The sequence below is a fragment of the Actinomadura sediminis genome (assembly GCF_042675525.1).
In the GTDB taxonomy this organism is placed as follows: Bacteria; Actinomycetota; Actinomycetes; order Streptosporangiales; family Streptosporangiaceae; genus Spirillospora; species Spirillospora sediminis.
In genome coordinates, this window is sequence record NZ_JBHTJA010000026.1 from 1 (window position 1) to 55,400 (window position 55,400).

At 73.5% G+C, this 55,400-nt stretch carries 51 protein-coding genes (1 of these 51 running past the window's edge); 24 read left to right on the top strand and 27 right to left on the bottom strand.

The features are described 5' to 3' along the window. Positions 1-255 precede the first annotated feature (255 nt). Positions 256-624, top strand: coding sequence for a hypothetical protein (locus ACFQ11_RS15490; RefSeq protein ID WP_378299015.1), 369 nt, complete (start codon positions 256-258; stop codon positions 622-624). A 336-nt stretch (positions 625-960) separates the two neighbouring features. On the opposite strand, the gene ACFQ11_RS15495 is transcribed toward ACFQ11_RS15490, so the two are convergent. From ACFQ11_RS15495 to ACFQ11_RS15505, 3 genes are all read right to left on the bottom strand, one after another. Continuing rightward, positions 961-1,779 carry a methyltransferase domain-containing protein gene (locus tag ACFQ11_RS15495; RefSeq protein WP_378299016.1) on the bottom strand — a complete coding sequence of 273 codons (819 nt, stop codon included), beginning with the start codon at positions 1,777-1,779 and terminating at the stop codon, positions 961-963. Between the two features lie 25 nt (positions 1,780-1,804). Then, positions 1,805-1,996 (bottom strand): hypothetical protein, encoded by a 192-nt coding sequence (locus ACFQ11_RS15500; RefSeq protein ID WP_378299017.1) that lies wholly within the window; start codon positions 1,994-1,996, stop codon positions 1,805-1,807. Positions 1,997-2,638: 642 nt separating this feature from the next. Beyond that, positions 2,639-3,214, bottom strand: coding sequence for a CGNR zinc finger domain-containing protein (locus tag ACFQ11_RS15505; protein WP_378299018.1), 576 nt, complete (start codon positions 3,212-3,214; stop codon positions 2,639-2,641). A 99-nt stretch (positions 3,215-3,313) separates the two neighbouring features. On the opposite strand from ACFQ11_RS15505, the gene ACFQ11_RS15510 reads away from it, so the two are divergent. Continuing rightward, entirely contained in the window at positions 3,314-4,483 is a 1,170-nt protein-coding gene (locus tag ACFQ11_RS15510; protein ID WP_378299019.1) for an epoxide hydrolase family protein, read from the top strand. A gap of 41 nt (positions 4,484-4,524) precedes the next feature. Here the strand turns inward: ACFQ11_RS15510 and ACFQ11_RS15515 are convergent, their stop codons facing one another. Then, entirely contained in the window at positions 4,525-5,385 is an 861-nt protein-coding gene (locus ACFQ11_RS15515; protein WP_378299020.1) for an SAM-dependent methyltransferase, read from the bottom strand. 29 nt (positions 5,386-5,414) lie between these two features. Between ACFQ11_RS15515 and ACFQ11_RS15520 the strand changes: the two genes are divergently transcribed. Further along, complete coding sequence (locus tag ACFQ11_RS15520; RefSeq protein ID WP_378299021.1) at positions 5,415-6,704, top strand: cytochrome P450; 1,290 nt, start codon at positions 5,415-5,417, stop codon at positions 6,702-6,704. Between the two features lie 132 nt (positions 6,705-6,836). Here the strand turns inward: ACFQ11_RS15520 and ACFQ11_RS15525 are convergent, their stop codons facing one another. The 3 genes from ACFQ11_RS15525 to ACFQ11_RS15535 are packed head-to-tail and all read right to left on the bottom strand — an operon-like array spanning position 6,837 to position 10,194. After that, entirely contained in the window at positions 6,837-7,691 is an 855-nt protein-coding gene (locus tag ACFQ11_RS15525; protein WP_378299022.1) for an alpha/beta fold hydrolase, read from the bottom strand. Further along, entirely contained in the window at positions 7,691-8,617 is a 927-nt protein-coding gene (locus ACFQ11_RS15530) for a VOC family protein (protein WP_378299023.1), read from the bottom strand. The genes ACFQ11_RS15525 and ACFQ11_RS15530 overlap by 1 nt, the downstream gene beginning before the upstream one ends. 32 nt (positions 8,618-8,649) lie before the next feature. Continuing rightward, positions 8,650-10,194: a bifunctional 3-(3-hydroxy-phenyl)propionate/3-hydroxycinnamic acid hydroxylase gene (locus ACFQ11_RS15535; protein ID WP_378299024.1), complete on the bottom strand. Its 1,545-nt coding sequence runs from the start codon at positions 10,192-10,194 to the stop codon at positions 8,650-8,652. 152 nt (positions 10,195-10,346) lie between these two features. Between ACFQ11_RS15535 and ACFQ11_RS15540 the strand changes: the two genes are divergently transcribed. Beyond that, a complete protein-coding gene (locus tag ACFQ11_RS15540; RefSeq protein WP_378299025.1) occupies positions 10,347-11,006 on the top strand; it encodes a TetR/AcrR family transcriptional regulator in 660 nt (219 codons plus the stop codon). A gap of 19 nt (positions 11,007-11,025) precedes the next feature. Here ACFQ11_RS15540 and ACFQ11_RS15545 read toward each other — a convergent pair whose 3' ends face one another. Further along, positions 11,026-11,793 carry an IclR family transcriptional regulator gene (locus ACFQ11_RS15545; RefSeq protein WP_378299026.1) on the bottom strand — a complete coding sequence of 256 codons (768 nt, stop codon included), beginning with the start codon at positions 11,791-11,793 and terminating at the stop codon, positions 11,026-11,028. A gap of 66 nt (positions 11,794-11,859) precedes the next feature. Between ACFQ11_RS15545 and ACFQ11_RS15550 the strand changes: the two genes are divergently transcribed. The 4 genes from ACFQ11_RS15550 to ACFQ11_RS15565 are packed head-to-tail and all read left to right on the top strand — an operon-like array spanning position 11,860 to position 15,722. Continuing rightward, complete coding sequence (locus ACFQ11_RS15550) at positions 11,860-12,993, top strand: cupin domain-containing protein (protein ID WP_378299027.1); 1,134 nt, start codon at positions 11,860-11,862, stop codon at positions 12,991-12,993. After that, on the top strand, positions 12,990-13,820 hold the full coding sequence (locus ACFQ11_RS15555) for a fumarylacetoacetate hydrolase family protein (protein WP_378299028.1): 831 nt from the start codon (positions 12,990-12,992) through the stop codon (positions 13,818-13,820). The genes ACFQ11_RS15550 and ACFQ11_RS15555 overlap by 4 nt, the downstream gene beginning before the upstream one ends. Continuing rightward, on the top strand, positions 13,820-14,449 hold the full coding sequence (locus ACFQ11_RS15560) for a maleylpyruvate isomerase N-terminal domain-containing protein (protein WP_378299029.1): 630 nt from the start codon (positions 13,820-13,822) through the stop codon (positions 14,447-14,449). The genes ACFQ11_RS15555 and ACFQ11_RS15560 overlap by 1 nt, the downstream gene beginning before the upstream one ends. Positions 14,450-14,471: 22 nt before the next feature. Then, positions 14,472-15,722 (top strand): FAD-dependent oxidoreductase, encoded by a 1,251-nt coding sequence (locus tag ACFQ11_RS15565; RefSeq protein WP_378299030.1) that lies wholly within the window; start codon positions 14,472-14,474, stop codon positions 15,720-15,722. Here the strand turns inward: ACFQ11_RS15565 and ACFQ11_RS15570 are convergent. Together ACFQ11_RS15570 and ACFQ11_RS15575 are read right to left on the bottom strand one after the other, a co-directional pair. After that, the gene (locus ACFQ11_RS15570; RefSeq protein ID WP_378299031.1) at positions 15,632-16,123 is read right to left on the bottom strand and encodes a DUF6463 family protein; all 492 of its coding nucleotides are present in this window, start codon (positions 16,121-16,123) and stop codon (positions 15,632-15,634) included. The two genes, ACFQ11_RS15565 and ACFQ11_RS15570, sit on opposite strands and share 91 nt — an antisense overlap. After that, positions 16,120-16,677: a TetR/AcrR family transcriptional regulator gene (locus ACFQ11_RS15575; RefSeq protein ID WP_378299032.1), complete on the bottom strand. Its 558-nt coding sequence runs from the start codon at positions 16,675-16,677 to the stop codon at positions 16,120-16,122. Before ACFQ11_RS15575 ends, ACFQ11_RS15570 begins: the two co-directional genes overlap by 4 nt. 130 nt (positions 16,678-16,807) lie before the next feature. Between ACFQ11_RS15575 and ACFQ11_RS15580 the strand changes: the two genes are divergently transcribed. Next, a complete protein-coding gene (locus ACFQ11_RS15580) occupies positions 16,808-17,560 on the top strand; it encodes a CAP domain-containing protein (RefSeq protein WP_378299076.1) in 753 nt (250 codons plus the stop codon). Here the strand turns inward: ACFQ11_RS15580 and ACFQ11_RS15585 are convergent, their stop codons facing one another. Next, positions 17,561-18,940, bottom strand: coding sequence for a sigma-70 family RNA polymerase sigma factor (locus ACFQ11_RS15585; protein WP_378299033.1), 1,380 nt, complete (start codon positions 18,938-18,940; stop codon positions 17,561-17,563). Positions 18,941-19,084: 144 nt separating this feature from the next. Continuing rightward, entirely contained in the window at positions 19,085-22,300 is a 3,216-nt protein-coding gene (locus ACFQ11_RS15590; RefSeq protein ID WP_378299034.1) for a BTAD domain-containing putative transcriptional regulator, read from the bottom strand. Positions 22,301-22,407: 107 nt separating this feature from the next. On the opposite strand from ACFQ11_RS15590, the gene ACFQ11_RS15595 reads away from it, so the two are divergent. Together ACFQ11_RS15595 and ACFQ11_RS15600 are read left to right on the top strand one after the other, a co-directional pair. Next, the gene (locus tag ACFQ11_RS15595) at positions 22,408-22,965 is read left to right on the top strand and encodes an NADPH-dependent FMN reductase (RefSeq protein WP_378299035.1); all 558 of its coding nucleotides are present in this window, start codon (positions 22,408-22,410) and stop codon (positions 22,963-22,965) included. Between the two features lie 8 nt (positions 22,966-22,973). Beyond that, positions 22,974-24,485, top strand: coding sequence for an MFS transporter (locus ACFQ11_RS15600; RefSeq protein ID WP_378299036.1), 1,512 nt, complete (start codon positions 22,974-22,976; stop codon positions 24,483-24,485). A gap of 61 nt (positions 24,486-24,546) precedes the next feature. Here the strand turns inward: ACFQ11_RS15600 and ACFQ11_RS15605 are convergent, their stop codons facing one another. Beyond that, on the bottom strand, positions 24,547-25,809 hold the full coding sequence (locus ACFQ11_RS15605) for an MFS transporter (protein ID WP_378299037.1): 1,263 nt from the start codon (positions 25,807-25,809) through the stop codon (positions 24,547-24,549). Between the two features lie 80 nt (positions 25,810-25,889). On the opposite strand from ACFQ11_RS15605, the gene ACFQ11_RS15610 reads away from it, so the two are divergent. Further along, on the top strand, positions 25,890-26,780 hold the full coding sequence (locus tag ACFQ11_RS15610; RefSeq protein ID WP_378299038.1) for a LysR family transcriptional regulator: 891 nt from the start codon (positions 25,890-25,892) through the stop codon (positions 26,778-26,780). A 24-nt stretch (positions 26,781-26,804) separates the two neighbouring features. Here the strand turns inward: ACFQ11_RS15610 and ACFQ11_RS15615 are convergent, their stop codons facing one another. Then, the gene (locus tag ACFQ11_RS15615; RefSeq protein ID WP_378299039.1) at positions 26,805-27,470 is read right to left on the bottom strand and encodes a TetR/AcrR family transcriptional regulator; all 666 of its coding nucleotides are present in this window, start codon (positions 27,468-27,470) and stop codon (positions 26,805-26,807) included. 85 nt (positions 27,471-27,555) lie between these two features. Here ACFQ11_RS15615 and ACFQ11_RS15620 point away from each other — a divergent pair, with 85 nt between their 5' ends. After that, entirely contained in the window at positions 27,556-28,296 is a 741-nt protein-coding gene (locus tag ACFQ11_RS15620; RefSeq protein ID WP_378299040.1) for a hypothetical protein, read from the top strand. Positions 28,297-28,373: 77 nt separating this feature from the next. Next, positions 28,374-28,538 carry a hypothetical protein gene (locus ACFQ11_RS15625; protein ID WP_378299041.1) on the top strand — a complete coding sequence of 55 codons (165 nt, stop codon included), beginning with the start codon at positions 28,374-28,376 and terminating at the stop codon, positions 28,536-28,538. Here ACFQ11_RS15625 and ACFQ11_RS15630 read toward each other — a convergent pair whose 3' ends face one another. Beyond that, positions 28,539-29,765, bottom strand: a complete 1,227-nt coding sequence (locus ACFQ11_RS15630; protein ID WP_378299042.1) for a YncE family protein — start codon at positions 29,763-29,765, stop codon at positions 28,539-28,541. It abuts the gene before it with no gap. Positions 29,766-29,886: 121 nt separating this feature from the next. Here ACFQ11_RS15630 and ACFQ11_RS15635 point away from each other — a divergent pair, with 121 nt between their 5' ends. Further along, positions 29,887-31,002 carry a PucR family transcriptional regulator gene (locus tag ACFQ11_RS15635; protein WP_378299043.1) on the top strand — a complete coding sequence of 372 codons (1,116 nt, stop codon included), beginning with the start codon at positions 29,887-29,889 and terminating at the stop codon, positions 31,000-31,002. Between the two features lie 3 nt (positions 31,003-31,005). Beyond that, positions 31,006-31,335 (top strand): TfoX/Sxy family protein, encoded by a 330-nt coding sequence (locus tag ACFQ11_RS15640; RefSeq protein WP_378299044.1) that lies wholly within the window; start codon positions 31,006-31,008, stop codon positions 31,333-31,335. A 35-nt stretch (positions 31,336-31,370) separates the two neighbouring features. On the opposite strand, the gene ACFQ11_RS15645 is transcribed toward ACFQ11_RS15640, so the two are convergent. The 5 genes from ACFQ11_RS15645 to ACFQ11_RS15665 are packed head-to-tail and all read right to left on the bottom strand — an operon-like array spanning position 31,371 to position 37,027. Beyond that, entirely contained in the window at positions 31,371-32,465 is a 1,095-nt protein-coding gene (locus tag ACFQ11_RS15645; RefSeq protein WP_378299045.1) for an acyl-CoA dehydrogenase family protein, read from the bottom strand. Beyond that, positions 32,456-33,394, bottom strand: a complete 939-nt coding sequence (locus tag ACFQ11_RS15650; protein ID WP_378299046.1) for a VOC family protein — start codon at positions 33,392-33,394, stop codon at positions 32,456-32,458. The genes ACFQ11_RS15645 and ACFQ11_RS15650 overlap by 10 nt, the downstream gene beginning before the upstream one ends. 9 nt (positions 33,395-33,403) lie before the next feature. After that, positions 33,404-34,168, bottom strand: coding sequence for an enoyl-CoA hydratase/isomerase family protein (locus ACFQ11_RS15655; RefSeq protein ID WP_378299047.1), 765 nt, complete (start codon positions 34,166-34,168; stop codon positions 33,404-33,406). A 40-nt stretch (positions 34,169-34,208) separates the two neighbouring features. Then, positions 34,209-35,438 (bottom strand): acyl-CoA dehydrogenase family protein, encoded by a 1,230-nt coding sequence (locus ACFQ11_RS15660; protein ID WP_378299048.1) that lies wholly within the window; start codon positions 35,436-35,438, stop codon positions 34,209-34,211. Continuing rightward, positions 35,435-37,027, bottom strand: a complete 1,593-nt coding sequence (locus ACFQ11_RS15665) for an AMP-binding protein (protein ID WP_378299049.1) — start codon at positions 37,025-37,027, stop codon at positions 35,435-35,437. Before ACFQ11_RS15665 ends, ACFQ11_RS15660 begins: the two co-directional genes overlap by 4 nt. 363 nt (positions 37,028-37,390) lie before the next feature. Here ACFQ11_RS15665 and ACFQ11_RS15670 point away from each other — a divergent pair, with 363 nt between their 5' ends. From ACFQ11_RS15670 to ACFQ11_RS15680, 3 genes are all read left to right on the top strand, one after another. Beyond that, positions 37,391-38,320, top strand: a complete 930-nt coding sequence (locus tag ACFQ11_RS15670) for a hypothetical protein (protein ID WP_378299050.1) — start codon at positions 37,391-37,393, stop codon at positions 38,318-38,320. 122 nt (positions 38,321-38,442) lie between these two features. Next, a complete protein-coding gene (locus ACFQ11_RS15675; protein ID WP_378299051.1) occupies positions 38,443-39,006 on the top strand; it encodes a hypothetical protein in 564 nt (187 codons plus the stop codon). Between the two features lie 91 nt (positions 39,007-39,097). After that, positions 39,098-39,544 carry a hypothetical protein gene (locus ACFQ11_RS15680; RefSeq protein ID WP_378299052.1) on the top strand — a complete coding sequence of 149 codons (447 nt, stop codon included), beginning with the start codon at positions 39,098-39,100 and terminating at the stop codon, positions 39,542-39,544. 12 nt (positions 39,545-39,556) lie between these two features. Here ACFQ11_RS15680 and ACFQ11_RS15685 read toward each other — a convergent pair whose 3' ends face one another. Then, positions 39,557-41,149, bottom strand: coding sequence for an FAD-binding oxidoreductase (locus ACFQ11_RS15685; protein WP_378299053.1), 1,593 nt, complete (start codon positions 41,147-41,149; stop codon positions 39,557-39,559). A 188-nt stretch (positions 41,150-41,337) separates the two neighbouring features. Between ACFQ11_RS15685 and ACFQ11_RS15690 the strand changes: the two genes are divergently transcribed. Next, positions 41,338-42,498, top strand: coding sequence for a glycoside hydrolase family 1 protein (locus ACFQ11_RS15690; protein ID WP_378299054.1), 1,161 nt, complete (start codon positions 41,338-41,340; stop codon positions 42,496-42,498). 43 nt (positions 42,499-42,541) lie between these two features. On the opposite strand, the gene ACFQ11_RS15695 is transcribed toward ACFQ11_RS15690, so the two are convergent. Together ACFQ11_RS15695 and ACFQ11_RS15700 are read right to left on the bottom strand one after the other, a co-directional pair. After that, a complete protein-coding gene (locus ACFQ11_RS15695) occupies positions 42,542-44,761 on the bottom strand; it encodes a glycoside hydrolase family 3 C-terminal domain-containing protein (protein WP_378299055.1) in 2,220 nt (739 codons plus the stop codon). Further along, complete coding sequence (locus ACFQ11_RS15700; RefSeq protein ID WP_378299056.1) at positions 44,742-45,506, bottom strand: TetR/AcrR family transcriptional regulator; 765 nt, start codon at positions 45,504-45,506, stop codon at positions 44,742-44,744. The genes ACFQ11_RS15695 and ACFQ11_RS15700 overlap by 20 nt, the downstream gene beginning before the upstream one ends. 173 nt (positions 45,507-45,679) lie before the next feature. Here ACFQ11_RS15700 and ACFQ11_RS15705 point away from each other — a divergent pair, with 173 nt between their 5' ends. The 4 genes from ACFQ11_RS15705 (at position 45,680) to ACFQ11_RS15720 (ending at position 50,874) form a co-directional block, all read left to right on the top strand. Beyond that, positions 45,680-47,212: an ABC transporter substrate-binding protein gene (locus tag ACFQ11_RS15705; RefSeq protein ID WP_378299057.1), complete on the top strand. Its 1,533-nt coding sequence runs from the start codon at positions 45,680-45,682 to the stop codon at positions 47,210-47,212. A gap of 76 nt (positions 47,213-47,288) precedes the next feature. After that, entirely contained in the window at positions 47,289-48,230 is a 942-nt protein-coding gene (locus tag ACFQ11_RS15710; RefSeq protein ID WP_378299058.1) for an ABC transporter permease, read from the top strand. Next, entirely contained in the window at positions 48,227-50,044 is a 1,818-nt protein-coding gene (locus ACFQ11_RS15715) for a dipeptide/oligopeptide/nickel ABC transporter permease/ATP-binding protein (RefSeq protein WP_378299059.1), read from the top strand. Before ACFQ11_RS15710 ends, ACFQ11_RS15715 begins: the two co-directional genes overlap by 4 nt. Then, positions 50,041-50,874, top strand: coding sequence for an ATP-binding cassette domain-containing protein (locus tag ACFQ11_RS15720; RefSeq protein ID WP_378299060.1), 834 nt, complete (start codon positions 50,041-50,043; stop codon positions 50,872-50,874). Before ACFQ11_RS15715 ends, ACFQ11_RS15720 begins: the two co-directional genes overlap by 4 nt. 11 nt (positions 50,875-50,885) lie before the next feature. Here the strand turns inward: ACFQ11_RS15720 and ACFQ11_RS15725 are convergent, their stop codons facing one another. From ACFQ11_RS15725 to ACFQ11_RS15740, 4 genes are all read right to left on the bottom strand, one after another. Further along, on the bottom strand, positions 50,886-51,524 hold the full coding sequence (locus ACFQ11_RS15725) for a response regulator (RefSeq protein ID WP_378299061.1): 639 nt from the start codon (positions 51,522-51,524) through the stop codon (positions 50,886-50,888). 1 nt (position 51,525) lies between these two features. After that, positions 51,526-52,728: a sensor histidine kinase gene (locus ACFQ11_RS15730; protein ID WP_378299062.1), complete on the bottom strand. Its 1,203-nt coding sequence runs from the start codon at positions 52,726-52,728 to the stop codon at positions 51,526-51,528. Positions 52,729-52,804: 76 nt separating this feature from the next. Next, positions 52,805-55,333, bottom strand: coding sequence for an FtsX-like permease family protein (locus tag ACFQ11_RS15735; RefSeq protein WP_378299063.1), 2,529 nt, complete (start codon positions 55,331-55,333; stop codon positions 52,805-52,807). After that, positions 55,330-55,400, bottom strand: partial view of an ABC transporter ATP-binding protein gene (locus ACFQ11_RS15740; protein WP_378299064.1) — the 3' end only. It continues 763 nt past the right edge of the window; the window shows 71 of its 834 coding nt (coding positions 764-834); its start codon lies off the right edge, out of view; the stop codon is at positions 55,330-55,332. Before ACFQ11_RS15740 ends, ACFQ11_RS15735 begins: the two co-directional genes overlap by 4 nt.

Below are 55,400 nucleotides of genomic sequence, written 5' to 3' on the forward strand. Positions count from 1 at the left end.
GCCCTCAACGCCTTCGACATCGCCTTCGAAGGCCGCCTCACCACCACCCGCAACTGACCCGAGCAAGATCAAGTTACACCGTTAACTGGACACTCCCAGCCTCGCAGGCCGCCATGACCACATCCCAGGGGTCGCCGATTCCCACGCTCCAAAGTGCGGCCGCATCGTGAAGCCGTAGAGCTTGTTCTCGTTCGCTCATGTGAGTCATGGACGCCCTTGCTTCGTGCAGTGTGAGCCGGAGGTTTGAGGACTACCGTGGACACGGTGGAAACCGCTGAGGAGGCCGACCGGCAAGCACGGGTGTTCTGGTCGATTTTAAGAGACAGCGTTGCGAGAGTCGCGATGAACGCTCAGGATCAGATCCGCGACCCTGACGTGCACGAATGTTTCATGTGGGAGGCCGGGTACCCGGTCCTGTGGCGCAGCGAAGAAGCCGGGTGGGTTTCCCCGGAACTGCGCTCACGTCTAGACGCTCTCGACCACCTGTTGGATCAACTGAGCGACGCTCCCGGCGCATGGACTGACGAAGCCATCATGTTGTTGCCGCTGTGGGAAGAGGCCCGCAGAGCCGCGCTGGAGTGCCTCGTGCTCATGCCTACAGCGCCTTGGGAGGTGGGAACATGACGGTAGCCGTAGCGCCGTGCCCGTTGCGTGCGGTCTGTTCGTTTGTCGTAGCGGATCTCCGGCCGGAACGCTGACGTCGATCGGACGGTTGCCGTCCGGGGCGGTCCAGAGCGTCGCGCACGACCTCGCCCGCACCGGGTAACGATGCGTCGTGCTCGGCCTCGTCCGGCTGCCCCTGCGCGACGTATCTGCCGACGGGCAGCCTGGAGCTGCCGGTGCACAGGATCAACGGTCGTGACGACCGATGGCGCTCCCGGTCGTCACGCCCGGCCACCGGGCCTTGTCGAGAGATGAGCACGCCTGTCGTCTACGGGACGACCGAACGGTAAGAGCCGGTCATGCACGTGGACGGTGGTGGCCGGGGGTTCTCCGTACGTAGTACGTCGCCTCGTCGTGATAGCCCAGCCACCGCAGCGAGAGGGGACACCGGGACGCCGGACGCCAGTGTTCGGCCAGTTCCGCGAAGAACGAAGGCTCGGCGCACAGGCCACCCGGACGGTCACCGATGTAGAAGAGTCCGGGGCCCTCGTAGGCGCGCAGGGCCTCCGTGGCCATCGGATCCCGCTGGGGAGGCCAGATGATGGCCAGGACGCGGTCGGTGTGCCGCCGGGCGGCGTCCACTGCCGTGGCGGTCTGGATATCGGTGTAGCGGAATCGATCGGTATAGCCGTTGCGGTCGGTGACGGAGTCGGTCGCCAACACATCGATGCCATGCGCCCGCAATAGCCAGGCCCAGTAGCCGCTACCTGCCCCGACCTCCAGCAGACCACGGCCGGAGAGCCGGTCCGCGAACCAGTCGAGGACCGTGCGCGAGGCGATCGCCCAACTGTAGACCCGGGAGAGTTCCTGCCGCCGGATCATCGCGGAGGCGGCATCGTGGTCCGTCGGCAGATGGTCGAAGACGTCGATGACCGGCCCGGCCTCCGGTCCCCGGCGCAGGGCCGGATACCACAGCAGGGGCACCATTTGCGGGTTCCGCTCCGCGAACTGGGCATCACGCGCGGGCAGCAGTTCGCCGAGCGGCTGGAAGGGCGCGTGCCAACCAGGCAGGAGCACACCATCGCGATGCCGTTCCCAGTAGCGGACCAGCCGCTGGCCGGTCTCGGCGATACGGCTGATGACGGTTTCCGCAGTTGAGGAAGCGGGGCCGGTCATCATTGCCTCCTTGCCCCGTTCCGCCTCAGAACATGTGGTCCGGTGTCGCGATCTTCATGTGATCCGGCGTCGCGGTCTTCATGTGGTCGGGCGTCGCGATGCCGGTCGCGCTGTCCTGCCGGGTGACGCCGTCGGCGGGAATGGCGACCGCGGCAGCGGCAAGCGTCGCGGCCGCGGCAGCGATAACGGCCATGTTGCGTGACGATCGAGATTCCATGGTGTTCCCCCTTTTTGGGGCGAAGAGAAGCCGCGTGCAATATGCACACAGTTGACCGAGTTGAGTGCGGCCCGCACTCAACGAGGGTCTGGACTGGGTTTTGGGAGAGTTGCCGTTGGGTCGATTGCCCCCCTTTTCCTGCGTCAATGGCCGCATGAGTTGCGACGGCCCCTAGGAGCACATCGATCGCGTTACCGTCTCGCGACAGCGAGCCGACCACCCGTTCACTCAAGCGGCGCCAGTGGTGATCACGCTACAGATGTAGCGCGGGGATGGCAATACGGTGAGACCCTGCGGCCGACGACGTCCAGGCCCTGGGCACCGTGCGGACAGGGAACGGCGCATCGGGCCCCGCGTTGCCTGTTGGTTTCACCTCAGGTGTCGGCCTTCCCTCGGCCCGGCGCTGGCCTGCTCGGCCTTTGTCCGTATTCCGCAGGACGTCGTGCACTTCGCGGATCCGCGAAGCTTCGTGGTGCGTGCAGCCATGCGCACGGTTCCCCGTCGCGGTTCCAACCGGTGCGAGTCATGGGGCTGGACACAACTCGGCCTTGCCTGCCTCTGACGGTCCCATGTGTGACGGGAATGTTGAGCGGCGCCGCGGCATAACGAGGCGCCTACCGAGAGCCATGACGTCCGGTGCGATCACTCTGCTGGTTTGGGGGCGTTGCGCTGCTTGGCGTTGAAGCGTGCTTTCTTTTGACGGTTCCCGCACGTGTTCATGTCGCACCATTTGCGGGTGCGGCTCTGGCTGGTGTCGAAGAAGGCGGCTCGGCAGGTCGGTGAGGCGCACAGGGCCAGCCTCCCGTCTCGTTCGCCTGCGATGATGCCGATCGCATCGGCGGCGATCACGCTGAGGGCGTCTTCCACGCGGGTGGCCGGACCGAGCCGCCATTGCCGCCTGCCGTCGGGCGTCAGGATCGCGGCGGCGCGGCCCTCGGCGCTGCGGTCGTTGATGACTCGGACGGGGGCCGCGGGGAGAGCGTCCCCGACCGCGGCCGCCGTCGCGGCGGCGTGGATCGCCTCCCTCAGTTCCCGGGCGAGGTCGAGCTGGGCAGGGGTGCAGGACTCCACGGCCAGGCCGTTCACCGCCAGCCAGTCGACGAGTCGCCGCGGCGTGGGAATGCGCTCCACGGCGTCGCCGCACCGCTCCGTCAGAGTCGCCGTGAAGCTGGTCGCCAGCACGCTGCCGAGGCGGAAGTCGGGGAAGCCGGCACGCATGGAACCACCTTAGCCGGTTGCATGCCGGCCGCGGGCCTGTTAGAACCGTCTTAGCCGGTTCGCGATGCGGGCCGGTTCCGCGATGGCCCAGGAGGTCTCATGTCCCGTCCGTCCGGCGACGTGCATGCGTTCGAAACCCATGCACCCGACGCCGATCTCGATGATCTGCGTGCGCGACTGGACGCGGCGCGGCTGCCGGAGGCCGAGACGGTCCGTGCGGCGCCCGGCCGTCGACGTTGGGAGCAGGGCGTTCCGCTCGCCGACCTCGTCGATGTCGTGAACTACTGGCGCACCGAGTACAACTGGCGGCCGTTCGAAGAGCGCCTCAATCGCATCGGCCAATTCCGCACGACCATTGACGGACTGGGGATCCATTTCCTGCACCGCCGGTCCGCGCGCGCGGACGCCACTCCTTTGGTCTTGACGCACGGGTGGCCGGACAGCATTGTCCGGTTCATCGATGTCGTGGACGAGCTGGCGGATCCGGACGATGCGGACGCGCCGGCGTTCCACGTCGTGGTTCCGTCGCTACCGGGGTTCGGTCACAGCGACAAGCCGGCCACGACCGGATGGGGCACCGAGAAGATCGCTGCCGCGTGGGTGGAGCTGATGGGGAGGCTCGGCTACAGCGAGTTCGCGGCCCACGGCGGCGACTGGGGCGGGAACATCACCACGGTCCTCGGCGGCAGGTTCCCGGCGCACGTTCTCGGTATCCACACGACGTTCGCGGAAGCGCCGCCCGGGTTGACGACGGACGGCCTGACGGCGGTCGAGCGCACGTGGGCCGAGGAGACCCGCGATTTCTGGAGCCACCGCGCGGCGTACGCGAAGCAGCAGGCGACCCGGCCGCAGACCATCGGCTACTCGCTCGTCGACTCACCGGTCGGGCTTCTCGCCTGGATCCTCGACAAGTTCGCCGAGTGGTCGGACACCGAGGACAGCCCGTTCGAGACGATCTCCATGGACAGCGTTCTCGACGACGTCACCCTCTATTGGCTGACGCGGACCGGCGCATCGGCGGCCCGCATTTACTACGAGAGCCACAACTCGCTCGACCCCGAACTTCGGGTCGACGTCCCGGCGGCGCTCACCATGTACCCCCGCGACACCGAGAAGTGCCCGCGTCCCTGGGCGCAGGAGCGGTACCGGCAGATCGTCCGGTGGGCCTTGCCTGAAAGCGGGGGGCATTTCCCGTCGCTGGAGGTGCCCGAGTATTTCGTCAAGGATCTGCGAGAGGGCCTCGCGGCGGTGCTGGCCGCCGGCCGGTGAACGCGGACGCCGGGACCGTTGCGGCGACGGCCGGCCCAGGGTCAGGGCCGTCGATCGCCCTGGTCGGGGGCGTCGGTCTTGCGGGCCACGCCCGCGTAACACCATTGGCGGTCGGCGTCGAACGGGACCGCGTCGTCGGGGCGCCACATCGACAGGGTGGTGAGGCCGGGGTCGACGAGGTCGAAGCCGTCGAAGAGGCGGGCGACCTCGGCGCGGGACCGCAGGGTGATCTGGTAGGTGGCCTTCTCGTAGACGGCCCCGGCGTCGCGGACCCGGTTGTCGGCGTCGAAGTCGGCGGTCACGTGGGTGATCGCCAGGTGGCTGCCGGGGGCCATCGCCGCGCGGAGACGGGCGACGATGCCGGGCGGGTCGTCCTCGTCGCCGACGAAGTGCAGGACGGCCAGCATGAGCACGGCGACGGGTTCGTCGAAGTCGATGAGGGCGCGCAGTTCGGGGGCGTTCAGGATGTCGTCGGGGCGGCGCGCGTCGCCTTGGACGACGGACACGCCGGGGGTTCCGGCGAGCAGCGCCCGGCCGTGGGTGAGGACGACCGGTTCCTTGTCGACGTAGACGACTCGGGCGTCCGGGGCGACCTGGTGGGCGATCTCGTGCACGTTGCCCTGGGTGGGCAGGCCGGAGCCGATGTCGATGAACTGGCGGATGCCGGCCTGGGCGAGGTAGCGGACGGCGCGGCGCAGGAAGGCACGGTTCTCCCGCGCCATGAACGGCGTGTCGGGAGCGTGGCGGACGACCTCGTCCACGGCCTCCCGGTCGACGGCGTAATTGTCCTTGCCGCCGAGGAGGTAATCGTACATTCGCGGGACGTTCGGCCTCGTGGTGTCCAGTTTCTGCTCCCCGATCGCTCTCCTTGCCCGACCATATCGCGAAGATCGCCGGGACATGTCAACATTGCGAGCACAAAGGAGGAGCAATGGGAGACGGTCTGGCGCAGATCCCGGGGCCGCCGGCGGGCGACGACGGCCTCGCCGCCGCTGGCGGTCTGCACAATTACCAGCTGAAACTGCACAGGGAGTACGGGCCGGTGGCGCGGTTCGCGCTGCCCGGCGCGGGCGAGGCGGTGTCGGTCGCCGACCCGGTGCTGCTGGAGGCGACCGCGAAGATCAATAAGCGCCCGGAGAAGCTGTTCGAGTTCCTGGCCGTGCTGCAGGAGTCGGGGAATCTGCAGACGATCCCGGCGGACGAGCACGGCCCGTGGCGGCGGGTGATGTTGTCGGTGCTGGCCGGACGGCCTTCACATGAGGCGCATTTCACCCAATTCGTTACATTGACCTCAGAACTGGCGGATCGGTGGGCGAAAGCGGACGGCCCGGTCGCCCTGCAGGGGGATCTGAGCGAGCTGTCGCTGCGCATGATCTGCGAGTACGCGCTCGGCAGCGGCCTGGACGCGGACGAGACCGCCGGACGGGTCGTGGCCGCGTTCGAGGACGTCCTCACCGCGCAGCTCCAACGGGGGGAGGGCGGCGAGGAGTCGCTCGCCTTCCTGCGCGCGACCGTCGACCGGGTGCTCGAGGCGCATCGCGAGAGCGGGACGGGCGGCCGCAGCGACCTGATCGCCGCGCTGGCCGAGGCGGGCGAGTCGCCGGCGCGGATCCGCGACACGGTGCTGATGACCATGCTGGCGGCCCACCACACGACCGGCGTGGCGATCTCGTGGACGCTGTACCTGCTGGCGCGGCATCCGGACGCGGCGGCGCGGGTCGCGGACGAACTCGACCGCGTCCTCGGTGACCGGGCCGTCCCCGAGTACGGCGACCTCAAGCACCTGACGTACCTGGACGCCGTGGTCAAGGAGACCATGCGGCTGTACCCGCCGGGGCCGTACGGGGCGCGGGAGGCCACCGAGGACGTCGCGATCGGCGAGTACACGGTCCCGGCGGGGACGACGATCTTCTACCCGTTCTGGGCCGTGCACATGAACCCCGAGTACTGGCCCGACCCGCAGCGGTTCGACCCCGGCCGGTTCGCCCCGGAGGCGTCGGCGGGACGGCCCCGGCTGGCCTACATCCCGTTCGGGATCGGCCCGCGCAGCTGCGAGGGCGCCGCGCTCGCGATGGTCGAGGCCGAGCTCGTCCTCGCCGTCCTGCTGAAGCGGTTCGAGTTCCGGGCGGCACCCGGCCAGACGGTCACGCCGGTCGAACGGTTCGTCCTGTGGGCGGCCGAGGACATCCTCATGGAGGTCACGCCCCGCCGAACGTCCTGAAGGGTCCCGCTCCGGCACCCGCCCGAAATCCTCGGCCGGGACCGTCTCCGGCGCGGGCTCCTCACGTCGGTGGCCGAAGTGCAGCGCCGTCTCGAGGTCCGGCACACCGGCCGGCGGGACGCGCCGGGCTGATCAGGGAGTCGGGGTGTCGCGGAGGAAGGTCGTCACGAGGCCGTTGAACTCGTCGGCGTGCTCGATCATGGCCCAATGGCCGCAGCGGTTGAGGAGGACCAGGCGGCTGTCGGGGATGGCGGCGAGGAGGTGGAGGGAGTTCTCGAAGGGGACGACCCGGTCGTCGCGGCCGTGAACGAGGAGGGTCGGGACCCGGATGTCCGGGAGCAGGGCGAGGTCGGCCCAGATGGGGAGCGGGGCGCCCTTCGGGAGTCCTTCGACGTAGTTGCGCAGGTGTTCGGGACGGGCCAGTGCGGCTTCCGAGCGGGCGCGGCAGAGGTCCGGGGTGGCGAATCGGGCCTTGTCGAAGCACATGATCTCGACGAGGGCGCGCATGTTCTCGGGGCCGGGGTCCCGGTACGCCTCGATGAGGACCTTCAGCCCCTCGGAGGGGCCGTCGCCGGGGGCGAAGAGGCCGGGCTTGCGGCCCAGCGGCGGGCCCATGGTGACCAGGTGCGTGATGCGGTCCGGGTGTTCGGTCGCGAGCCGGAGGGCGGTTTGGCCGCCCATCGAGTTGCCGACGAACGCGGCCTTCTCGATGCCGAGGGCGTCCAGGAACTGGACGGCCGCGTCGACGTGGTCGAGGCGGTCGACCGTCGCGGCGTCCGATCCGCCCCAGCCGGGCATGTCGACCGCGTACACGTGGAAGTGCTCGGCGAGGGGTTCGATGTTGCCGGAGAAGTTGCTCCAGCCCGTGGCGCCCGGGCCGCTTCCGTGCAGGAGGACGACCGGGTGCCCTGCGCCCGCCTCGTAGTAGCGGAGGGTCCAGTCCTTGGTCGTGACTGTACGCGCCGTGTCCGCGCTGGTCAGGGGCATCAGTGGGCACCCTTTCCGGTGGTGTGGGAGAGCAGGTCGGCGACGGCCCCGGGCGGCCGGTGGCCCCAGCTGTGCAGGCGGTCCAGCGTTGTGACCTGCCAGGTTTCGTCGTCCACGAGCAGGCCGCCCCAGCCGTACTCGACGCTGAAGCCGGACGGCGTCCGGACGTAGAAGCTGAACATGTGGTCGTTGGGGTGCATCCCGAGGGTCATCTCGAACGGCTGCTTCGCGTCCATGCAGCGGTCGTAGGCCATGCCGACGTCGCGGATGTCGGTGACCTCGACCATGAAGTGGTGGGTCCTCTTCGGGTGCGGCATGTCCCCGAAGGCCACGGAGTGGTGGCGCGGGTTGCAGCGGAGGAAGACCAGGTCGGCGAAGACGCCCGGAGCGAGTTCCTCGACGATGCGGTCGGAGATCCGGAAGCCGAGGAGGTTCTCGTAGAACTCCAGGTAGGCGTCGCGTGCGACTCCCTTGGCGAGGAGCACCTGGTGGCCCGCGCCTCCGGCGCCGGTGACGAACCCGCCGAGCAGGACGCCGGAGCGGAAGGGGGCGGCGGCGTCGGCGAAGCCGGTGACCAGTTCGACGCGGTTGCCCATCGGGTCCGCGGTCACGACGATGCGGTCGACCTTGCGGGACGCGGCGAGCGCGGCGTCGCCCTCGGCGGCCTCGACGCCGGCGGCCGTGAGGCGGCCGACGAGCTCGTCGAGGGCCGCGTCGTCCGCGACCTCGTAGCCGCTGGCCGCGAGGTCGTCGGCGGGGCCGCGCCGGACGAGCCAGCGGTACGCCTTCTCGTCGGTGCGGAGGGCGATGGCGTCGGCGCTCTTCTCGGCGAGCTGCATGCCCAGCAGGTCGACGGCGAAGTGCTCCCAGTCGCGGAGGCTGCTCGCCTCGTACACGACGTACGCCAGTTCTTTGACTTCCGTCATCGGAACGTTCTCCTTGTTTGTCGAATCCGCGGTCAGGCAGGGACGGTGATGCCGGAGACGTCGGCGGCCGCGACGAAGCGGTCGGGACGTACCGCGACCGCGCGGGCGCCGTACCGTGCGAGCCACGGAAGCAGGGTCTCGTCGAGGTCGACGAGTTCGTCGGGTCCCCGCGTGTAGGCCGTTTTGGGGCGGATCGCGATGTAGCGGGCGCCGAGCGCGTCCCACTGCGCCTTCTCGTCGCCCGACAGGAGGGCCGCCGGGTCGACGTCCGCGCCGAGCAGGACGAAGCCGTCGCCGAGCAGGTCGTCGAGGCGCGCCATCCGGCCGGTGGTGTCGCCCGCGATGGGCTGCGGGACCATGCGGCCGACGACGCTCGCATCGCCGACGGGGCCGCGGAGCCAGCCCGCCGTAAGGACGGGCGGCGCGGTCAACGGCGGCTCGAACGGGGTGACCGTGTCCTCCGGGACCCGCGTCAACTCCGCGATCTCCGCGGGCGTCGCCTCCTGCTTGATGACGCGGCCGAGGCGGACGGCGAGGTCGGTGAAGAACGCCGCGTTCGGACGGCGCTCGACCTCATAGGTGTCCAGCCAGCTCGCGGGGAGTTCGCCTTTCAGGACGCGGGCGAGCTTCCAGCCGAGGTCGTGGGCGTCCCGGATGCCGGTCTGCATTCCGGCCCCGGCCCAGGGCGGCATGAGGTGGGCGGCGTCTCCGGCGAGGAACACGCGTCCCGCCCGCCAGGTCTCGGCCATCCGGGTGTGGTGGCGGTAGAAGGCCCACTGGTGGACGGAGACGTCGTCGGTGGTGACGCCGAGTGCTTTCAGCAGCGGCCAGACGTCCTCTTCGGTCGTGAAGTCGGCCTCGGTCTCACCCGGCCCGAGCGGGATCTCCCAGCGGTGGTTTCCGGCGGAGAGCGCGATGTCGACGACCGGGCGCCGTTCGTCGGACCAGAAGGTGAGGAAGTCGCGGTCGGGCCACCAGCGCTTGACGCGGCAGTCGATGACGATCCACTGCACGTCGATCGTGTCGCCGAGGAGCCGGCTGCCGATCATGTCGCGGGCGGTGCTGCTGCCGCCGTCCGCACCGATGACGTAGCGGACGCGCGCGGTGCGGGTCTCGCCGGTCGCGACGTCCGCGGCGGTCACCGTGACGCCGTCGGCGTCCTGTTCCAGCGCGGTGACGGCGAGCCCGTAGCGGACGTCGAGCAGGTCGCCGTGCTCCTGGGCGCACGCGCGGAGCTCGGCCTCCATGACCGGTTGGTAGATGTTGTAGAAGCGGGCCTTGGCGCCCAGCGACGACGGCGGGTGCTCGACCCGCATCATCTCGGTGCCGTCGTAGGTCACCCAGCGCAGCGCCCGCTGCGGCTCGATCACCTTGTCGATCCGCTCGTCGATGCCGAGGCTCTGGAAGATCCGCATCGTCCAGTCGTTGACCGTGACCGCGCGGGCGCGGGGGTAGATGTGCGCGTCCCGCTCGAACGCGACGGCCGAGATTCCGTGTTTCGCGAGGGTGAGTCCGGCGGTCACACCTGTGGGGCCGTAGCCGACGATCGCGACGTCGGCGTCGAAACGCTGGGGCATGCGGGCTCCGAGGGACGGTCAGGGGCGGTTTTGTACCGGTCGTTCGGTACGAACGTGACTACCTTCACATCTCGGCCGAGTCGACGCCAAAGAATTCTGCTGTGCAGAACGGCGGGCGCCGAAGGGGGTCCGAGGGCGTTTATGCTTCAGCCGTGGACGGCGAGAAGAACGGCAACCGCCGAGGCCGCAGGTCCCGGGACGAGATTCTGGACGTCGCCTCCCGGATCATGGCGGAGCGCGGGTACGCCGCCACCTCGCTGTCGGTGCTGAGCAAGGAGACCGGCCTCCCCAAGAGCGCGGTCTACCACCACTTCCGCTCGAAGGCCGGCCTGCTCTCGGCGGTCATGGCGCGCGGCGCCTACGAGTTCTTCGCGGCGATGCGGGAGGCGCAGGCGGACGGGCCGGTCGGGGACGCACCGCGGGAGCGGCTCACGTGGTGCCTTCAGCGCACCGGCGAGGTGTTCCTGGCGCGCCCGGAGTTCCTGCGCCTGCACCTGCTCCTCGTCATGAGCGCCGAGGCGGCCGAGGCGAAGGTGGAGGCCATCATCGAGGAGGTGCGGCGCGACGGTCGCGCGCACATGAACCGGATGATCGCGGCGTCCTTCGCCCCGGAGGGCCCTGAGATCGCCCAGGCCGTCGCGGACGAGCTGGACTACTTCGCGATCGCCGGGTTCGACGGCGCGTTCGTGGCGTTGCAGGCCGAGCCCGGGCGCGGCCTCGCCGACCAGATGACGCTGCTGGCCGAGGCCATCGCCGCGCTCGGGGAGGCGCGGTTGGCGGGCCTGCGCGCCGCCGTGGCCGCGCGGAGCTGAGGGGCCGGCCCGCCTCGGGTCATTCGTGGGGCGGGGCGTCCAGGTCGCGTTCCAGGGCGTCGGCGGCCTTGCGGAGGGTGCCGACCAGGGCGGGGAGGCGTTCCTTCTCGTACCGCGCGCCGGGCATCGACACCGAGAGGCCGGCCAGGACGGAGCCGTCCGGTGCGCGCACGGGGACGCCGACGGCGACGACGCCCCGCTCGGAGCGGCCCTCGTTCAGGTCGAATCCGTTGCGGCGCACGCGTGCGAGGTCGGCCTGGAGGGCGTCCATGTCCGGGCGCTGGTCCTCCTTGCCGGCGTACAGCGCTTGCAGTTCGTCCGGCGGGAGGTCGGCGAGGAGGAGCAGCCCGGCGGTGGTGCGGTGCGCGGGGAAGACCATGCCCTCGCGGGAGCCCACGCGGAGGGTCTGCCGGGACTCGACGCCGGCGATGAAGCGCACCGTGGCGCCGGTGCGGACGGTGAGGTTGGCGGACTCGTCGAGCAGATCGACCAGTCTGTGCAGGTGCGGCAGCGCGGCCGCGCGGAGCCGCGCCGCCGTCGACTGCGAGTGGGCGGCGAGCTCGAGGACGGGGCCGACCCGGTAGGTGCGGTCGGCGTCGCGGACCGCGAAGTCGCGGTAGACGAGCATGGCGAGCAGCCGGTGCGCGGTCGAGGCGGCGACGCCGAGCCGGTGCGCGACCTCGGTGACCGTGAGGGGGCCCTCCAGTTGCAGCATCGTCGCGATGCGCAGGGCGTTGTCGACGCTCGCGATGGCGTACGGGGGCGGCACTTTGAGCGGCTTGTCCATTCCACTCCGATTCTGTATGCCAGAATTTCCTTTTCCTGAGCAGGGTACCGGCGAGACGATCGCCCCATGACCAGCACCCCTGTGCGGCTCCGGGCCGTCGACGCGCCCGGGCAACCGGACGTCACCCCGGAACTCGAGGATCTCTACCGCGGCTTCGAAGCCGAACTGCTCGTACCGTTGTGGACGGAGATCGGCGACCTGATGCCGGTCCGTCCGCGTTCCCGCGCCGTCCCGCACGTGTGGCGGTGGGACCGGCTGGCCCGCCTCGCCGGGGAGGCCGGACGGCTCGTCCCGGTCGGCCGCGGGGGCGAGCGGCGGGCGATCGCGCTGGCCAATCCGGGTCTGGACGGCCGGCCGTTCGCGACGCCGACCCTCTGGGCGGCGATCCAGTACCTCCTGCCCGGCGAGGACGCGCCCGAGCACCGTCACACGCAGCACGCCTTCCGCTTCGTGGTGGAGGGCTCCGGCGTGTGGACGGTCGTCGGCGGGGATCCGGTGCCGATGAACCGCGGCGACTTCCTCCCGCAGGCCGGCTGGAACTGGCACGCCCACCACAACGCCACCGACCGGCCGATGGCCTGGATCGACGGCCTCGACATCCCGTTCCAGTACCTGACCGAGTCGCAGTTCTTCGAGTTCGGGCGCGAGGAGCTCTCCGAGGAGGAGCGGACCACCCCCGAGCGGTCGCGCTCCGAACGGCTCTGGGGCCACCCGGGACTGCGCCCGGTCGGCGCCGGCCGCACCGCCCCCGGGACGCCGCTGCTCTCCTACAAGTGGGAGTACACCGACCGCGCGCTGGCCGATCAGCTCGCGCTCGAAAGGGAGGGGCACGGCGGCGTGGTCGAGCCGGGCCACGCCGCCGTCCGGTACAGCAACCCGGTCGACGGGGGCGACGTGCTCCCCACCGTGCGCGCCGAGTTCCACCGGGTCGTCCGGGGCGCCGAGACGGCCCCGGTCCGGGAGACCGGCTCCGGCGTGTACCAGGTGTTCGACGGCTCCGGCACGGTGACGGTCGGCGACCGCGCCTGGTCGGTGACGCGCGGGGACCTCTTCGTCGTCCCGTCGTGGGCGCCGTTCTCGGTGCGGTCCGAGGCCGGGCCGTCCGATTCCGACTCCGGTGCCCTGGACCTGTTCCGCTTCACCGACGCGCCCGTGTTCGAGGCGCTCCACCTCCACCGCGACACCGAGGACGGCCGATGAGACTCGCCACCATCCGCACCGCCGACGGCACCCGCGCCGTCCGTCTCGACGACGGCGGGCTCGTCGACCTCGGCGCCGCCGACCTGGGCGTCCTGCTGGACGACCCGGACTGGCGGGCCCGCGCGGCGAACGCCTCCGGCACCGTCCACGACGCCGCGGACGCCGACTTCGCCCCCGTCGTGCCGCGCCCGTCGAAGGTGGTCTGCGTCGGCCACAACTACCGGAACCACATCGAGGAGATGGGCCGCGAGCTTCCGGCTTATCCGACGCTCTTCCCCAAGTTCGCCGACACCCTGATCGGCGCCCGCGACGATGTGGTCAAGCCCGCCGAGACCGAGGCGCTCGACTGGGAGGTGGAGCTCGCGATCGTCATCGGACGGGACGTGCGCCGCGCCGACGACGCGCGGGCCGAGTCGGCGATCGCGGGCTTCACGGTCATGAACGACATCTCCGTGCGGGACTGGCAGTTCCGCACCATCGAGTGGACCCAGGGCAAGATCTGGGACTCCTCGACCCCCGTCGGCCCCTACCTGGTCACGCCGGACGAGGTCGGCGGCGTCCGTCCCGCGCTGCAGGTGCGGACGGTCGTGGACGGCCGGGTGATGCAGGCCGACGACACCGGGACACTGCTGTTCGACCCCGTCTTCCTGGTGAGGTACGTGTCCACGATCGTTCGGCTGCGGCCCGGCGACCTGATCGCGACCGGCACCCCCGCCGGCGTCGGGCACGCGCGCGACCCGAAGGTGTACCTGACCGGCGGCGAGACGGTGGTGACCGAGGTCGAGGGTGTCGGCGCCTGCATCAACCGCATCGTCGGGGACGCCTGATGGCCCGCTCGGCGGCCGACGCCCTCCGCTGGACGCACGCGGGCACCGGCCTGTTCGCGGACGCCGTCCGCGACCTGGACGATCGCGGGTTCGGCGAGCCCAGCCTGCTGCCCGGCTGGACGCGCGGGCACCTGGTCGCCCACGTCGCGGCGAACGCCGATGCGCTCGGCAACCTGGTGCGCTGGGCGTCCACCGGGGAGGAGACCCCGATGTACGCCTCGCCCGAGGAGCGCGCGGCCGGGATCGAGCGCGGCGGCCGCATGGGCGGCGCGGAGCTGGCCGAGTGGCTGGCGCGTTCCTGCGCGGCGCTGCGCACGGGCATGGAGGCGCTGACCGAGCGTCAGTGGGAACGGGAGGTGGTCACGGCGCAGGGCCGTACCGTCCCCGCGGCCGAGGTGCCCTGGCTGCGTGCGCGCGAGGTGCTCGTCCATGCCGTCGACCTGGGCACCGGCGTCCGTTTCGCCGACCTGCCGGACGGTTTCCTCCGGGCGCTCGCCGCCGACATCGTCGCCAAGCGCGGGCTGGACGCCTCGGCGCTGCCGGACGGGCCGCCGTCCGAGGTGGCCGCCTGGCTGGCCGGACGGCCGCACGCCCTCGCCGACGCCCCCGTCCTCGGCCCCTGGCTGTGACGCGATCCAGAGAGCGGAGATCATGAACGACCCTGATGTGCTGATCGTCGGCGGGGGCATCGGCGGGCTGGGCGCCGCGTACGCGCTGGCCCGCCGCGGCCTCGCCGTCCGGCTGCTGGAACGGTCGCCCGCCTTCGGCGAGGTCGGCGCCGGCATCCAGCTCGCCCCCAACTGCACCCGCATCCTCGCCGACTACGGCCTGCTGGACGAGGCCCGCGGCCGGGGCGTCGCACCGGACGCGATGATCATGCGCGACGCCGTCGACGGCGCGGAGCTGACCCGCCTCGACCTGCGCGACCTCGAGCGCCGCTACGGTTTCCCCTACCTGGTCATCCACCGCAGCGACCTGCACGCGATGCTGCTGCGCGCCTGCGAGCGCGCCGGCGTCGAGCTGCTGACCGCGCGGGAGGCGGTCGGCTACGCCAACACCGGGGACGGCGCCCGCGTGACGCTCGCGGACGGACGCGTCGAGCGGGCGCGGGTCGTCATCGCGGCCGACGGGCTGCACTCGGTGGCGCGGCGCCTGCTGGTGGACGATCGTCCGGTCTCGTCGGCGTACGTCGCCTACCGCGGCACCACGCCGGCCTCGACCGGCCGGGCGGCGGGGGTCGACCTGTCCGAGGTGACCGTGTACGTGGGCCCCCGCTGCCACTTCGTCCACTACGGGCTGCGCGGCGGCGAGCTGCTCAACCAGGTGGCCGTCTTCGAGTCCCCCAAGGCGCTCGCGGGCGAGGACGACTGGGGCACGCCCGACGAACTGGACGCGGCCTTCGCGGACACCTGCGCGTTCGTCCGCGACGGGCTGTCCGACATGTGGCGCGACCGGTGGTGGCGGATGTACGACCGCGATCCGATCATGTCGTGGGTGGACGGCGACATCGCGCTGCTCGGCGACGCCGCCCATCCCCCGCTGCAGTACATCGCCCAGGGCGCGATCATGGCGATCGAGGACGGCTGGGTGCTCGGCGAGCACGTCGCCCGGCACCGGTCCGGCGACGGGTCGGTGGACTGGCGGGCCGTCTTCGCGGCCTACGACGCCGTGCGTCCCGAGCACTGCCGCCGCGTCCTCACCACTTCGCGCGCGTGGGGGGAGCTGTGGCATCTGGACGGACGGCCGCGGCTGCGGCGCAACGTCCTGCTGCGGGAGCGCGACACCTACGACTACTCGTTCGTGGACTGGCTCTACGGGCCGACCGCGCTGGACCCGTCCGACGAGCCGCCGATGTTCACCCCGGTGCCCCTGTCCTCGGCGAGCGGCGCCCTCGGTTCCTGAGCGTCGCGCCGCCGGTCGGCGGGTGCGGGGCGGCGGGCGGCGTACAGGGCGAGGAGGCCGATGATCAGGAGGGCCCAGCTGCCGGTGACCGGGAAGTAGATGGCGCACATGGGGACGCCCAGGGCCAGGAGGTACCAGCCGACCTGGGCCGGGAGGCGGCCGGTCGCGCGCAGTACGTGCCGGGTCAGCGTGCCGATCGCGAGCAGGGCGATGCCGGCGCTCATGAACCAGATGCTGGCTTCGCGTTCGAAGTAGCCGGGGGCGTCGGTGTCGACGGCGGTGCGGACGAAGCCGTCCCCGGCGATGTCCGCCCAGGCGTTCGGCTGGGCGAAGGCCCACCCGAAGTGCAGCAGCGCGGTCGCGATGATCAGCCGGGGCGTCCACCGGGCCAGTGCGCTCATGACGTCCGTCCGTTCTCTTGCGGCGCCAGGCGCAGCGCCAGCGTGTAGATCTCTCGCAGTTCCTCGGCGGGCACCGGCGGGACGAGCTGCTGGGCCCCCACCAGCAGCAGGTAGAACAGGCGGGCGAGCGGCCCCGGATCCCGGTCCGCCGTGTCGAGGCCGCGCACCAGCGTTCGCAGGTAGTCGATGCGCCGCCGGTCGACGCGTTCCTGGAGCGCGCGGGCCTCGTCGTCCTGCAGGGCCCAGGCGCGCATGGCGTTCTCCAGGTCGTCGCTGTCGCCCTTGGCCGCCAGGACCAGTTCCATGAGGCGGTGCAGCTTGGTCCCGGCCGTTTCGCCGGCGCACTCCGCGTCCTGGATGAAGCGGCTGGTGTGCTCGCTCTCGTAGTACGCGAGCAGGTCGGTCTTGAATCCGGCCATGCCCTTGAAGTGGTGGTAGAAGGACCCCTTGGTGAGGTCGAGGCGGTCGGTCAGGCGTTCGAGGGTCAGCGCGGGGGCGCCGTCCTCGGCCAGGATCCCGATCCCCGCTTCGAGCCAGTCGTGCCTGCTCGCCATGTCACCGCCTTGATCGTTTCTCCGGACCATACCATACGGAATGGTATGGCGGATTTCCGCAGATTTCCGTTATCGCCGTCCCGCACGCGGGTCTGCGTCGTGATCCGTACACGGAAGGGACGTGGAAGCGATGAGGGAACGGGACGGGCGCGGGCCGCGGCGGGCGTCGGAGCGGGCCGTCGTGTGGACGGCCGTGGGCGCGGCGGGGCTCCTCGTGGCGGGGGCGGTCGCCGGGACGGTCGTGGGCCTGGTGCGGGACGAGCCGGACGGGACGCTCGCGGGGCACGCGCGCACACCGGCGCCGGCGGCGACCCGGTCACCGGGCCCCGCGTCGCCGGCCACCGCGTCACCGGAACCGTCGCGGACGGAACCGGAACCGCCGGCCGGTGCGGCCCGCGCGTCCGCGCCCGTCCAGCGGGACTCGCGGAAGCCCGCGCGGACGCGCACGCCCGAACCGGCGCCGACCGGACGGACGAGCGCGCCGCGGCGGACGGCCCCGGCGGGCGGGTCGGTCGCGGCGCGGGTGGTGGCGCTCGTGAACGAGGCGCGGGCCGGGAAGGGGTGCGGGCCGGTGCGCGGCAACGCGCTGCTGGACCGGGCGGCGCGGGGGCATTCGGCGGACATGGCGGCGCGCGGCTTCTTCGACCACACGGACCCGGACGGGGACGGCCCGGGCGACCGGATCAGGTCGGCGGGGTACCGGTGGTCGACGTACGGGGAGAACATCGCGAAGGGGCAGCCGAGCCCGGAGCGCGTGATGGAGTCGTGGATGAACAGCCCCGGCCACCGCGCGAACATCCTGAACTGCGCGTTCGACGAGATCGGCGTCGGGGTCGTCGAGGCGGGCGGCCCGTACTGGACGCAGGTGTTCGGGGCCCGCTGATCAGCGGGGGGTCGCGAACACCTGCGTCCACCAGGGGCCGCCGGGGCCCCGCGCCACCGCGACGCCGATCTGCCGGAGGTCGCAGTCGACGATGTTGGCGCGGTGCCCCGGGCTGCCCATCCAGGACGCGACGACGCGGCCGGGCGTCGGCTGGCCCTGCGCGACGTTCTCCGCCCACCGGGTCCAGCGGTATCCGGCGGCGGCGATCCGGTCGCCCGGCCCGCCGCCGTCGGCGCCGCGGTGGCCGAGGGCGCGGCGGGCGGCCATGTCGGACGAGTGCGCGCGTGCGGCCTCGCGCAGCGCGGGCGAGACGGTCAGCGGGCGGCAGCCCGCGCGGGCGCGTTCGGCGTTGACGAGCCGGACGACCTGCTCCTCGACGGTCGGCGGCGCGGCGGGCGGGGGCGGGGCGAGGTGGTCCTTCGCGGGCGTCGTCGCGGGGGCGGGCGTCCGGGACGGCGTCCGCTGGACGGGTGCGGAGTCGAGGGTGCGGGGCGGCGGGGGCGGCGGTTCGTGCAGGCTCCACACGGTCACGGCGGCGGCGATCGCGAGCGCCACGGCCGCCGCCGCCCACCCGGCGCGCGTCGTCCCGCCGGTGCCGGCGCCGGCCGCGGACGCCGCCGAGGCGAGGTCGAAGGCGTCCGGCGGCGGGACCATGACGAGCCCGGCGAGGAGCGCCTCGGGCGGGAGGAGGTCGCGGCCCCGGTCGGCGCACGCGGGACATTCGCGGACGTGCCGCGCGATGCGCTTGCGCCACAGCGGCGACGGGCGGCCGTCCCACCGGTCGAGGACGAGCGCGTCGCAGCGGGGCGGCGCGAGCGCGCGGACGACGGCGCGGCACGTCGCGAGCTGCGCCTTCATGCGCTGCACCCGGACGGCGGCGTGCGCGGGGCTCACGCCGAGCCCGTCGGCGAGTTCGCGGCGGGTGAGGTGGCCCGACGCCTCGAGCCACCAGAGGGCGAGGACGTCCCGCTCGCCGGGGTCGAGCCAGCGGGTGGCGTCGGCGACCTCGCGGCGCTGCCCGGCGAGTTCGAGGCGCAGGACGGCCGTCTCCGCGAAGTCGGGGACGGGCTCGGCGAGCCGCGCCAGGGCGTGCGGGTCGACGGGGGCGCGCCGGCGCAGCGCCGCCCACCGGCTGCGGACCTGGTTCATGGCGATGGAGACGAGCCAGGAGCGGAAGCTTGCGGGTTCGCGCAGGCCGTCGAGGCCGCCGAGCGCGCGCAGCAGCGACTCCTGCACGACGTCGTCCACGTCGGCGTGGCCGTCGAGGGCCCAGCCGACCACGTTGTAGAGGAGCGGGAGGTGTTCGGCGACCAGGGCGTTCCTGGCCGCGGGGTCGCCGTCCTGCGCCGCCCGCACGAGCGGTGCCACGTCCTCGGGCACGGGCTTCACCGTCCTTCCGGGTGCTCCTCAGGAGACGCCCCGGAACGCGGCGGATAACACGAAATGCCGATGATCGGCAGATTGCGGGCCATCGCCGTAGCATCGCAAAGATGCCGGCCGCCCGCCCCGCGTCCCGGCGGGTGGTCAGACGTCCCGCAGCAGCTCGTCCAGGTCGCCGTCCGCGCCGCCGGCGTGCTCCGCGGCGAACGCCTCCTCGCCGAGGACGTCCCGCAGCCTGGCGCCGACGCGGTCGACGTCGCCGCGCTCGGCGGGGGGCAGGGCCGCGCCCACCCCCGCGCGCAGCGCCGCCGCGGCGGCGGGCGGCCGGACGGCGCCGGGCGCGTCGCCCGCCAGCGACAGGGCGCCCGCCAGTCCCTCGACCGCCAGCGCGACGGCCCGGGGGTCGCCCATCCGCCGTGCGGCGGCCAACCCTTCGAGGTGCAGGACGCGCGCCCGGCCGGCATCGCCGCGCAGCTCGGCGACGAAGCCGAGTTCGGCCAGGATCAGCGCCCGCCCCTGGTCGGCGTCCAGCGTGCGGTTCCACTCCAGCCAGGGAAGCAGGTGCCGCTCGGCGTCGTCGAGACGATGCCGGCGGCGGGCCAGCAGCCCCAGCCCGACCGCCGCGTACTCCTGCCCGCCGACGTCGGACTGCTCGCGCGCCAGGCGCAGCGCCCGCTCGTGCAGCTCCGCCGCCTGCGCGTCGTCGCCCCGCAGCAGCGCGATCCGGCCGAGCCCGGCGAGGTGCTCGGAGACGTCGCTCCACAGTCCGAGGTCCTCGGCGGCGTGGAGCGCGTCGCGATGCAGCCGGGTGGCCTCGTCGTAGTCGCCGTTGATCCCGGCCAGCGCCGCGAGGTGGCCGGAGGCGGCCAGCCGCCCCCACCGGTCGCCCAGTTCCTCGAAGACGCGCAGGCTCTCCGCACCGTCGCGGCGCACCCGTGCCAGGTCGCCGCTGAAGAGCGCATGGACGGCCCGGGTGCTCAGCACGGCCGCCAGCGTCCACGGGTCGTCGGCGGCGCGGGCTCCGGCCATCGCCTCGGCCGCCAGCTCGCGGCTCACCGACAGGTTCCCGAAGTGGACGTGGGCGTGCGCGAGGAACCACGCCGCGCGCGCCCGCGCGGCTTCGGTGCTCCCCGCCGCGGCCATGTCCCGCCACGCCTCGATACCGGTGCCCTCCCGCTTCCCGCCGGTGAACAGGGCCAGCCCGGCGCGCCACGCGGCGGCCTGCGCGCGGGCGGCCGCGTGCTCGTCCCTCTCCGCGGCGGCGGGGACCTCCAGGGCGGTCTCCAGCATCCGGTGCGCCTCCCCGTAGCGGCCGCGCAGGAACCACGGCCAGGACAGCGCGTTGGCCAGCCGCAGGGCCTGCCCGGCGTCGCCGCACTCGGCGGCGGTGGCCAGCGCCCGGCGCAGGTTCGCCGCCTCGGCGTCCAGCCGCAGCAGCAGGCGACGCTGGTCGGGGCCGTGCAGGGACGGCCATGCCCGCTCGGCGAGCGCGGTGTAGTACGCCGCGTGCCGCCGACGCGCCGGCTCCAGGTCGCCGGCCTCGCGCAGCCGCTCGACGCAGTAGGCGGCGACCGACTCCAGCAGCCGGTACCGGGTACCGCCGGGCCCCTCGGCGGCCACGACCAGAGAGCGGTCGACGAGCCGGGCGAGCACGTCGAGGACGTCGGGTCCGGCGGCGGGATCGTCCTCGCCGCAGACGACGGTCGCCGCGTCGAGCGTGCAGCTGTCCGGATGCACCGCCAGCCTGCGCAGCACCGTGCGCTCCGGACCGTCCAGCAGATCCCAGCTCCAGTCGATCACCGCGCGAAGCGTGCGCTGCCGGGCCGGCGCGTCGCGGCGGCCGCCGCCGCCGAGGACCCGGAAGCGGTCGTCCATCCGCCGCGCCAGCTCCCCCACCCCCAGCGCCCGTACCCGCGCGGCCGCGAGCTCCAGCGCCAGCGGGAGCCCGTCGAGCCTGCGGCAGACGGTCGCGACGGCCTCGGCGTTGCGGGCGTCCAGGGCGAACCCGGGCGCCGCGTCGGCCGCCCGGCCGACGAACAGCCGCACCGCCGCGGAGCGCCGCAGCGCGGCGGGGTCGGCCGTGCCGGGGGCGGGGACCGGCAGCGGCCGCACGGCGTGCACGGCCTCGCCGGACACCGCGAGCGGCTCCCGGCAGGTCGCCAGGACGCGCAGCCCGGCGGCGTCCCGCAGCAGCCGCCCTACCAGCGTCGCGGCGGCGTCGACGAGACGCTCGCAGTTGTCCAGGACGAGCAGCAGGTTCCGGCCGCGCAGGGCCGCGGCGAGCCGCTCGACCGGGTCGCCGGTCCCGGCCGCGCCCTCCCGGATCTCCAGGGTCGCCGCGACGGAATCGGCCAGGTCCGGCACGCCGCCGCAAGAGCCGACCTCGACGAGCCAGACGCCGTCGGGGTGGGCGCCGGCCGCCCCGGCCGCCACCGCCAGGGCGAGCGACGTCTTGCCGACCCCGCCCGGCCCCGTCAGCGTCACCAGCCGTGACCGGTCAAGACGCTCCCGGACCTCCTCCACGTCCCGCTCGCGCCCCACCAGCTCGCTCGGCACCGCGGGCAGGTTGGTGCGGGGGTGCGCGGCCGACGTGGCGGGCGGCGCGCTCCCGGCCAGCTCGGGCGCCTGCTCCAGGATCGCCTGGTGGACGGCGGCCAGTTCGGGGCCCGGGTCGAGTGCGAGTTCGTCGGCGAGCCGGGTGCGGTAGTCGGCGTATCGGGCCAGGGCGTCGCTTTGGCGGCCCGCGCGGAAGAGCGCCCGCAGGTGGGCGGCCCGCAGCCGCTCCCGCCAGGGGTGCGCGGCCACCAGGTCCGCCAGTTCCCCGGCCAGGATGCCGTGCTCGCCGAGGTCCAGACGCGCCTCCGCCTGCTCCTCCAGCGCCGTGAGCCGCTGCTCCTCCAGCGCGGCGGCGGCGGTGCGGGCGAAGGCGTCGTCCGCGAAGTCGGCGAACGCGGGACCGCGCCACAGCGCCAGCGCGTCCGACAGCAGGGCGGCCCTGGTCCGGGTGTCGGCGCTCGCCCGCGCCCGGGCCAGCAGCGCGGCGAACCGCCCGGCGTCCACGGCCTCGGGCTCGACCGCCAGCAGGTATCCCCCGGCCTCGAACCGCACCAGCCCTTTCGCTCCCGGCTCGGCCCGCTCCAGCACCCGCCTGAGCTGGGAGACCTTGGTCTGCAGCGTGTTCACGGGGTTGCCCGGCGGGCGGCCCGCCCACAGGTCGTCGGCCAGCCGGTCGGCCGGCACCGCGTGCCCCGGCCGGACCAGCACGGCGGCCAGCAGCGCCCGGACCTTCAGCTCGGGAACGCGGACCCGCGTCCCCTCGTCCGTCCACACGGCCAGCGGACCGAGCACCCCGAAACGCATGATCCAACGCTAACCCGGCGGACCCCCAGCCGACCCCCAGCGTTCCGTGCGCGGTCTTGGCGAGTGTGGAGCCGCACCGGCAAGGAGCCCGGCAAGGAGGTGGCCCGATGAACACGTCACCGGTGCGGGTGGCGGCGCTGATGAGCAGCACCCAGCTCGGTCCGTGCGGACGAGCGATGGCCGCATGGCTCGCCGACCGGGCCGGCGGCCGCGGCGACATCGCCCTGGACCTCATCGACCTGGCCGAGGCCCGCCTTCCCGACGCCAGGCCCGCCGAGACCGGCGAGCGTCCCGCCGCCGTGGCCGACCTGGCGCCGTGGCTGGCCTCCGCCGACGCGTTCGTGCTGATCCTCGCCGAATGCAACCGCGGCCTGCCCGCCTCGCTGAAGAACACCCTCGACTGGTACCGGCGGGAGTGGGCCGCCAAACCGGTGGCGTTCGTCTCCCACGACGCCACCACCGGGGGGCTGCTCGCGGTCGAGCAACTCCGCCTCGTCCTGGCCGGGCTGGAGGCGCTGACACTGCGCGACGGCGTCAGCCTCCACACGCCCGGCCCCGACTTCGCCTCCGCGAGCGCGACAGCCGACGCGATGCTCGACCGCCTCGTGTGCTGGGGACGCGCCCTGCGCCTCGCCCGAACCGCCGCCACCACCAGCGAAAGGTGAACGACCCCATGTCCGCGAACCCCAAGGCGGGCCCCAAGGAATGGCTGGGCCTGGCCGTCCTGGCGCTACCGACCCTGCTCCTTTCCCTGGACATCACCGTCCTGCACCTGGGCGTACCGCATATCAGCGCCGCCCTGGACCCCAGCGGCACCGAACTCCTCTGGATCATCGACGTCTACGGATTCATGATCGCCGGGTTCCTGGTCACCATGGGCAACCTCGGCGACCGGATCGGCCGCCGCAGGCTCCTGACGGCCGGCGCCGCCGCCTTCGGCGCCGCCTCGGCCCTCGCCGCCTACGCACCCGGCCCCGAACTGCTGATCGCCGCCCGGACCGTCATGGGCATCGCCGGCGCCACCCTGATGCCCTCGACCCTCTCCCTGATCAGCAGCATGTTCCGCGACCCCCGCGAACGCGGCATGGCCATCGGCGTGTGGGCCACCATGTTCTCCGCCGGCGTCGCCCTGGGCCCCGTCCTGGGCGGAGTGCTGCTGGACAACTTCTGGTGGGGCTCGGTCTTCCTGCTCGGCGTCCCCATCATGGTGCTCCTGCTGGCCGCCGCGCCCGTGCTGCTGCCCGAATTCCGCGACCCCGGCGGCGGCCCCCTCGACCTGCCCAGCGTCGCCCTGTCACTGACCGCCATGCTCCCCATCACCTACGGCATCAAGGAACTGCCCGCACACGGATTCTCCGCCGCACCCGCCGCGGCGATCCTGGTCGGCATCGCGGCGGGCGTGCTGTTCGTCCGCAGGCAGCGGATCCTGGAGCACCCGCTGCTGGACCTGCGCCTGTTCGCCGCCCCCGCCTTCCGCGGCGCCCTGGTCGTCCTGCTGGTCAGCACCGGCGCCGTCGGCGGCATCTACCTCTTCATCACCCAGTACCTGCAGCTCGTGGCCGGCCAGTCGCCGCTGCGGGCCGGGCTCTGGCTGCTGCCCGCGGCCGGCGCCCTGGTCGTCTCCTCGCTCACCGCACCGCTCATCGCCCGCCGCGTCGGCGCCGGACGCACCGTCGCCGCCTCACTGGCCGTCTCCACCCTCGGCTACCTCCTGCTCGCCCAGGTCGACGACGGCATCGGCCTGCTGGTCACCGGATTCGTCCTGGTCTACCTCGGCGTCGGCCCCACCATGGCCCTCGGCACCGACCTGGTCGTCGGCGCGGCACCCCCGGAGAAGGCCGGGGCCGCCTCGGCCGTCAGCGAGACCAGCACCGAACTCGGCGTCGCCCTCGGCGTGGCCGTCCTGGGCAGCATCGGCACCGCGATCTACCGTCGCGCCACCGACGGCGAACACGAGACCCTCGCCGAAGCCGTCACCGCGGCCGGCGAGCTCCCCGGCCGAGCCGCCGCCACCGTACTCGGCGACGCCACCGCCGCCTTCACCGGCGGCCTCAACGTCACCGCATGGATCGGAGCGGCACTCATGGCCGGGCTGGTCGTCCTGGCCGCCACCACCCTGCGGAGCCCTGCACAGCCCGAGACCGAGGAGGCGCCCTCGAAGGAGGGGGAGGCCATGCCCGCCTGAGCATCGCGGACGCTCGGGGAACCGGGCGGGCCCAGGCCGGTCGCACCGGCCCGGGCCCGCCCTATGACCGCCCGCGCCCCGTTCCGGGTGCGGGCTCTCCCCGTACCGCGGCCTCACGGCGGGCGTCGGAGAGGGCGACGGGCGCGAGGGCTGCGATCAGGACCGCGGCGGCGGCGAAGGCGCCGTTCATGTCCAGGACCAGGGCGGTCCAGCCGACTGCCACCGCGCCGATCCCGGTGCCCGCGTCGTAAGCGAGGTTCCAGGCAGTGCTGGCGGCGCCGGCTCCGGGCGCTCCGGCGCGGCGGAACATCACGACCAGCGTGTCGTTCTGCAGCACGCCGAACCCCAGGCCGTACACGATCGCAGCGGCCAGCGCGACGGCGAAACCGCCCGGCCCCAACCCCGCGGCGACGGCGAACCCGCCCATGCCGAGGGCACACGCCGCCGTGCCGGGCACGAGCAGCCGGCCCGCGCCCGAACGGTCGCTCCACATGCCCGCGGCCCAGCGTCCCGCCATCGCCGTGGCCGAGACCGCGAACAGCGCGGCCGGAGCGGTGGCGGCGTCGTCGAAGGTGAGCGGGAGGAACGTGGTGATGCCGCCGAGCGCGCAGGCGGCGGCGATGAGCGCGGTGAACGGGCCCGCCAGCGGACGGAGCCGGGACGTGCCGGTAGCGGCGCCCGAGGTCCCCCCGGGACTCCCCCGCTCGCGCCCCACCCGCTCGCCCCGCCGTCCCGTCATCGCCGCCACCAAGGGGAAGGCGAGCAGGCTCGCGGCCCCGGCAACGGTGAACACGGAAGCGAAACCGAACTCGCCGGCCGCCCAGACACCGAGCGGCAGGAAGACCACCTGGGGAAGGCCGACGGCGATGCCGTACCACCCGACGGCCCTGCCGCGATGCGACACGGCGACGAGTTCGGCCACGAGCGCGCTCCCCGCCACCGCCACCATGCCGAAGCCGACGCCCCGGACCGCCGACACCGCCAGGACCCAGCCGAGAGAGGAGGAGAGAAGGTAGGCGAACGTCGGGGCGCCGAGCAGCAGCGCCCCGGCCCCCAGGATCGCCCGGAGGCGGAACCTGCGCAGGAGCCAGGGCATGCACAGCTGGACGGCGGCGGTCGTCCCCATCGTCACCCCGGTCGCGGCTCCCGCCCCTCCGTTCCCGGCTCCGCCCTCGGCCGACCACAGCGGCACGACCGAGAGCAGCGGGGCGTAATTGGCGAACGTGCCGAGCGTCGCGGCGAGCAGCAGCAGGAAGTCGCGCCCGCCCAAGCCCGTGGACGCGTGTCCGGCCTTCTGCGGACGCTGAGACGTGGGGGCAGCCATGGCTCTGTTTGTAGCCCGCGCGAATCGATCGCGTCCAACGAAGGGTTTTGATCCATTCGATCAATGTTTACGATCGCTCCATGGAGCTGAAGCAGCTGACCACCTTCCTGGCCGTGGCGCGCCGCCTGAGCTTCACCCAGGCCGCTCAGGAGCTGGGATATGTGCAGTCCGCCGTCACCGCCCAGATCAAGTCGCTCGAAACCGACCTCGGCGTGCCGCTGTTCGAACGGCTGGGCCGGCGGATCGCCCTGACCGACGCCGGGACCGAGTTGCGCAGGCACGCACAGTTCCTCGTCGGGTACGCCGAAGAGGTGCGGCAGGCGGTGCACGAGGCGAACGGGGACCCCCGCCGGTACCGCGGCACACTGCGCATCGCGGCCCCCGAGAGCCTGTGCGCCCATCACCTGCCCGCGGTGCTCCGGGCACTGCAGGACCGCTTCCCCCTGCTCCGCGTGGTCTTCGGACCGGCGGGCAGGACCGCTCTGCTGAACGCCCTCGATGAGGGGACGCTGGACGCCGGGTTCCTCCTGGAGGAGAGCGTGCACCATCCGATGGCCCTGGCCGAGCGGATGGCCGAGGAAACGCTCGTCCTCGTCTCGCACCCCGGGCACCGGCTCGCCGAGCGCGAGCAGGTGCCCACGGCCGAGCTGGCCGGCGAGACGCTGCTCCTGATCGAGCGGGGCTGCGCCCAACGGGACGTGACGGAGCGCGAGCTGAGACGCGCGGGGATCCATCCGCTCCGCATGGAGTTCGTCAGCGTGGAGGCTCTCAAGAGATGCGCCGCCGGGGGGCTCGGCCTGGCCGTGCTGCCCGCCTCCGCCGTCGCCGACGAGGTCGAACGCGGGGAGGTCGCCGTCCTGCCGTGGACGTGCGAGCCTGCCCTCGGCGTCTACCTCGTGCGGCACAAGGATCGTCGCACGACGGCCGTCCTGGACGAACTGACGGCTCTCACCCGCGCCCACTGGACCTGACCGGCGGCAGGCTCCCCGCCCCTTCTAGGCGGGCTCCCCCGTGGTGAGGAGGCCCGCCGACCACAGCAGCCGGACGTGCTCGATCAGCGGCGGGCCGAGGGCGAGCAGCGCGTCCGCGTCCTGTTCGGCGACCGGAGGGGTCACCATCGCGCTCGTCGCCGCGACGATCGTCCGGCAGGCGAACCGGGCGGGCTCGTCCGCGGCGCCCACCAGATCGGCGAGCGCACCGGCGATGATCTCCTGCGTGCGGGCGCGGCGGTCGATCGCCTCGGGGCCGGCCGCGTAGACCTCGACGAGGAACAGCCGCGCGTAGGGCAGTTCGGCGGCGAGCGCCCGCAGGTACGCGCCGATCACGCGCTCGCACATGTCGAGGCGGTCGGCGGACGTGCCGGGGGTCGCGGCGCCCCGGGCGACGCCGACGTCGGCGGACAGCCGCTCCAGCAGGAGCTCGCCCGCGCCCGCGAACGCGGCCATGAAACAGTCGATCTTGGAGTCGAACAGCTCGTAGAAGCTCTGCCGCGACACGGTGGCCCGCTGCAGCACGTCCGCGACGGACGTGTCGACGTACCCCTTCTCTGCCATCACCTCGGCCATCGCCCGGCACAGCCGGGCCCGCTGGATCCGCCGCACCTCCTCGCGCGCCAGCGCGTGGCGGCCGCGGGGCAGGCGGCGGGACTGCGGTTCGGGCACCCGCCCACGATAGAACGTCGCGGCCCCGGAGAGAACGGCCCCGGCCCGGACGGGTGGGCGGCCCGAGCCGGGGCAAGTCCGGGGCATGGCGGGCTGGTTCACTCGGGAGATCGTCGACACCGGACGGCTGCGCATGTTCGTGTTCCTGCTGGCGTTCATCGCGGCGTTCCTGTTCATCCGGTTCAGCGTGCGGATGATCCGGGCGGGGGTGCGGTGGTGGCCGGGGAACGTCACGCCGGGCGGCCACCACATCCACCACGTGGTGTTCGGGCTGGTGTTCATGTGCGTGGGCGGCGCAGGCGGGCTCCTGGTGGCGGACGGCACGTCGGCGGCGGCCGCGGCGCTCGCGGGCGTCTTCGGGGTCGGTACCGCGCTCGTGCTGGACGAGTTCGCGCTCGTGCTGCACCTGAAGGACGTCTACTGGACGCGGCAGGGGCAGCTGTCGGTCGAGGTGGTGTTCATCGCGATCGCGCTGTGCGGGCTGGCGCTGCTGGGGTTGCGCCCGCTGGGAATCGGGGACGAGCCCGACGAGGGCGAGGCCGCGTGGGCGGTCGCGCTGACGCTGCTGTTCAACCTGTCCGTCGCGCTGGTCACCCTGGTCAAGGGCAAGGTGTGGACGGGACTGATCGGCCTGTTCGTCGGCCTGGTGGCGATCGTCGGCGCGATCCGGCTGGCGCGCCCGGACTCGCCGTGGGCGCGCCACCGCTACGGGGAGCGCAAGCTCGCGCGGGCCGCCGCCCGCGACGCCCGGCTGCGGGGACCCGTCCAGCGCTGGGCCACCGCGCTCGCCGACCTGATCGCGGGCCGCCCGTCGCCCCCCTCCTGACCGGCGCGCCCCGGCCGACTCGCCGACGCGGCCCGAGCATCTGGCCACCCACGGCAACCCACCAGGTGCGGCGGCGGGTGGTCGACGCCGCCCGGCCCGCGCCGGACGCGGTGATCGCGCTGGTGCGGGGCTGGGCGGCGTCGGACCCGGCGCGGCGGGGCGTCCGGGACGCGGTCGTGCTCGGGTCGGTGCGGTCGTGGTGGCGGCGGCTGATGTGGCGGGTCGTGCTCCAGTGGAGGTGATCAGTTCGTCGGGGGGGTCCAGTCGGCGGGGATGTGGGCGAGGCGGACGCGCTGGGGGTGGTCGCCGACGGGGACGGAGGCGATCTTCTCGCCGGTGGCGAAGCTGATCGCGGTGACCTGGTCGGTGCCGCTCTCGGAGATGACGCAGGACTTCCCGTCGCCGCTGACGGTGGCCCAGTAGGGCTTGGACGCCGTGACGAGCGGGCCTTCGCGGAGGGTGGCGCGGTCGACGATCGTGGCGTAGTCGTCCATCGTGCCGGCGATGCAGAGCTTCGAGCCGTCGGGGCTCATCGACATGCCGTGGTGGCGGGAGTCGTTGACGAACGTGGTGCGGTCGTCGCTGGTCGCGGGGTTCTTCGGGAGTTCCTTGACGCGGGTGATCGTGTCGGTGGCGACGTCGTACTCGAGGAAGCCGTTGAAGAACGACACCTGGAAGTACAGCTTCGACTCGTCGGGGGTGAACGCGACGGGGCGGACGGCGTCGGAGAGGTCCTTGCGGCCGAAGGCGTCGAGGCGGTCGCGCATGTCGATGGTGCGGACGACCTCGAAGGTGGTGGTGTCGACGACGGTGATGCGGCGGTCGCCCTTCGTCCAGTCGAGCCACGGGGCGTCGAGGTCGTTGTTGACCTCGCCGATCGACATGTTCCAGAGGTACCGGCCGTTCTGCGTGTAGACGTTCTCGTGCGGTTTGTCGCCCGTGGGGAACGAGCCGACCTCCTCGCCGGTCCGGATGTCGAGGACGTGCACGGTGTTGGACGTCGAGGCGGAGACGGCGACGCGTTCGCCGTCGGGCGAGACGGCCATGTGGTCGGCGCGGTAGCCGGAGACGGGGAAGCGCCAGTTGACGTCGCCGGTCCCGAGGTCGATGGAGACGACGTCGGCGAAGCTGGGGCGGGACACGACCATGGACCGGCCGTCCGGGGTGGAGTACATGTCGTCGACGTACTGGTCGTGGCCCTCGCCGACGGTCTCGCGGATACCGAGGAAGAACGCGAGCCGGACCGGGTTCAGGTAGATCTCCCGGAGGCGTTCCTTCTTGTCGGGGACGACGTTGATGCGGCCGATGGCCGCGAAGTCGCCGCGGGCTTCGATGACGTGGGCGGTGCCGTCCCAGTTGTTGCCGACGAACATCACCTCGCGGAGCGGGTCCGCGTGGGCGGGGGCGGTGGTGAGGGTGGCGGTGAGGGCCGCGGCGGCGAGGCCGCAGCTGATCGTCCGGGGCTTCATGGCCGCTCCTCGCGGTGTTACTTTTCGGTAGCCGATAGGTAAGCAAGCGCCCGACCGGTCCCGCTAGGGGGCGGCGGACAACACGGTGCATGTTGGTTGGAACCGGCCCACAACCCCGGCGGTGAGCGTGCGCGAGGACTTCGCTTCGGTGCTGCGCGGGATGGCGACGGACGCGGGCGTGATCGACGAGGTCGTCCGGGCGGCGCGGAGCCAGTCGCCGCCGGTGGCGCGGCTGCCGGAGGCGGAGACGCGGCGCCACGTCGCGCTGGTGCTGCCGGTGGTGCTGGCGCGGGAGGGCGACCTCGCGGCGGCGGCGCGGCTGGGCGCGGACCGGGCGGCGCAGGGGGTGCCGATCACGGCGCTGCTGCACGGGGTGCAGGCGGGACGGAGCCGCGCGGCGCAGATCGCGGTGGTGCGGGGACGGGCGGCGGGCGTGCCGGAGCAGGTGATGCTGGCGGCGCTGCTGGAGCTGGAGCCGCGCGTCGGGGCGCTGGAGCGGGCGGTGGTGAACGGGTACCGGACGGCCGAGCTGGAGCTGGCGCGGACGGCGCGGGACGTCCGGTTCCAGGTGCTGCGGCGGCTGCTGCACGGCGAGGCCCCGGCGGACGAGGACGTCCTGCAGGCGGGGCTGCGGCCGGACGGGCTGTTCCGGTGCGTGACGTCGAACGTCGCCGATCCGGTGCAGGCGCGCGCGGTGGAGCGGCGGCTGGCGGTGTGCGGCGGTGTGTTCGGGCTGGTGGACGGGCGGTTGGCGGGGCTCGCGCCGCGGCGGCCGGACGAGCTGGGCGGGGACGTGCTGGTGGTGTGCGCGCCGCCGGCACGCCTCGACGAGATGGGCGAGATGTACGCCTTGTGCGGGTCCGCGCTGGGGGCGGCGGAGGCGCGGGGGCTGCGCGGGCTGCGGGAGCTGACGGACCTGGCCGGGGAGACGGCGCTGGCGGCGCAGCCCGCGCTGGCGGGCCTGCTGAGCCGGACGCTGCTGGGCCCGCTGAGCCCGGACGACCCGTTCCACCGGGAGCTCGCGGCGACCGCGCTGGCGTACCTGGACCACGAGCGCCGGCTGGACCGGACGGCCGCGGCGCTGCACGTCCATCCGAACACCGTCCGGTACCGGCTGGGGCGGCTGGAGGAGATCGTCGGCGCGTCGCCGGGCACGGAGGGGACGGTGCTCGACACGCTGCGCTGGTGGTGGGCGCTGCATACTTGGCTGGAACCGGCCGCGCTGCGAGGAGGGTGACGGGTGGCCCACGACGAGGACGTCGCGAACCGGGTGCGGGAGGCGCTGGCGGACGAGCGCGACGTGCGCGAGGTGCGCATGTTCGGCGGCTTGGCGTTCATGGTGCGCGGGAAGATGGCGGCGACGGCGAACGCCGGCGGCCGGCTCATGGTCCGCTGCGATCCGGACCGGGCGGACGAGCTGCTGGAACGGCCGGGCGCGTCGTGGCCGGAGATGCGGGGCAAGCGGATGGCCAAGGGCTGGATCGTGGTCGACGCCGCCGTGGACGACGACTTCGGCCTCTGGATGCGGGAGGCCCTGGCGTACAACCGGAGGACGACCGGGGGCGGGTGAGGGCCCCGGCCGGGGGTCCGGCCGGGGCCCGCGGGTCATGCGCCGGGGACGTCCAGTTCGGTCGCGAGCCGGTCCAGGTGCAGGGTCGCGTCGCCGTAGGCGAGGGCGGACGACATGGCGTGCCGGGAGAACAGGTGCAGATCGTGCTCCCGGGTGAAGCCGATCGCGCCGTGCACCTGGTGGCCGAGCGCGCACACCCGTTCGTACGCCTCGCTCACCCACGCCTTGGCCGTCGCGACCTCCCGGGACGCCTCCCGGCCCACGGCGAGCCTCCATATCGCCTCGTAGGCGATGAACCGGGAGCCGAGGACGTCGATGGCCATGTCGGAACAGTGGTGCTGAACCGCCTGGAACGTCCCGATGGGGCGGCCGAACTGGTGCCGCTCCCCCGCGTACGCGACCGTCATGTCGAGCACCCGCTGCGCGGCGCCGACCATCTCCGCGCACGTCGCCGCCGCGCCGAACAGCGAGATCGCGTCCGCGGCGGCCCGGCCGCCGCCGAGGACGTCCGCCGCCGGGACGCGGACGCCCGCGAGCTCGACGTGGCACGGACGGTCGAGGCCGAGCGTCCCCGCCGGGTGCGGGGTCACGGCGGACGCGTCGATCATGAACGCGCGGGGTTCGCCGTCCAGGCGCGCCACGACGAGGATGTTCTCGGCGGTCGCGGCGAACGGGACGAACGTCGCGAGGCCGTCGAGGACGTACCCGGATCCGTCGGGCCGCGCGGACGGTCCCTCGCCGGGGCGGTCCCACGGGAGGGGCGCGGCGGTCGCGACGCGCCCGGCGGCGATCGCGCCGAGCCACCGTTCGCGCTGCGCCGGGGTGCCGAACCGGGCGATCGGCATGCCGCACGCGGCGACGGACGCGGCGAGCGGGCTCGGGACGAGCGCGTACCCGAGCTCCTCGAACAGCAGGCAGGCGTCGAGGAAGTCGCCGCCCGCGCCGCCGGCGTCCTCGGGGAACGGCAGGCCGGTCCACCCGAGTCCGGTCAGCTCCTTCCACAGATCCGCCGAGTGCCCGGCCGGGTCGCCGTCCATCGCCCGCGCCCCGGCGGTCGCGCCGCGGGCGGCCAGGAGCCCGCGGGCGGTCGCGGCGATGAGCTCCTGGTCCCCGGTGCGGGTCAGGTCCATGGCGGGATCTTGTCGGAGCGGACCCACACGCCCGGCCGTTCCTCCCAGAAGAGCTGGACGAGGACGCCGCCGGTGTGCTTCGGGTGGATGAACGCGTCCCGCCAGGCGGCGCCGTCGGTCGCGCCCTCGTTCTCGCCGAACGTGGGCGTGTCGCGGCGGCGGCAGGCGTCCATGGCGCGGTCCCAGTCGGCGACCTCGAACGTGACGTGGTGGGCGGCGGCGCCGTTGCGGTCCCAGAACCGTTCGATGAACGAGTCCTCGCCGCGCGGCATGATCACCTCCCAGCAGATCGTGGAGCCGGGGATGTTGAGGACGAGGTCGGCCATGTCGGGGTGCTCGTCGTCGGCGGTCCGCCACACCTGGACGAACCCGGCGAGGTCGCGGTACCAGCGGGCGAGCTCGTCGCGGTCGGGGAACGCCTGGCAGACGTGGTCGAGCGCGACGACGCCGAGGGACGGGCCGTCCGGTTCGTCCCACGGTCCGGTGCCGGCGTCCGGGGTGTCGCCGCACATGGCGAGGCCGCCGGGGCCGCGGAGCCGCCACAGCACGCCGGGTCCGCGTTCGGGCGGGCTGAGGGACGCCTCGAACCAGCGGCCGCGTTCGCCGGCGGTCGGCTTGATGCCGCGCACCTCGAGTTCGGCGCGGGCCGCCTCCAGGTCGGGGACCTCGGCGCCGACGTGGTGCAGGCCGGGGCGTCCGCCGTGGTCGTCGAGGAACGCCTGCAGGGCGGAGCCGTCCCCGGCGGGTGCCACGACCTCCCACGCTTGACCGTGGCTGCCGGGGATCTCTAGGCGGGCGCCGCGTGCGCCCTCGGCGGGGTTGTCCCAGGTGCGCACGCGCCGGAAACCGAAGAGGCCCTCTAGGAGCGCCACTTGGGCGTCGAGGTCGGTGGTCACCTGCGCGACGTGGTCGATCCGGTAGATCTGCACGGGTGCCTCCTAGCTCGGGTGGGGTTCGATCCAGTCGTAGCCGTTGGTGACGAGTTCCTTGACGAGACGCAGGTTGTAGCGGTTCATCGCCGCGATGCGCCGCGCCAGCTCGCCGACCCGCTCGCCGAACTCGGCGGCCGGGTACACGTCGTTGACGAGCCCGAGCCGCAGGGCGCGCTCGGCGTCGATGCGGGCGCCGGTGAACAGCAGTTCCTTCGCGCGGGCCTTGCCGATCCGTTCCGGGAGCCGCTTCACGCCGCCCCAGCCGGGCGCCGAACCGCCGTACTCGGGCTGGTCGGGGTCGCCGTCCTCGGTCATCTTCGGCCGGTACGGGGGCCGCGCCGACAGGGTGATCTCGACCAGGCCGACCTTCGCGTCGTCGGACGCGACGATGAAGTCCGCGGCGAGCGCCAGTTCGAGGCCGCCGCCGACCGCGTAGCCGTGCACGGCCGCGACGACCGGGACGGACGTGCGCTCCATCATCGCGAACGTCTTCTCGCCGAGCCGTCCCTGCTCGACCCGTTCGCGCGGGGTCAGCTTCTCGGACCAGGCGAGGTCCATCCCGGCGCAGAACGCGCGGTCGCCCGCGCCGCGCAGGACGACGACGCACACGTCCTCGTCGTCGTCGACGCGGGTGAAGACGTCCCGCAGCTCGTGCATCGTCGTGGGGGTGAGCGCGTTGAGCTTGTCGGGACGGTTCAGGGTCAGCCAGGCCACCCGTTCGTCGAGCCTCAGGTCGATGGTCTCGTAGTCGCCGTATCCGGTGTCCGGCATGCGCTTCTCGCTCCTCCTGGTAGAGACGGCCGGTGGGGGGTCAGCGGGGCAGGTTCAGGCCCCGGGTGGCGATGACGTTCCGCTGGATCTCGGTGGTGCCGCCGAGGAAAGTGGACGCCACCGAGTCCCGGACCATGTGGGTCCAGTAGGCGTTCATGGGTGCGTCGTCGCGTTCCCAGAGGTCGGCGTAACGTCCGAACGCGCGCGCGCCGGTGCGCGCGAGACGCTGGTGGAGTTCCGCGCCGAAGAGCTGGTTGACGGACGCTTCGTAACCCGGTTCCTCGCCCGTGGCCTGACGCGACACGGTGTAGCGCGCGAGGTTGTACAGCACCCGGATCTCGGTGTGGCGGCGGGCGATCTCCCGGCGGAGGTCCGCGTCCGCGCGGGCGAACCGGGCGCCGTCCCGCGACCGCAGGTACGCCACCAGCCCGGCGAGCGCCTGCTCGTACTTGATCGTCGCGCCGATCCCGGCCCGTTCGAAGCCGAGCGCGGTCATCGCGACGTACCAGCCGCGGTTCTCCTCGCCGACACGGTTCGCGACCGGCACCCGGACGCCGTCGAAGAAGATCTCGCAGAACGGCGCGGCGCCCCGCAGGTCGGTGATGGGACGGATCGTCACGCCCGGCGCGTCCGCCTCGACCAGCAGGAACGTGATGCCGCGGTGGCGGGGCTCGGCGTCGGGGTCGGTGCGGACGAGGACGAACAGCCAGTCGGCGTACTGTCCGAGCGACGTCCACACCTTCTGCCCGTCCACCACGTACACGTCGCCGTCCCGCACCGCGCGGGTGCGCAGGGACGCGAGGTCGGATCCGGAGCCGGGCTCGGAGAACCCCTGCGCCCACGTCGCCTCACCGCGCGCGATGGGCGGCAGGTGCGTCGCCTTCTGCTCGTCCGTCCCGTGCACCAGGAGCGTGGGGCCGAGGAGGAACGCGCCGATGCCGTTCACGGTCGGGACGCGCGCGCGCATCATCTCCTCGTGCAGGATGAACTCCTCCATGGGAGACAGGCCCGCACCCCCGAATTCGGACGGCCAGTGCGGCGCGATCCATCCGCGTTCCGCGAGCGCGCGCGCCCACGCGCGCGCGCCGTCCCGCCTTACCGGGTCCTCGGATACTCGGTCGACGGGCCAGTTGTAGCCGGCGACGTCCTCGGGTTCGAGGCTCTGCTCCTCGTCCCGCGCGGGCTTGTACCCGGCGGGGAACTTCTCCCGGACGAACGCTCGCACCTCTTCGCGGAACGCGGCCTGCTGCGGTGTGTCGTCCCAGTTCACCGGCCGTCCGCCTCCCGGTCCCACGTGGTGGGGGTGATGCCGCCCTCGCCCTGGGCGCGCAACTTGTACTTGGCGACCTTGTCGGTCGGGGTGCGCGGCAGGGCGTCCACGAACTCGACGTAGCGGGGGACCATCGCGCGCGGCAGCCGCTCCTCGCAGTACGCGATCAGTTCGGCCGGGTCGAGGCCGAGGTCCGGCTGCACCACGACCGAGACCTTGATGTCCTCGTCCTCCAGTTCGGAGGGCACGCCGATCGCGGCGCACTCCAGCACCGCCGGATGATCGTTGATCTCGCACTCCAGGTCGAAGGCCGAGATGTTCTCGCCGCGCCGGCGGATGGCGTCCTTCATCCGGTCGAGGAAGAAGAAATAGCCATCCTCGTCACGCCATACCCGGTCTCCGGTGTGAAACCACATATTCCGGAAACAATGGGTCGTCGCCTCCCATGCGCCGTAGTAACCGGTCGTGAGGACGAACGGCTGCTTCGGCCGCAGCACCAGCTCGCCCGGTTCGCCCGGGCCGACCTCCCGGTCCTGCTCGTCCACGACCGCGACGTGGAACCGCTCCTCGTGCGCCGTGCCGCACGAGCCCGTCCGCCACTCCCCGTACGGGCTGCCCGTCGCGATGCCCGCCTCGGTGCTCGTGTACGTCTCGACCGACCGGACGCCGAACCGCTCGCGCAGCGGCTCGTCCAGGTTCGACTTGCCCATGTAGAACGTCTCGAGCCGGTGGTCGCGGTCGCGGGGCGACGGCGGCCGGTTCAGCAGGATCGGGATCATCGAGAACACGCTCATGCACACCTGCGCGTCGAACCGGCGCACGTCGTCCCAGAACCGGGACGCGCTGAACTTCTCCACGATCGCGATGGACCCGCCGCCGAGGAGCGCCGACAGCATCCCGTCCCACAGCGCCGCCGCGTGGAACAGGGGCAGCGGGCAGTAGATCGTCTTGCCCCACCGGTCGAGGAAGTCGAGCGAGTCGTAGGCGCAGGTCAGCGCGAGCGCGTGCGGCACCATCGCGCCCTTCGACGGGCCCGTGGTGCCCGACGTGTACATGATCGCCTGCAGGTCGCCGAACCCGACCGGGACGCGCACCGGGCCGTCGCCGTCGTCCGGCAGGGCCGTCAGCTCGCGCGCCGGTTTGCCGAGCCGGTCGAGGAGGACCCCGGCCCCGGCGGCGTCCCGGACGAGCACGCCCGCGAGCTTCGGGAGCCGATCGGCCAGCTCGGGGAGCCGCTCGGCGTACGGGCCGTCGATGATCAGCCAGCGGGAGTCGGAGCTGGTCAGCACGTGCCGGAGCAGCTCACCCCGGTAGCCGATGTTGACCGGCACGGCGACCGCGCCGAGCCGGGCCAGCGCGAACACGAGGGGGACGAAGTCGGGACAGTTCGGCAGCATCAGCGCGACGTGGTCGCCGCGCTCGACGCCGGCGCCGGACAGCGCCCGCGCCATCCGGTCGGCGGACGCGTCGACCTCGCCGTAGCTGAGGTCGCCGTCCCGGAATCTGAGAAAGGTCTGCCTGCGGTGAATCTGCGCCTGCGACCGGAGAACGTCGCCGAGGACGAAGCTCTCCAGCGTCTCCTTGCGCATCCGGGCCTCCGCTGTCGCTCGGGGGGCATGCGTGGTGGCGGGGTGCTGCGGAAGTGGGTGGCCGGCGGTCGAATCGAGATCATCCACGATCTGGACAGTGCGCTAAATATCGGAACATAGAACGCCATATACGGCAACAGTGTCCAAAACGGAACAAAATGGTCCCCTGGGACTCCAGGTGACAGTGCGACCGCGACGACTTCCAGGGCGGGAATTTCGGACCGTCCGAAATTGGCGATCTCTCCCAGCCCTTCACATGCCGGGCCGGAGAGGGCGCGCGAGCCGGTGTTCCCGGCACCCGAACCTTTAGGCAGACACCGGCGTCTATATGAGCATGGTCTCCCTGACGGACGAGGAGTCGTGATGCGAACACCGCGCCGCGTTGCGGGGCTCCTGGCCACCGCTCCCCTGGCCGCGCTCCTGACGGTCGCCGTGCCCTCGCAGGCGGCGGCCGCCCCCGATCACGAAACGCTGTGCCCCGGCCCGGTGGCCGAGTTGAAGGCGGTGCAGCAGCGCATCCGCGCCCACAACGCCCGCCCCAACAGAAGCACCAGCGCCTCGTACGTCGCCGCCTACAACGCCGAGGCGGCGACGCTGCGAGCCGACCAGAACCGCGCCATCTCCCGGCTCATGGCCTGCGAGCGGGCGCTCGACCGGGCGCAGGCGAAGCATCCGCGCAGCGAATTCATGACGCCCACGGCGGAAACGCTCACCAAGATCGACCGAGTTCTCAAGAACATCACCACCGAAGAGAAGAACGCCGTCCAGCGCTGGAACGCCAAAACCTACGAGTTCCCCAGGTACGGGAAGGACGGGCACGGGAAGAACAAGAAAGGCATGACCAAACGGGTGGACATGCGCCCGCCCAAGCTCCCACCGTCGGTCCAGAACCTCTACTCGGTGATCGACGACAACCGGCCCAAGTTCCCGCCGACCACCTACCTACAGGGCGTCCGGGCGCCCAGCATCGGCTCGCCCGACAACGCCTATCCCGCTTCGCGGAACGTGCGGATCCAGGGCGTGGCGATGGACCACATCGTGCCGCTCCGCCGGCTCGTCGCCCTGCCGGGCTTCCTGCGACTCACCCCGCACAACATGTACGTCGTCGCGCACTCGCCGGTGAACGCGCAATGGCTCTCGAAGAAGTCGAACGGGTCGAAAGGCTCGGGAAGCGCGGCCCTCACCGGCGGCACCACCGCGGCATGGCGGCAGCAACAGGCGCGGATCCGCCAGGAGGCGGAAGAGGACCTCAAGGAACTCATCAAAGACCTGCTCAAGAGCCAGGGGAGCTGAGCCGGATGCAGAACGAGGCCGGAAACCCGAACCGGCAGCCCCCGAACCAGCCGCCCCCGAACCGGCCGGTCTCCAACCAGATGCCCCCGAACGCACCGCCCCCGAACGCGCCAACGCCGAACGTGCCAACGCCGAACGTGCCGCTCCCGTCCGGGCCGCCCCCGTCCGGGCCGCGGCCGTCCGCACCGCCGCCCTTCCCGCCGCAGGGTCCCCCGCCGCAGCGGTTCGCCCCGCAGCGGGTCCCGCCGCCCTTCCCGTCCCGGAACGGCAAGGGCCGCACGGCGCGCTTCCGGACGGTCGCGGCCGTCGCGGCGGTCTCGACGCTGGCGGTCCTCTCCGGCGCCGCCTACGGCGTCTACCGCTGGACCCACCGGGACGAGGCGCGGGTCCACGCGACGGTCGAGAGGTTCGCGCACGCGGTCGACCGCGAGGACATGGTGACCACGCTCGGTCTGCTGTGCGACGAGGAGGCGCGGAGCCTCATCGAGTCCGGCGTCCCCGAGAAGGAGCGGGGAGGGGACGGGAGCGCGGAACGGCCCGTCGAGACCTCCGACGTCCGGATCATCGGGGACCTGGCCGAGGTGCGCCTGACGCGCCCGTCCCAGGAGCCCGCGACCCTGTACCTGCGGAAGGAGGGCGGGAGCTGGAAGATGTGCGATCCCGAGCGCGACCGCTGGCCCGGATAGCCGCGCTTCCGGTGGTTTTCTGGTAGACCCGGACATCGGACGCCCGCCCGGCCGGGACGTCCGTTCGGTGGCGGGCGACGCAGGGAGTGCCATGGGCGGGACGGCGACGGCCGGAGCGATCGCGGGAGCGATCGGTGTCGCGGTGATCTGCGTGGGGACGGGGTCGTTCCTGGAGACCCGGACGTTCACCCGTATCGAGTGCACGTCCGTCGCGGTGAAGGGCGGAAGCGTCCGGCACTGCACGGGCGAGAGCGAGGAGCAGGCGCGGGCGAACGACGCGGCCCGGCGGGACGGCGCCCGGGCCGCGCTGCGCGCCCACCGCGACGGCGTTCCGGCCGCCGAGCCGCGGCGGCGCACCCGGCTGATGTTCGTCGATCGCGACGGGCGGCGGGTCCCGCAGCGGGTCACCGCGTCGCAGATGGGCGGCCGGTGGGTGGCGCACTCCGACGCGCTGGTCGGCTTCGGCCTGCTGCTGGCGATCCCCGGGGGCGCCGTCGTCCTGTGGGGCGGGTGGCGGGTGCTGCGCGGAGGCGAGTGATCCGGGTGCCCGTCAGCGGCCGTCCGGGGTGAGGAGGACGCCGGGGTTGAGGACGCCCGCCGGGTCGAGCGCCGCCTTGGCCGCGCGGAGGGCCAGGGCGAACGGCTCGGGGCGCTGCCGGTCGTACCAGGGGCGGTGGTCGCGGCCGACCGCGTGGTGGTGGGTGATCGTGCCGCCGTGCGCCGCGAGGGCCGCCGAGACCGCCGCCTTGATCTCGTCCCACTGCTCGACCGTCCGGCCCCACGCGCCGGCCGCGTAGACGCCGAAGTACGGGGCCGGGCCGTCCGGGTAGACGTGCGTGAACCTGCAGGTCACGACGCCGGTCGCGCCGACGGACGCGAGCGCCTGCCCGGCGGCGTCGCGGACGGCGTCGCGGAGCGCGGCGAAGCGGTCCCAGGTGCAGGCGGTCTCGAACGTCTCCACGATCATCGACCGGGCCGCCAGCGCGTCCCGCCGGTAGGGCATCCGCAGGAACGCCGACCGCCACGTCCCGGCGGTCCCGGAGGTCGTGCCGCGCGTGACGCCGTCCGGGACCCGGCCCCCGTGGTCGCGGCAGATCTCCACGGCCCGCTCCATCGGCGCGTCGACCGGGTGGTCGGCGGACTCGAAAGAGAGGACCAGGACGCCGCCGGGCGCGTCCGAGCCCGCGTTGAGCAGCGCCTCGGCCGGGTCGAGCAGCCGGCAGTTCGCCGGGAAGAGACCGGACTGCGCGATCACGCGGGTCGCGGTGACGGCCGCGGCGTGGTCGTCGAACTCGACGGCCGCGCCGGTGCGCCACCGGGGACGCTCGCGGAGCCGCATCCACGCCTCGGTGATGACGCCGAGGGCGCCCTCCGAGCCGAGGAACATGCGGTCGGGCGACGGTCCCGCGCCCGACCCGGGGACCCGCAGCGACTCGCCGACCCCGGACGGCGTGACGACCCGCATCGACTGGACCAGGTCGTCGATGTGCGTGTAGACGGTCGCGAAGTGGCCGCCCGCGCGGGTGGCGAGCCAGCCGCCGAGCGTCGAGAACTCGAACGACTGCGGGAAGTGCCGCAGCGTCAGGCCGTCCCGGCGCAGTTCCCGTTCCAGCGCGGGCCCCAGGATCCCGGCCTGGACGCGCGCCGCGCGGCTCGTGGTGTCGACCTCGAGCACGCGCCCGAGCGCGGTGAGGTCGAGGGAGACGACGCCGGGGTAGGCGTCCAGGTCGCGGGGCTCGACGCCGCCGACCACGGAGGTGCCGCCGCCGAACGGGATGACCGCGACGCCGGCGCCGGCGGCCCAGTCGAGGACGTCCACGACGTCCTGCTCGGTGCGCGGGCGCAGCACGAGATCGACGTAGCGGTCGAGGCGGCCGAGCAGGCACCGGACCACGTCGCGGAACGCCTGCCCGTGGCTGTGCGCCGCCCGGTCCGCCGGCGCGCCGGACGCCAGGTGCTCCAGCGCCCGCGGCACGCGCACCCGCGGCGGGGGGACGCCGAGGTCGGCGACCGCGGGCGGCCGGTGCGTGGTCAGGTCGGCGTCCGGCAGCAGCGCGGCCACCCGTTCGGTGAGCTCCCGCGCCTCCCGGCCCGTCACCGCGGCCGCCGCGTCGCCCCAGCCCCACCACGACCGCTCCGCCATCGCCCGTCCTCCTCGTGCCGCGTCGCGGAGCACACTGCCGTGGCGCGGCCGGGGTATCAAGGGGCCCGCGTCCTCACTGCGCGCGTCGGCGGGAACGGGCGTGCCGTGCGGCCGCGCCGCAGCATCTGAACGCAAAACTAACCACCTGGTAGGTTTTGTTCGTCGAACGGCGAGCGAGGAGGACGAACGTGGGCTTTCCGGACGGGTTCCTGTGGGGTGCGGCGACGAGCGCCCACCAGACCGAGGGCAACAACGTCGCGAGCGACTTCTGGGCGCTGGAGAACCGGCCGGACGGCTTCCTGCCGGAGCGGAGCGGCGACGCCTGCGACTCCTACCACCGGTGGCCGGACGATCTCGACATCGTGCGCGACGTCGGGCTCAACGCGTACCGGTTCGGCATCGAGTGGGCGCGGATCGAGCCCGTCGAGGGGCAGGTGTCGCGGGCGGCGCTGGCGCACTACCGGCGCGTCATCGAGGGGTGCCTGGAGCGCGGGCTGGCGCCGGTCGTGACTTTGCACCACTTCACGAGCCCGCTGTGGTTCTCGAAGGCCGGGGGCTGGACGGACGCCGGCGCGATCGAGCGGTTCCGCCGGTACGTGCGGGCGGTCCGGCCGATCCTGGACGGCGTCCCGTGGGTGTGCACGATCAACGAGCCGAACATGCTCGCGATGATGGCGAACATGGTGAGGCGCGAGAAGCGCAGCGAGAACGTCGCCGGGGCCATGCCGCCGCCGGACCCCGCCGTCGCCGACGCGCTCACGGAGGCGCACCGCGCCGCGCGGGAGGAGCTCGGGCCGGTGAGAACGGGATGGACGGTCGCCAACCAGAACTTCGAGGCCGTCGACGGGGCCGAGGCCGAGCGGGACGAGTGGGCGTGGTCGCGCGAGGACCGGTTCCTCGACGCCGCCCGCGACGACGACTTCATCGGCGTGCAGGCGTACACCCGGGTGCGGATCGGCAAGGCCGGGGCGCTGCCCGAACCGGACGGCGCGCGCCGCACCATCACGGGCTGGGAGTTCTACCCGGCGGCGCTCGGCAACGCGGTGCGGCACACGGCGGAGCGGATCCCCGGCGTGCCGATCCTCGTGACGGAGAACGGCATCGCGACCCGGGACGACGCCGAGCGGATCGAGTACACGCGGGGCGCGCTCGAGGGCCTGCGGGCGGCGCTGGCCGACGGCGTCGACGTCCGCGGCTACCTGCACTGGTCGCTGCTCGACAACTACGAGTGGGGGACGTACGCGCCGACGTTCGGGCTCGTCGCGGTCGACCCGGACACGTTCGCCCGCACGGTGAAGCCGAGCGCCCGGTGGCTCGGCGAGGTCGCGCGCACCGGCGCGCTCGGCTAGCGGGAGGGGGCCGGCCGCCGGCGCGGTGCGGCCGGCCCCCGGCTCAGGACCCGGTGTCGCCGGCCTGCACGGCGGCGACGAGGTCGTCCACGACGTCGCCGGTCAGGCCGATGCCGAACGTGCTGAACTTCGCCAGCGGGATCCCGCGGGCGAGCGCCAGCAGCGCGGGCGGCCCCTGCGAGGCGAGCCCGGCGGCGGCGCTCAGCCGCGACTTCAGCACCCGCGAGCCGACCGGGTGGTCGAGCCACTCCCCGAGCGTCGACATGGGGCCGAGCGTCATGACGTGGCCGTCCCCGGGGGTGGACAGTTCGGCGCGGAGCCGGATGTCGCGGGACGACGCGCCGACCTCGACCGTGAAGGTGCCGGCGTCGACGCGCCAGCCGCCGCGGGACGGCGACCACTGCGCGATGTCGCGGCCGGTGAGCTCGAACCGGACGCGGGTGCGCTCGCCCGGCGCCAGCCCGACCTTCGCGAACCCGCGCAGCTCGTGCCGGGGGCGGGTCGGGAGCTCCTCGTCGAACGCCACGTAGAGCTGGACGACCTCGTGCGCCGCGCGGTCGCCGGCGTTCGCGATCGTCGCCTCGACGGTCCACGCGTTCGGCCCGGTCTCGCGGGCGTCGAGGTCGGAGTACTCGAACCGCGTGTAGGACAGGCCGTGGCCGAACGGGTAGGCGACGTCGCGGCCGAGCGTGTCGTAGTAGCGGTAGCCCACGTACCGTCCCTCGCCGTAGACGACGTGGCCGTCCGCGCCGGGGAAGTGCAGGTGGGAGGGGACGTCGGCGAGCCGGTTCGGGATCGTCTCGGTGAGCCGCCCGGACGGGCTGTGCACGCCGAGCAGCAGGTCGGCGATGGCGGAGCCGCCCGCCTGGCCGGGCAGCCAGCCCTCCAGGACGGCGCCGGCGGCGTCCTGCCACTCGGCGACGGACACGACGCCGCCGTTGGCGAGGACGACGACGACCTCGGGGCACGCGGCGGCGACGCGGCGCAGGAGGTCGGTCTGGACGGCGGGCAGGTCGAGGGTCGTGCGGTCGAAGCCCTCGGACTCGGCCTCGTCGGGCAGGCCGAGGAACACGACGGCGACGTCGGCGGACGCGGCGGCGGCGACGGCCTCGGCGGCGAGCGACGCGTCGGGCTCGCCGTCCAGCCGGTATCCGGCGGCGAACGTCGCGGCGGTGCCGGCGCGGAGCGCGTCCCACGCGTTGTCGAGGCGGGTGGGGACGACGTGCGAGCTGCCGTGCCCCTGGTAGCGGGGGGTGCGGGCGAGTTCGCCGACGACGGCGAGGCGCCGCCCGGCGGCCAGCGGCAGGACGCCGTCGTTCTTCAGCAGGACGATCGAGCCGCGCGCGGCCTCGCGGGCGAGCTCGTGGTGCGCGTCGACGTCCCAGTCGTCGAACCGCTCGGCGCGTCCCGCCCGGTCGGCGAGGGCGATGACGCGGTCGGCGGCGCGGGTGACGGCGTCCTCGTCGAGGCGGCCCGCGCGGACGGCGTCGACGATCTCGTGGTCGGTGCGGGTGGGCGGCATCTCGAGGTCGAGCCCGGCGGCGAGCGCGGCGACGCGGTCGTTGACGGCGCCCCAGTCGGAGACGACGGCGCCGTCGAAGCCCCACTGCTCGCGGAGGACCTCGGTGAGCAGCCACGGGTTCTCGCTCGCGTACACCCCGTTGATCTTGTTGTAGGAGCACATGACCATGGCGGGGGCGGCCGTGCGGACGATGTGCTCGAACGCGGGCAGGTAGATCTCGCGGAGCGTCTGCTCGTCGACGTCGGCGCTGATCCGCATCCGGTCGGTCTCCTGGTTGTTGACCGCGAAGTGCTTGACGCACGCGCCGATGCCGCGGGACTGGATCCCGGCGACGAGCGCGGCGCCCATGACGCCGCTGACGTGCGGGTCCTCGGAGAAGTACTCGAAGTTGCGCCCGCACAGCGGGGACCGCTTGATGTTGACGCCGGGGCCGAGGAGGACGTCGGCGCCGAGCGCGGACGCCTCGCGGGCGAGGGCCTCCCCGACGCGCCGGGCCAGGTCGGCGTCCCAGGACGAGCCGAGCGCGACGGCCGGGGGGAAGCAGGTCGCGGGGACGCTGTCGGTCAGGCCGAGCGCGTCGCCGGACCCGCGGTTCTGGCGGCGGACGCCGTGCGGGCCGTCCGCGAGGGTGATCGCGGGGACGTCCCGCACCTGCTCGGTGTGCCAGGTGTCGCGGCCCGATGTGAGCGACGCCCGCTCCTCCAGGGTGAGGCGCGCGGAGTCACGGTCGGTCTGTGTCATGCGGTTCCTTTGCGGGCGGGGACGGGTCGGCGGGGCCGGGCCCGGGCGCGCCGGGGCCGGACGTCGCGGGCGTCGGCGGCGCGGGCTCCGCGGACAGTTCGAGGGTGAGCCCGAGCTGGCGGAGGAACGCGACGACGGACGCGTGCATGTCGACGGCCTCGGGCTCCAGGAGCCACTGCGTCTGCAGGCCGTCCATGAGGGCGAGGAACTGGCCGGCGACGATGCCCGCGTCGTGGTGCAGGGGCGGGTCGGGCCGGGCGAACAGTTCGGAGAACGCCTTGGTGAGCCGCTCGCGGAGCAGCCGGTAGCGCTGGACGAAGTAGTCGTGCGCGGGGTGCTCGGGGTCGGCGGCCTCCCCGGAGATCTTGACGTAGAGGCCGACCATGCCGGGCGTCCGCATGTTCCGGTGCACGATCCGGACGGTCGCGTCCAGCAGCATCTCGGGGCGCTCGTCGGTGCCGGGCCCGAACAGCATCGCGGCGTCGGCGCGGTCGCGGCGCCCGAGCACCTTGATGAGCACGTCCTCCTTGCCGGGGAAGTGGTGCAGCAGGCCCGCGTGGGTGAGCCCGGCGTGCGCGGCGATGTCGCGCAGGGAGACGGCGTGGAACCCGGACCGGGAGAACAGCTCGGTGGCCGAGTCGAGGATCGTCGCGCGGGTGCGCTCGCCCTTCGTCGGCCCCTTGCGGCCGGCGGCGCGGCCGGTGGTACGGCCGCCGGACGCCCGGCGCGGGGTCTGGTCGCTCATGGCTGCGGGCCTTCCTGGGATGTCGGGCTGGGTGGGTTCATCCTTCAGCGCATCCTGTGACCGAGCAAAACCTACCACGTGGTTAGTTCCGCGTGTATGCTCGCCGACACCCCGGCGGGACCTCGGGCCGCCAGAGCGTCGAACAGCCGTTGTGCTCGGAGAACGGAGTAACGATGAAGAAGATCACGAGGGGGGTCGCGGCCCTCGCGGCCTGCGCCACGGCGGCGGCCGCGCTGACCGCGTGCGGCGACTCCGGCGGTAAGGGCGGCGCGTCCGACTCCCTCACCGTCGCGACCATGACCCTCCCGCAGAGCCTCGACCCCAAGGACGCGGCGGGCAGCGCGATGCCGTTCTTCCAGGCGGCCTACGACACGCTCGTCAAGCGCGAACCGGACGGCACGTACAGCCCGATGCTCGCCACGAAGTGGGAGTACAACGGCGACCGCACCGAGCTGACGCTGACCCTGCGCGGCGACGTGAAGTTCGACGACGGCACCCCGTTCGACGGGGCCGCGGTGAAGGCGAACATGGAGCGGTTCGCCAAGGGCGGCGGCGGGATGGCCAAGACGCTGGCGGACGTCGAGAAGATCGAGGTCACCGACGCCACGCACGTCGTGCTGCACCTGAAGCAGCCGAACCCGGCGATGCTGTTCTACCTCAGCGACGCCGCCGGTCTCATGGCCAACCCCGCGAAGTTCGACGACGCGGGCGACCCGCTGAAGACCAAGCCGGACGGCACCGGCCCGTTCGACCTCGACTCCGGCCGGACCGCCATCGGCACCAAGTGGGTCTACACCGCCGACACCGGCTACTGGGGCACGAAGCTGCCCTACACGCAGCTGACGTTCCAGTACTTCGACAACGAGACCGCGATCGTCAACGGGCTCAAGACCGGGCAGGTCAACGCGGCCGTCCTGCAGACCGCCAACGCGCAGGCCCGCATCGAGAAGGACCCGGGCGTCGAGACGCAGAAGCAGGAGTTCGACTTCCAGGGCATCCTGCTGTTCGACCGCGGCGGCGCGATCGCCCCCGCGCTCGCCGAGCCGAAGGTGCGGCAGGCCCTCAACCACGCCATCGACCGCAAGACGATGCTCGCCAAGATCCAGCAGGGGCGCGGCGAGGTGACGAGCCAGGTCTTCGGCACCGAGAGCGTCGCCTACCAGGAGGAACTCGACTCCCACTACTCCTACGACCCGGCCAGGGCCAAGAAGCTGCTCGAGGAGGCCGGCTACGCGGACGGCTTCGAGCTCAAGCTGCCGCGCATCTCCGCGATCGTCTCCGACGCGCTCGCCTCGTCCCTCCAGACGTACTTCAAGGCGATCGGCGTCGAACTGACCTGGGACGACATGGACCAGTCGGCCGTCCGGCGGATCTTCACCGACCGCGAGTACCCCGGCATGGTCATGAACATGGGCCAGTCGGCCAACGACTGGGTCGCGATCGGCGAACTCGTGCTGCCCGGCACGTTCAACTTCTTCGGCACCACCGACGAGACCGTGCAGAAGCTGCTGCCGCAGATCAGCGCCGTCCAGCCGAAGGAGGCGGAGGCGCAGCTGCACGAACTGAACCGGCACCTCGTCGAGGAGGCCTGGTTCGTCCCGTTCTACCGGCTGTCCTACCTGCACGTCTCGGACGGCAGCGTCGAGATCCGGCCGCAGTCGGGCATGGCCCTGCCGTCGATCTACAACTACGCGCCGGCCGAATGACGGCCCGGACGCCGGACGGCCCGCTCCCGTCCGGCGTCCTCCCGGACCAGCCTCCCGACCACAGAAGCCGAGTCAGATGCTGAGCTTCGTACTGCGCAGGACCGCGGCGGGGGTCGTGCTCCTGTTCGTGATCTCCGTCCTGTCCTATCTGCTGCTGTCGATCCCCGACAACGACGTGGGCCGCCAACTGCTGGGCAACCGTGCCGCGCAGGACCTGGTGGACGCCAAGAACGCCGAGCTGGGCCTCGACCGTCCCGTCCTCGCCCAGTACGCCGACTGGCTCGCGCACGCGGTGCGCGGCGACTTCGGCACCTCGTGGTTCACCGGCGAGGACGTCCTGCAGTCCATCACCACCCGGCTGCCCGTCACCCTCAGCCTGATGGTCGGGGTGACGCTGGTCAGCGCCGTCCTGTCGCTGCTGCTCGGCGTGTGGGCCGGCGTCCGGCGCGGCCCGATCGACCGGTTCGTCCAGATCCTGGGCGTGGTCGGGTACGCGCTGCCCGGGTTCCTCGTCACCCTCGTGATCGTCGTGGTGTTCGCGGTGAAGCTCCGCTGGTTCCCCGCGATCGGGTACATCGGGTTCAGCGAGTCGCCGTCCGGCTGGCTGTCCACGGTCACGCTGCCGATCGCGTCGCTGTCGGTCGCCGCCGTCGCGGGCGTCTCCCAGCAGGTGCGCGGCGCCGTCATCGACGTGCTCCGGCAGGACTACGTCCGGACGCTGCGCGCCCGCGGCCTCCCGCCCGGCCGGATCCTGTTCCGGCACGTGCTGCGCAACGCGGCCGCCCCGCCGCTGACGGTCCTCGGCCTGCAGTTCGTCGGGATGCTCGGCGGCGCGGTGCTGGTCGAGCAGATCTTCGGCCTGCCGGGCATCGGCAGCATGACCGTCACCTACACCACCCGCGGCGACATCCCGATGATCATGGCGATCGTGATGTTCACGGTGGTCGGCGTCATCGCGATCAACCTGCTGGTGGACGTCCTGATCGGCTGGCTCAACCCGAAGGCGAGGGTCTCGTGAGCGAAACCGTCGAGAAGGCCCCGGCGGCGCCCGCCCGGCGGCCGGGCGGCGCGCTGCGGCGGCTGCTGCGCAACCCGCTCGGGCTGGTCCCCGCCGTGATCCTCGCGGCGATCGTCGTCGCGGTGCTGCTCGCGCCCGTCCTCTCTCCGCAGGACCCCGGCACCGCCGACCTCGCCGACTCGTTCGGCGGCCCCACCGCCGGCCACCCCCTCGGGTTCGACTCCGCCGGGCGCGACCTGCTGTCCCGGCTGCTGCACGGCGGCCGGTTCACCCTCGGCGGCGCCGTCATCGCCCTGCTCGTCGCGCTCGCGCTCGGCGTCCCGGCCGGGCTCCTCGCCGGGTACCGGGGCGGACGGTTCGACGCCGCGGCGAGCTGGACCGTCGACCTCGTCATGGCGCTCCCCGCGATGGTCGTGCTGCTCGCGTCCCGCGCGATCCTCGGCAACACGGTCTGGGTGCTGATGATCGTCCTCGGCGTGCTGGTGGCGCCGAGCTTCTTCCGGCTGGTGCGCGGCATCGTCGCGGGCGTCCGCGGCGAGCTGTACGTGGACGCGGCGAAGGTGTCGGGTCTCACCGACCTGCGGATCGTCGCCCGCCACGTCCTCATCGTCGTCCGCGCCCCGATCATCATCCAGGTCGCGCTCGTCGCCGGGCTCGCGATCGGGCTCCAGGCGGGGCTGGAGTTCCTCGGCATCGGCAGCGGCGACACCCCGACCTGGGGCGCGATGCTGAACGAGGCGTTCCAGAACATGCAGCAGGCCCCCTCCATGATCGTGTGGCCGGGCCTCGCGCTCGGGCTGACCAGCGCGTCGCTCGTCCTGCTCGCGAGCGCGCTCCGCGACGCCCTCGAGGACCGCGGCGACCGCCCCGCCCCCGCCCGCCCCCGCCGCCCGCGCGACCGGCGCGGCGGCACGGCCGGCGCGAAGACCGCGGCGCGCGCGAGCGACGCGGCGGACGGGGCGGACGCGACGGACGGGGCCGCGGACGCCGCCGAACGGGCGGACCTGCTGTCCGTCCGGGGGCTCGCCGTCGCGTACGGGGAGAAAGAGGTCGTGCACGGCATCGACCTGGACGTCCGCCAGGGCGAGATCGTCGGGCTCGTCGGCGAGTCGGGGTCGGGCAAGTCGCAGACGGCGTTCTCGATCCTCGGGATCCTCCCCGAAGGCGGGCGCGTCAGCGGCGGCAGCGTCACCGTCCGGGGACGCGAGATCGTCGGGCTGTCCGAGCGGGAGCACCGGGCGCTGCGCGGGGACGTCGTCGCGTACGTCCCGCAGGAGCCGATGAGCAACCTCGACCCGTCGTTCACGATCGGCGACCAGCTCGTCGAGCCGATGCGGTACAAGCTCGGCATCTCGAAGGCGGAGGCGCGCGCCCGCGCGCTCGACCTGCTGCGGCAGGTCGAGATCCCCGACCCCGAGCGGACGTTCGGGTCGTACCCGCACGAGATCTCGGGCGGGATGGCGCAGCGCGTCCTCATCGCGGGCGCGATGTCCTGCGACCCGGAACTGCTCATCGCGGACGAACCGACCACCGCCCTCGACGTCATGGTGCAGGCGGAGGTGCTCGGCCTCCTCCGCCGCCTGCAGGCCGAACGCGGCCTCGGCGTCCTGCTCGTCACCCACAACCTCGGCGTCGTCGCCGACCTGTGCGACCGCGTCAGCGTGATGCACGACGGGCGCATCGTCGAGTCGGGTCCCACCGAGCGGATCCTGGGCGAGCCCGCCGAACCGTACACGCGCCGCCTGCTCGGGGCCGTCCTGGACGACGTCCCGGCCCGCGAACCGTGGCGCCCCGCGCAGAAGGAGACGGCGTGAACGACGACGCACTGCTCACCGTCGAGGACCTGCGGGTCTCGTACCCGGGCAAGGGCTTCCGGGCGCCCCGCACCGAGGTGCTGAAGGGCGTCTCGCTGGAGGTGCGGCCCGGTGAGACGCTCGGGATGGTCGGCGGCTCCGGCTCCGGCAAGACCACGATCGGACGCGCGATCCTCGGGCTCGCACCCGTCCGGTCGGGCTCGATCACGTTCGCGGGCGAGCGCATCGAACGGGCCACCGGCAGGCAGCGGCGGCGGCTCAGCAAGGACCTCCAGGTCGTGTTCCAGGACCCGTACACGTCGCTGAACCCGTCCCTGGCCATCGGCGACACGCTCTCCGAGCCGCTGCTCGCGCAGGGCATGGGCCGTCGCGACGCCCGCCGCCGCGTCGGCGACCTGCTGGAACGCGTGCACCTGCCGTCCGACGCCGCCGCCCGGCTGCCCCGCGAGTTCTCCGGCGGCCAGCGGCAGCGCGTCGCGATCGCCCGCGCCCTCGCGATCGGGCCGAAGCTGATCGTGTGCGACGAGCCCGTCTCGGCGCTCGACCTCACCACGCAGCGGACCGTCCTCGACCTCCTCCTCGAGATCCAGGAGCAGACGGACGTGTCCTACCTGTTCGTCTCGCACGACCTCGCGGTCGTCCGCTTCGTGAGCCACCGGGTCGCGGTGCTGCACCGGGGCGAGATCGTCGAGACGGGCGACGCGGCGCGGGTCACCGAGGACCCGAGGCACCCGTACACGCGGAGCCTGCTGCTGTCCGCGCCGGTCGCGGACGTCGCCGAACAGCGCGCCCGCCGCGAGGCGCTGGAACGCGAGCGCGCCGCGTCCTGACGCCGTCCCGCTCAGGAACGGGTGATGAGGCCGCGTTCCAGCGCGGTGACGACCGCGTGGGTGCGGTCGGCGACGTCGAGCTTGGCGAAGATGCGCAGCAGGTGGGTCTTCACGGTGGCCTCCGCGATGACCAGCCGCCGGCCGATCTCGGCGTTGGACAGGCCGTCGGCGACCGCGTTGAGGACGTCGACCTCGCGGGCGGTCAGCGTGACGGGGGCGGGCCGCCGCATCCGCGCCATGAGCCGCTGCGCGACCCGCGGCGCCAGCACGGTCTCGCCGCGGGCCGCGGACCGGACGGCGTCGATGAGCTGGTCACGGGTCGTGTCCTTCAGGAGGTAGCCGACGGCGCCCGCCTCCACGGCCCGTTCGATGTCGTCGTCGGTGTCGTAGGTGGTGAGGATCAGCACCCGGGTGCCGGGGCCCGCCGACACGATCCGGGTGGTGGCGGCGACGCCGTCCAGGACGGGCATCCGCAGGTCGAGGAGAGCCACGTCGGGACGGTGCCGCGCCACGAGCTCGACCGCCTCGCGCCCGTCGGCGGCCTCGGCGACGACGGCGATGGCGGGTTCGGCGGCCAGCAGCGCGACGACCCCGGCGCGCATCGCCGGATGGTCGTCGGCCACGATGACCCGCAGTTCGGCTTCGGGCATGTCACTCCTCGGCGGGCGGGACGGCGGCGGGCGGAACGGCGGCGGGCGGGACGGGGGCGGGCGGGACGGAGGCGGGCGGGACGGCGGGCAGGACGGCGAGGACCCGGGTGCCGTCGCCGGGGGAACTGGTCACGGTGAGCTCGCCGCCCAGCTCGGCGACGCGGCGGCGCATCCCGGCGAGGCCGAAGCCGCGGGCGGCGGCGACGTCGAACCCGCGGCCGTCGTCGGTGACCTCCAGCTCGACGGCGTCCGGTCCCCCGGCGAGGACGACGCTCACCGCGGACGCGGCGGCGTGCTTGCGGACGTTGGCCAGCGACTCCTGGGTGCAGCGCAGCAGCGCGATCCGGGTCGCCTGGTCGCAGTCGACGTCGGCGAGGTCGCCGTCCACGGCGAGGCCGGTGTCCTCGGCGAACCGGTCGAGGGTGCGGCGCAGCGTCCGGGCGATCGAGCCGGAGGCGTCCCGCTGGGCGGCGCCGACCAGGACGCGCGCCTCGGCGAGGTTCTCGCGCGCGGTGCGCTCGATCGAGGTGAGCCGGGCGGACGCCGCGGGATCGCCCGTGAGGTCCGCCCGCGCCGCCTCCGCCAGGACGACGATGGACGCCAGGCCCTGCGCGAGCGTGTCGTGGATCTCCCGGGCCAGCCGGTCGCGTTCCTGCGCCGCCCCCTCCCGGCGGTACGCGTCGGCGAGCTCCAGCCGGGCCGCCGCCAGTTCCTCCGCGAGCCGCCTGGACCGTTCCGCGGCCCGCCTGAGCAGCAGGTGCACGAACGCGCCGAGCACCGCCCCGGCGGCGAACGCGGCCATGATGACGACCTGGTTCCCGGCGAGCGGGTCGCCCGTCCGGACGGCACCGCCCGCGAGGGCCGCGGCGGCCCCCGCGCCGCTGCACGCGACCGCCCGCGCCACGGTAGGGGCGAACAGCCAGAACGTCGGGAGCGACACGACGAACAGGGAGGCGCCGCCGCCGCGCAGGTAGGCGACGGCGCCGAGCCCGGCGACGAGGACGGCCAGGAACGGCACCCGCGCCCGCGGGAACCGCAGGGCGGCGAGGTGGGCGACGCCGAGCGCGATCGGCGTCCACGTGGCCCAGTGCCGCATGGCGCCCTGGTCGCCCAGCCCGGCGACGACGAAGGGCGCCGCGCCGAACAGCAGCCACAGGCCCGTGTTCCATCGCAGGATCCGGAACCGGTCGTCGGGGGGCGCCATGGTGATCACCTTACGTTTCCTCGGTGGGCGCCGGTCCCGGGGCGCGGCCGCCCGGCCGCGCCCCGGGACCGGCCCGCTATCCGCGCTCGCCCGCGACCGCGTGGCCGGGACGGACGCGCAGCAGCGCGAGCGCGGGCAGGAGCGTCGCGGCCAGGGTCAGCCCGAGCGCGGCGGCGGCGACCGCGGCCAGGATCCACGGGGAGCCGCCCGGGACCGGGCCGCCCAGGACGCTCAGGCTGAGCGGCACCAGCGTCGCCGCGGCGACCAGCAGACCCACCGCGACACCGGCCGCGGTGACCAGCACCGCCTCCACCGCCATCATGCGCAGCACCTGCCGCCGGGCCGCTCCGGCGAGCCGCAGCAGCCCGAACTCGCGCCGCCGCTCCCCCGTCGCGATGATCTGGGCGTTGACCAGGGCGATCGCGGCGTAGCCGACGACGACGGCGAGGACGAGCCAGGCCATCCACGCCTGCGTGCGGTCCTGCTCGGCGCGCAGTTCCGACAGCGTCTCCCGGTCGACCACCCGCAGGCCCGGCCCGCTCTCGGCGAGCGCGCGGGCGAGCCCGGCCCGGTCCGCGCCGGGCTCGGCGGTCACCAGGATCTGCGGGACGAGACCGCCGTCGGTGTGGGGCAGCAGAACCCCCGCGGGCAGCAGCGCCGTCTCGTAGCCGGGCGGCGACTCCACGGTGGCGACCAGTTCGAGGGCGGCGCGGCTGCCGTCGCCGAGCCGCATCGGGACCGTGTCGCCGATCTCGTAGGGCCCCGCGTACCGCTCGGGCAGCGCGACCGTCGCGCCGTCGAGAGCGTCCAGGCTGCCGCCGGTGACGCGGAACGCCGTGGTCCGCTCGACCCCGGACGCGGTGACGCCGAGCAGCGCCATCGCGGGCGGATCCGGCGCGTCCTCGCCCTCGTCGCCCTGGTCGCCCTCGTGGACGAGCGGCCCGGCCAGCCCGGCGGGCTCGATGAAGCCGGCGCTGGCGACCTGCGCCGAGGCCGCCGCGACGCCGGGATGCCGCGCGATCTCGTCGACCATCGCCGGGGGCAGGCCGCCCGCGGCGGAGGTGACCGCCAGGTCGGCGCGCAGGCGGTCCTCGAACACCTCCCGCGCCCCCTTCGTCTGCGTGGTCTGCATGTAGACCAGCGCCAGCGCCAGCCCGGCGGCCAGCATCACCGGCAGGACCGCGCCGGTCAGCCGGGCGGTGCGGGCCCGGGCGTTCTCGGTGGCCAGGTGGCCGGCGTACCCGGTCACGGCGCGCAGCGGGCGGCGCAGCGCCGCCGTCACCGCCGTGGCCAGGACGGGCCCCAGCAGCGCGAACCCGGACGTCCACACCAGCGTGGCGGGGGTCGCGATCCCGGCGGCGTCGGGGCCGTCCGCCCTGGCCGTGACCAGCGCCAGGACCGTGCCGCCGGCGAGGAAGCCCAGCCCCGCGACGATGCGGGCAGCACCGAACCGGCGGCTCTCCACGGACGCCTCCGCGAGCGCCTCGGCGGGCCGGGTGCGGGCCGCGCCGTGGGCCGCGACGAACGCGGCGACGAGGGCGGTGAGCAGCGCGGTGCACACCCCGGCGACGAGCGGGACGTTCCCGGCGCGGTACGCCAGCGTCTCCGGCACCGCTCCCGCGTCGGCGAACGCGGCGAGCAGCCACCGCCCCACGTACGGGCCGGGCAGGCAGGCGAGCCCGGTGGCGACCACCGCCAGCAGCATCGTCTCGCCGACGACCAGCCGGCGGACCTGGCCGGGCGTGGCGCCGACGGCCCGCAGCAGCGCCGTCTCGCGCGCCCGCCGCCGGATCGACAGGCCGAGCGTGGCGGCCACGCCGAACACCGTCACCATGGCCGACAGCCCGCCGAACGCGGCGGCGAGCGGGATCAGGTCCTCGCCCTCGGACATGACGCCGGGGTCCTCCGCCCGGCCCCGCTCGTCACCGGTCAGCACCGCGACCTGCCTGCCGTCGACCGCCTCGGCGACGGCGCGCTCCACCGCCGCCACGCCGGTCCCCGGCGCGGTGAACACGCCGATGGAGTCGACCTTGCCGGGACGTCCCGTGATCCGCCCGGCCTCGGCGTCCGTCAGGTAGACCGCGCCGGAGCCGCCGACCAGCCCGGACACCCGGTAGCGCGCCGCGCCGCCGCCCAGCAGCAGGCCGACCGTGTCGCCGACGCCCGCGCCGAGCCCGGCCGGCAGCACCACCTGCCCGTCCCCGGACGGCGCCGTGCCCCGGACGAGCGCGGCGGGGGCGAGCCGCGCCGACGACCAGCCGTGCCCGGTCAGCTCCCGGCCGCCGTCCGCCCACCGGACCGGGAACGACACGTCGGACGCCGTGCCGGTCACGCCCGGCACGGCCGCCAGCTCCGCCGCCAGACCCGCGTCCAGCGGGACCCGCTCGGCGAACACCTCGTCGGAGGCGGTGCCGTGGTAGCGCTGGTCGCCGGTCACCACGATCGGCGCGGCGCCGAGCCGCTGCGGCGGCGCCGCCCGGTGGATCCCGGACTCCAGCAGCCCGCCGCAGCCGATCACGATAACGGCGCCGAGGAACATCGCGACGAACGCGGCGAGGAACCCGCCCGCGTGGAAGCGCAGCATGCGCAGCGAGATGCCGATCACCACAGCTCCCGCACGGTCTCGCCGCCCGCGGCGCCCGCGTCGTCCGCGGTGGGCGCCCGCTCGCCCC

Bases quoted from the DNA above. Each gene is read 5' to 3' on its own strand.
- ACFQ11_RS15495 (WP_378299016.1), bottom strand. From the start codon at position 1,779: ATGACCGGCCCCGCTTCCTCAACTGCGGAAACCGTCATCAGCCGTATC.
- ACFQ11_RS15500 (WP_378299017.1), bottom strand. From the start codon at position 1,996: ATGGAATCTCGATCGTCACGCAACATGGCCGTTATCGCTGCCGCGGCC.
- ACFQ11_RS15505 (WP_378299018.1), bottom strand. From the start codon at position 3,214: ATGCGTGCCGGCTTCCCCGACTTCCGCCTCGGCAGCGTGCTGGCGACC.
- ACFQ11_RS15510 (WP_378299019.1), top strand. From the start codon at position 3,314: ATGTCCCGTCCGTCCGGCGACGTGCATGCGTTCGAAACCCATGCACCC.
- ACFQ11_RS15515 (WP_378299020.1), bottom strand. From the start codon at position 5,385: ATGTCCCGGCGATCTTCGCGATATGGTCGGGCAAGGAGAGCGATCGGG.
- ACFQ11_RS15520 (WP_378299021.1), top strand. From the start codon at position 5,415: ATGGGAGACGGTCTGGCGCAGATCCCGGGGCCGCCGGCGGGCGACGAC.
- ACFQ11_RS15525 (WP_378299022.1), bottom strand. From the start codon at position 7,691: ATGCCCCTGACCAGCGCGGACACGGCGCGTACAGTCACGACCAAGGAC.
- ACFQ11_RS15530 (WP_378299023.1), bottom strand. From the start codon at position 8,617: ATGACGGAAGTCAAAGAACTGGCGTACGTCGTGTACGAGGCGAGCAGC.
- ACFQ11_RS15535 (WP_378299024.1), bottom strand. From the start codon at position 10,194: ATGCCCCAGCGTTTCGACGCCGACGTCGCGATCGTCGGCTACGGCCCC.
- ACFQ11_RS15545 (WP_378299026.1), bottom strand. From the start codon at position 11,793: ATGGACAAGCCGCTCAAAGTGCCGCCCCCGTACGCCATCGCGAGCGTC.
- ACFQ11_RS15550 (WP_378299027.1), top strand. From the start codon at position 11,860: ATGACCAGCACCCCTGTGCGGCTCCGGGCCGTCGACGCGCCCGGGCAA.
- ACFQ11_RS15555 (WP_378299028.1), top strand. From the start codon at position 12,990: ATGAGACTCGCCACCATCCGCACCGCCGACGGCACCCGCGCCGTCCGT.
- ACFQ11_RS15560 (WP_378299029.1), top strand. From the start codon at position 13,820: ATGGCCCGCTCGGCGGCCGACGCCCTCCGCTGGACGCACGCGGGCACC.
- ACFQ11_RS15565 (WP_378299030.1), top strand. From the start codon at position 14,472: ATGAACGACCCTGATGTGCTGATCGTCGGCGGGGGCATCGGCGGGCTG.
- ACFQ11_RS15570 (WP_378299031.1), bottom strand. From the start codon at position 16,123: ATGAGCGCACTGGCCCGGTGGACGCCCCGGCTGATCATCGCGACCGCG.
- ACFQ11_RS15575 (WP_378299032.1), bottom strand. From the start codon at position 16,677: ATGGCGAGCAGGCACGACTGGCTCGAAGCGGGGATCGGGATCCTGGCC.
- ACFQ11_RS15580 (WP_378299076.1), top strand. From the start codon at position 16,808: ATGAGGGAACGGGACGGGCGCGGGCCGCGGCGGGCGTCGGAGCGGGCC.
- ACFQ11_RS15590 (WP_378299034.1), bottom strand. From the start codon at position 22,300: ATGCGTTTCGGGGTGCTCGGTCCGCTGGCCGTGTGGACGGACGAGGGG.
- ACFQ11_RS15595 (WP_378299035.1), top strand. From the start codon at position 22,408: ATGAACACGTCACCGGTGCGGGTGGCGGCGCTGATGAGCAGCACCCAG.
- ACFQ11_RS15600 (WP_378299036.1), top strand. From the start codon at position 22,974: ATGTCCGCGAACCCCAAGGCGGGCCCCAAGGAATGGCTGGGCCTGGCC.
- ACFQ11_RS15605 (WP_378299037.1), bottom strand. From the start codon at position 25,809: ATGGCTGCCCCCACGTCTCAGCGTCCGCAGAAGGCCGGACACGCGTCC.
- ACFQ11_RS15610 (WP_378299038.1), top strand. From the start codon at position 25,890: ATGGAGCTGAAGCAGCTGACCACCTTCCTGGCCGTGGCGCGCCGCCTG.
- ACFQ11_RS15620 (WP_378299040.1), top strand. From the start codon at position 27,556: ATGGCGGGCTGGTTCACTCGGGAGATCGTCGACACCGGACGGCTGCGC.
- ACFQ11_RS15630 (WP_378299042.1), bottom strand. From the start codon at position 29,765: ATGAAGCCCCGGACGATCAGCTGCGGCCTCGCCGCCGCGGCCCTCACC.
- ACFQ11_RS15645 (WP_378299045.1), bottom strand. From the start codon at position 32,465: ATGGACCTGACCCGCACCGGGGACCAGGAGCTCATCGCCGCGACCGCC.
- ACFQ11_RS15655 (WP_378299047.1), bottom strand. From the start codon at position 34,168: ATGCCGGACACCGGATACGGCGACTACGAGACCATCGACCTGAGGCTC.
- ACFQ11_RS15665 (WP_378299049.1), bottom strand. From the start codon at position 37,027: ATGCGCAAGGAGACGCTGGAGAGCTTCGTCCTCGGCGACGTTCTCCGG.
- ACFQ11_RS15670 (WP_378299050.1), top strand. From the start codon at position 37,391: ATGCGAACACCGCGCCGCGTTGCGGGGCTCCTGGCCACCGCTCCCCTG.
- ACFQ11_RS15680 (WP_378299052.1), top strand. From the start codon at position 39,098: ATGGGCGGGACGGCGACGGCCGGAGCGATCGCGGGAGCGATCGGTGTC.
- ACFQ11_RS15685 (WP_378299053.1), bottom strand. From the start codon at position 41,149: ATGGCGGAGCGGTCGTGGTGGGGCTGGGGCGACGCGGCGGCCGCGGTG.
- ACFQ11_RS15695 (WP_378299055.1), bottom strand. From the start codon at position 44,761: ATGACACAGACCGACCGTGACTCCGCGCGCCTCACCCTGGAGGAGCGG.
- ACFQ11_RS15700 (WP_378299056.1), bottom strand. From the start codon at position 45,506: ATGAGCGACCAGACCCCGCGCCGGGCGTCCGGCGGCCGTACCACCGGC.
- ACFQ11_RS15705 (WP_378299057.1), top strand. From the start codon at position 45,680: ATGAAGAAGATCACGAGGGGGGTCGCGGCCCTCGCGGCCTGCGCCACG.
- ACFQ11_RS15710 (WP_378299058.1), top strand. From the start codon at position 47,289: ATGCTGAGCTTCGTACTGCGCAGGACCGCGGCGGGGGTCGTGCTCCTG.
- ACFQ11_RS15725 (WP_378299061.1), bottom strand. From the start codon at position 51,524: ATGCCCGAAGCCGAACTGCGGGTCATCGTGGCCGACGACCATCCGGCG.
- ACFQ11_RS15730 (WP_378299062.1), bottom strand. From the start codon at position 52,728: ATGGCGCCCCCCGACGACCGGTTCCGGATCCTGCGATGGAACACGGGC.